A 57,671-nucleotide genomic window follows, 5' to 3' on the forward strand; every position below is an offset into this window, starting at 1 on the left:
ACTTTATAATTAAGTATGAAAAAATGTTGCTTGTAGCCTAAGACCTTTATTAGACCTACATTGTCTAAAATTCTAACTGGGCCTGAAGCAACGGTGGAGGAGCGGGGACTAATACGCAATATAGACCTGCAAAGTCTAGAGGAGCAGCAAGTTCCCCCCGCTCTTTCCACAAAAATGCACATCTTTTTCACAGTATCCGCACTCCCCCGGGCCCCCCTCCTTAAATGCTTATAGTAGTAATAGTAGTAGCAATCTTTTTCAAAGAACTATTTTGAACTAAAGGAGGAGCAGCGGGGATTTGTGCAGGAGCCGCGACGAAGCAATCTCCAGATATTGGCGTACATCTCTTCGATGCAGGAGATTGCTTCGTCGCCCCACCCACTTTAGCGCTGCTGCTTCTCGCAATGACGGGCTTTGCGCCAGCGGTGCCCAGGCAGACTACGACTCTCCGCTGGCGGCTATCTTTTTGGTTTCGGCATCAGTTCCGGCTTTTCATACAGCTCCTTCATCCTCTCCGGCAGCCGGTATACATTTCCTTTATCGTCTGTAAAATACAGGTGCGAAACGGAAGGTTTGCGCCCGTCCCCATCCGCCCAGAAGGCGTAAAAGCCGGGATGCGCGTTTACGGCGCGGCGTGGGTAAGAATGGTTGTACTGACTGTTTGCCGTCAGTGGTTTTGCGCTCCAGGTGTTCCCTTCGTCGCGGCTTTCCCACATCACGATCTCGCCACCGGTATTGTAGGCCTGCGGACCGTTGGTGGTAGGCGCCACCACACGCCATATGCCACTTTTCTCTATCATCAGCGAGCCCATATCGTAATTGTGATCCGTGGCGGTAAGCGGCCTGATCTGCCAGTGGCCGGACTTCCAATGCGCGGTGTACCACTGCCGCATACCCTGCTCAGGGCCGGGCTCGGGGCCTTTGCTGGTTTCGTAAAGGATCACGGGATTGCCGGAACGATCGAAATTGAGATCGTTGATATATACGTTCAGGCCTTCAGCGGCGTAATTCTTCACAAGCGCCGAAGTATCGCCGGTACGCAGCGGCAGGCTGAGCGGCGCGCCGTTAACGTTTGTCCAGCTGCCGCCGAAGTTGTCCGTCCGCAGGTAATACAGGTTCGTACGGTAATCAAGCCCAGCGCCCTTTTGCACGTTCGGATGATGATTAAACGCGGTGCCGATGCGCCCGCCTTTCTGGCCGCTGGTCTGGTAGTGGCCTTCTTCCATATTGGCCAGGTCTTTCCAGGGCGACCAATGAATGCCGTCTGTGCTCGTCATCCAGGAGATCACGCGGCAGTTCTTTTTACCATACTTCAGCTGCTGCATTTCATAGTGTGTGAACAGGCCGAGGAAGCCGTGTGCGGGATCGTAATACATTTGCAGGTAGGAAAAATTATCCATGGGCACATCGCCTTTGAATGCTTTGATCTTATCAAAACTCCCGATATCGTAAGGTTTGCTGCTGCGGTAGATAAATGAAGGGCGCTCCACGCCGTGCGAGGTGGAGAATAACCATATGTAGCCGTTTTTGTCTATCTGTATCACGGGGTTATCGTGCGCATCGCCGGTGGCTTTGTCCATCACGATGGTAGGGCGCGATACCATGCCGGTGCGGTGGTCGAAGCAGCCTACTTCGTGCAGCAGCGTTTTGCCGGTGGAGTCCGTACCGCCGTAGCAGAAAAATGTTTTGTTGACTTTAGCCGCATATACGGAGAAGGGGTAATGGTTGGAAGGATACGTGGCCAGGCCGCCGCCGTATTTGTAAGCATACTCGTTGCCGGTGGCGCCGATGCTATACCAGATGCCCCGGTAGCCGTTATCGGGCTGGTTGATAAAACGCGGCTCCTGTGCTTTGAGAGAGGTGGCAGCCAGCAGGAGCATGAGCAGGGAAATACGGTTCATGCCGTAATATAAAGCATATTCCCAGCCGGCGCAACCTGTGCCTGATGGCTATAGTCATACCTGCCGGCACCCGCTCATTTTTCTAATTCCGGATTGATCGTTATATTCGTTCCCGTGAACGCATTATTGAACATACAACTCTCACTCCTCTCCTTTCTGCGCAGCACCTGCTCGCATGTGCCATGAGCCGTATGCCTTCACCTGCTTATTAACCTCCATTTCATAAATTACTACAACACAGAACATGACTACGCTGGAAACAGTTTTGAACGGACTGATGAGCCGTTATAAAGAGCGCGTTCCCGATGTGGGCGCTATTATTGATGCAATGGTGACGGAAGGAATTATTGCCAGTGACGCGGACATCGAAAATGACCATATCGCCTTCCGTACGCTGGGCGTGCCTCACCTGGGCATCCAGTCCCTTGAGAAAATATTTCTCCATTACGGATATACGAAAAAGGACTACTACGACTTCCCGGAAAAAAAGCTGGATGCTTACTGGTATGCACCCCCGGCGGATAAATATCCCCGCATCTTTATCAGCGAGCTGCGTGTGAAAGACCTCAGCCGGCAGGCGCAGGACATCATTCACAGTTATACCGGCGAGGTAACATCCGACCCGGTGGACAGCCTGGACCTGGACAACGGCGGGGCCGTGGACCACTTCCTGCACAGCGCGCTCTGGCGCACGCCTACCGTTGCCGATTATAAAACGCTGGCGGCGGAAAGCGAATACGCGGCCTGGGTGATCTACAACCGTTATTACCTGAACCATTTCACCGTAAGCGTACACAACCTGAAGCCGGGATATAATACCGTGGCCGATTTCAATGCCTTCCTTGAAAAGAAGGGATTCCGGCTGAACGATTCGGGCGGTAAAGTAAAGACCAGCCCGGACAATGGCCTGGCGCAAAGCTCCACCGTAGCGCGGATGATCTCCGCCACCTTTGCGGACAATGAATCGATAGAGATCGCGGGCTCTTACGTGGAGTTTGCGGAAAGAAGGGTGCTGCCGCAGTTTGCACAGCTGCCCGCTTCAGAGATCAGGCGTGAGCATCGCAGGGAAGGATTTGAGGCGAATAACGCGGATAAGATATTTGAGAGCACTTATTCCGCGCAAACGGGCAAAAAGTAGCCGGAAGGGACGGAAAAATGAAGGCAAAAGGCCTTTTTACCGGCACGATGCAGGGCTGTCTGGTTACAGAGCGGCGGTTTGCGGCTGACGGGGCAGGGCAAAAAAGGAGATAACGGCCGTTAATGCGGTAGCTTCTCCCTGAACCGGCCATATACCCAGGTGCCGGCAATAGCGCTCAACAGCGTAATGATCACCACGGTGAACCCGCTGCCGATCTGGGCAAACAGCGGCCCGGGACAGGCGCCGGTAATAGCCCAGCCCAGCCCGAAGATCAGCCCGCCGATCACATTGCCCTTGGTGAATGGTTTTTTCGGGATCACGATCTCTTCGCCGGAGAGTGTTCGCAGCTTCAGCCTGCGGATCAGCAATACACCGATCATAGCCGTGGCAATGGCGCTGCCTATTACCCCGTACATATGAAAAGATTCCAGGCGGAACATTTCCTGGATGCGGAACCAGGAGATCACTTCGGATTTTACGAGGATAATGCCGAACACCATCCCTACCAGGAGGAATTTCAGGTTTTTCATAACAGCAGCCATTTCATGAGGTGAGGTAAAATGAGGTTAGTCATGGCAAAACCGCCCGCCATAAAACAAACGGTAGCCACCATGGAAGGCCATTGCAGCGTGGAGATGCCCATGATAGCGTGACCGGAAGTGCATCCGTTTGCATACCGGGTGCCAAAACCGACCATAAAACCGCCGGCAACAAAAAATATCAGTCCTGTGGCATTAAAAGCATTGCCCCAGTTAAAAATATCACCGGGCATCAGCTCGTCAAATTCCTGCACGCCCGCAGCCTGCAAAGCCGCAATGGTGGAAGGGTTGAGCTTTACCGGCTCACCATTCTGCAGGAACAGTAAAGTGACGATGGCGCCCAGCATGATGCCGCCCACAAAAACTAAATTCCAGCTTTCTTTTTTCCAATCATAATGAAAAAAAGGAATTTTGCCGGGGATACAGGCGGCGCAGATGTGCCGGAGCGAAGAGGAAATACCAAGGGCCTTGTTGCCTATGATCAGCAACAGCGGCACGGCGAGCCCTATTAGCGGCCCCGCTACGTACCAGGGCCAAGGTTCTTTCAGGATATTCATAAATTGAAAGTACAAAAATTCATCATTGAAAACAGATATAAGCATGATGCAGAACATTCTCAGGGAATTCAATATTGAAGCCGCCAACAGCGGGGTTTCCACCGGCAGCACCTGGCTGGAAGCAGGCGGGGACACACTTACCTCCTTCTCCCCCGTGGACGGGAAGGATATCGCCACCGTCAAAACCGCTTCACGCGCCGATTACGACGCAGTGATCAGCAAAGCGGCGGAAGCTTTCACCGAATGGCGCCAATGGCCCGCGCCGCGCCGCGGCGAAGTAGTGCGCCAGGTAGGCCAGGCCTTAAGAGAACATAAAGAATCCCTGGGCCGCCTCGTGAGCTACGAAATGGGCAAAAGCCTCCAGGAAGGATATGGCGAAGTACAGGAAATGATCGACATCTGCGACTTTGCGGTAGGCCTCAGCCGCCAGCTGCATGGCCTCACCATGCACTCGGAAAGGCCCGGCCACCGCATGTATGAGCAATGGCACCCGCTGGGTATCACCGGCATCATTTCCGCGTTTAACTTCCCGGTGGCCGTATGGAGCTGGAACTCCATGCTGGCATGGGTTTGCGGCGACGTATGCGTATGGAAGCCTTCCGAAAAAACGCCCCTCACCGCGCTGGCCTGCCAGCACATCACCGCTAAAGTATTTGCCGAAAATAAAGTACCCGAAGGCGTAAGCTGCCTTATTATAGGCGGTCGCGACACGGGCGAATGGCTCGCTGCGGACGCGCGCGTGCCCCTCGTATCCGCCACCGGCTCCACCCGCATGGGCAAGGCCGTGGGCGCCGCTGTAGGCGCACGCCTGGGAAGGGCGCTGCTGGAGCTGGGCGGCAACAATGCCATTATCATCTCCAAAGACGCGGACCTCGATATGAGCCTCATCGGCTGCGTGTTTGGTGCCGTAGGCACCGCCGGCCAGCGCTGCACCTCCACCCGCCGCCTCATCATTCACGACAGCGTGTACGATACCTTCAAAACCAAACTGGTAAACGCTTACAAACAGCTGCGCATCGGCGACCCGCTGGACCAGCACAACCATGTAGGCCCGCTGATCGACAAACAGGCGGTGGAACTATACCTGCAAAGCATCGAAAAATGCAAAGCCGAAGGCGGTAAATTTATCGTGGAAGGCGGTGTGCTGGAAGGCAAAGGCTACGAATCCGGCTGTTACGTGAAACCCGCCATAGCCGAGGTGAAAAACGAATACAGCATCGTGCAGCACGAAACCTTTGCGCCCATCCTTTACCTGGTACGTTACAGCTCGCTGGACGAGGCCATTGCCCTGCAGAACAACGTGCCGCAGGGCCTCTCTTCAGCCATCATGACCCTCAACCTGCGCGAAGCGGAACAATTCCTTTCCCAGGGCGGGTCCGACTGTGGTATCGCCAATGTGAACATCGGAACATCCGGCGCGGAAATAGGCGGTGCATTTGGCGGTGAAAAAGAAACGGGAGGCGGCCGTGAGAGCGGCTCAGATGCCTGGAAGGCTTATATGCGCAGGCAGACCAATACGATCAATTACACGGATAAACTACCGCTGGCGCAGGGGATTAAATTCGATCTGTAAAGCGGGAGGAAAAGTATATGTCTTAAGTGAAGTAGCGGGGTTGGATAACCCCGCTTTTTCGTTAAACGGAAACCATGCTTATGAGAAAGAATACTGATGCTGAGAAGCATCATGTACGCTCTCTGGGTATAAATATTACACTTTTTTTTGAAAATTCATATTCAACTTTTGTGCTACTGCTTCCCCAAAACCTAAAACGTTGACGATCAGCACCTCGTTAAACACGCCCCTGCTGTATTTCAGGTCTTTTTCCCTGATCCCCAGCATCTTTGCCATCGACGTAATACTTTTTGAGGGAGCGCAGACAACGATGGTTTTACCGTCGTTCCGTTCCAGCATCGTTTCCAGGATGTGGCGCATCACCTGCGGGTTGTCATCACAGGCGTCCCGGTAATATTCCACTTTACACCCTTTTGTTTGTGCCAAAGGCGTCACCGTTTCCACCAGGCAGGAGTTGTACGGGGAATAAATGGCGGCTACAGGCTCATTCTCCAGGAATTTCGCCAGGTGGCCGGCCTGCTCCCTGCCGGTGATACTGAGGCTTGCCTTGGTCCCCTTTTGCAGGGTTTCAGCACAATTCACAAAAATAATGGCAGTGGGCGCGGCTTCCTTTGGCCGGGGCTCCTGCCGGTCTGCAGGCCCGGGTAGCATACTGCTCAGAAAATTGCCGGCAGGCAATGCCCCCGGCGGCTGGCCGGCGCTCAGCACGGTCCAGGTCATGGTTGCTAATACAATTGTTTTAAACATGGCGGAAAATTTAATATATGAAGAAAAAACTAAACAGGGTGGTTTAAAGTGAAAGAAATGTTAATTGAGTGTAAGCATAGGGCCGAAATCATGATCTTTGCCCCTTTTCCCGACAGGAGATTTGTAGGTTGATGTACTATAAAAATACCGGGAAAACCGCAGTCTGTAAAGCGGTTAATGACAAAAGGAGCTATGGCAGTGTAAAGGCCGCCAGCATGATAAATATCGGAACCATGTTTTCTAGTGGTTCCTAACCAATAGTCAAGCTGATGCGCCATTCACCACACATAATCATCTGTTATAACGCATTTACCATACCTTTAACGAATTGCGGTATTTGAATTGTAATATCTAGGAAAATTGAATAAAATGAACATTTGCAGAGAGCTGGCCATTGTAGCAGGTTTGGTTTTTACAACGTCTGCAACCGGTTTTAGTCAACAGAAAGCAGCAGTGCCGAAAAACTGGCAATTACTGAGCTATGGAACAGACAGCGTGTATGGCGTGGGAGCCGAAAAAGCCTACAGCGAGCTGCTGAAAGGCAAAAAAGGCAAAACCGTGATCGTAGCCGTGATAGATTCCGGTATAGACACGACGCACGAAGACCTTCGCGACATTCTCTGGCGCAACCCGAAAGAGATCCCCGGCAACCATATTGATGACGACGGAAACGGTTACGTGGACGACGTATATGGCTGGAACTTCCTGGGGGCCAAAGACGGCGGGACCGTAAAAGAGGATTCCGACGAAGCCACCCGCGAATATTACCGCCTCCGCAGGCAATATGGCAACCCCGATTCCGCCCTGGAAAAGGACAGCAAGGAATTCGTGTACTGGACGCGGCTGAAAGACCGTATCCAGAAGCCTTCCTCACAGGCCAAAACGGATTACAAGATGATGCTCAAAGTGCAGGAAAACCTCCTCAAATGTGAAAGTATCCTCGCCGAGCATCTCAAAACGAACGACTTCACCATGGAACAGCTGGACACGCTCCGCAGCGCGGACCAGGATGTGATGCTGGCCCGCAGTTTTGCGCTGCGCCTGCTGAACAGCACCGGCGAAGAAGGCACTACCTACCAGGCCCTTAAAACCGACCTCGGCGAATACGTAAAAGACCTGAAACGCAAAGCCGAATTCACCGGCAGCGAGCCAAACGATAAACGCGCCACTATTGTGGGCGACAACCTGAACGATATCAACGACCGTTATTACGGCAACAACGATGTGCAGGGCCAGTTTGCCTTCCACGGCACACACGTAGCCGGCATCATTGGCGCCATCCGGGGCAACGGCCTGGGCATAGACGGCATTGCGGACAATGTGCGCATCATGGCCGTGAAAGTGGTGCCTGAAGGCGATGAAAGAGATAAAGACGTGGCCCTGGGCATCCGTTATGCGGTGGACAATGGCGCGCAGATCATCAATATGAGCTTTGGCAAAGGATTCTCTCCCCAGAAAGAATGGGTGGATGAAGCCATCCGTTACGCGCAGGAAAAAGGCGTGCTGCTGGTACATGCGGCGGGCAACGACGGCGCGAACAACGACGAAGTGGAAAACTATCCTAAAGATACTTTCAACGACGGCAAAGAGGCGGACAACCTGCTGACCGTGGGCGCTTCCGGCAACGGGCGCAGCGGTTCAAAGATCGCGGGCTTTTCCAACTACGGTAAAAAAGAAGTGGACGTATTCGCCCCCGGCGTACAGATCTACTCCACCGTGCCCGGCGGCAACAAATACGGCAGCGCCAGCGGCACCAGCATGGCGGCGCCTGTAGTAGCAGGGGTTGCGGCGCTTGTGCTCTCCTACAACCCGGACCTGAGCGCGCGCCAGCTGAAACAGATCCTCGAAAAATCCGCCACTCCCCTGCCCGATGGCAACATGGTGAACAAACCTGGCGCCAAGGACGAACAGGTGGCCTTCTCCGAGCTTTCCCGCTCCGGTGGCGTGGTGAATGTGTACGAGGCGCTGAAACTGGCGGCTAAGACCAAAGGCGAAAACGCGAAGAAAAATAAAGTAAAGATGCAGTCTTTGACAAAAGACTAGTGCTATCATCTATTATAACGGGGCTGACCGGAAGTAAACTTTCTGGTCAGCCCTTTTTAGTTTAACCGGGAATTGCATACAGGTTAAAATAAGAAGGGCCGGTTTTTCAACCGGCCCTTCTGTATGCGGAAACCGCAAGTATTTATTTCACCAGCCTCAGGCTGAAAGGATACCGGTAATGGTTGCCTTTGTTCGCCTGGATGGCCGCGATGATGGAGAATGCAAGATTGACGGCCCAGATGACCTTGCTGAAACCGAAGGTGAAGAAAAACTCCGTATCCCAGTGCCCGTGCCGCACAAAAGGCTCGTTTACCAGGAAGTGCGTGAAAGACCATACGCCCCAGGCGATGCCGTTGATAATGTTCAGGGCTACCATGAGCAGGCTGATCGTGATCTGGAAATTCACGGCTTCTTTGCCTTCAATGTCCACAAACTTTGATTCATTTCTTTTAAACAGCCAGATCACCAGCGCGCCGATGATGTTGCCTACGGGAGAGAAAAAGGCCTGGCCTATTACACCGCCAAGATGTGCGAGAAAACCCCAGGTTCTGTCGTCCTTCCGGGCGCGGATGTCTTCTTTTTGTGTTTCCATCAGTATGTCGATTTTGGTTAAAGGCTCCGGTTGCAACACCCGGCATAGCTTATAAGCCGGATTCTGTGCCTTTGCTTTCGCATCGGCCGCTATCATTTATCTGCGACGCTCATCACTGAGCGCCTGTATCTGCCTACCCTCGGTCATCAGGCGGGCAGCCCTCAAACGACCGTTTACATGGCATTTCAGCACGCAAGGTTTACCCTCCCATAATGTTACCATTCCGGGATGTGGGCTCTTACCCCACATTTTCACCTTTACCGCAGGTTGCCCTGAGGAAGTAATTTTCTGTGGCACTTTCTGTACGCCTGTTTTCACAGGCGCCCCACCCGTTAGGTGGTGCGTTGCCCTATGCTGTCCGGACTTTCCTTCCCTGCCGCTTGCGCAGCAAAGACGATAGCGCCGCTATGCCGGGTGTTGTGAACCGGAATCTGCAAAACTACTTAAAAAATATCTCTGTAGCCCCGTAACCGTAGAAGGGATGGTACTGGTTCACAAAAAACTTCACTTCCGGCACCGTCTTCAGTATCTCGTGCAGCTCGTCCCGCAGGCGGCCCGTGCCCACCCCGTGGATCACGATCATGCTGTGCTGGCGCTGGGTGATGGCAAGGTCCAGGTAATGCTGGAACTCATTCAGCTGGATGGCAACGATCTCCAGCGGGCTCAGGTCGCGCCAGTTGTCCGCCAGGCGGTCTATATGCAGGTCTATCTCATATTTGGCATCCACGCGGGCGTTTTCCTTCAGGGACTGGAAAGACGTGAGAGTGGAAAGTTTTTTCTTTTCCACGGGCGTAAAGCCATAATCGTCCTTCTCCTGCCTGTAGGGGTATTTGTCGAACAGCAGGTATTCGATGGTGGCCTTTTCCTGCTGTTTGAGCGTTTCCAGCTGCTGAAACAGTTGTTTGGGCTTCACTTTCCAGGTCTTGACGAGGGCAGCCGCCAGCTTCAGGTCCGTTTCCTTCGGCGAAAAGCTGAATTCAAAACGGGGATTGTCGTTCAGCTGGTCAAACTCCAGGTCTGCCAGGTAATTGTGCTGGAAGGGAAATATCTCCTGTTTCAGCTCCAGGAACAGGGTATTGTTCAGCCAGATCTCGAAGCGGAAGGTATATGCGCGGTTCGTTTCGTTGGAAAGATGAAATTTCATGTCTTCCACCACGTCATCGCCAAAAGCGTCCGTCTGCCATACGGGGAGCATGGTCAGAAAAACGCCTCTTTCGGGCCTGTTTACGTGGGGTACGGGCTTCTCCCTGCGGATTTCCTCACCCGGGGTCCTTTTGGGCGGTAAAGGGGCTTGTTTCTTCATAAAACGGTGAAAATAGGGGAAGTCTATCTGGTCCATGTACACGGGGAACCTGGCGCCGCCTACTTCCACGAGTACCATTTTATCGTTGATGATATCCACTACTGTACCTTCCTCTTTGGAATGGAGCATGAGGATCTTGTCGCCTACTGTATATTTCATAGCAGGCAAAAATAAGCATAAGTTTTACTTCAATTACACCGGTCTTTTATCGGGCTCCGGGTGCCGCCGCATATATTCGTCCACGGAAATGCGGCCACTGCCTTCTACGAGGAAAAACAGGAGCATCAGTAAAACAGCGATGGAAAGGCTCAGTTCGGGGTAAACGGAGAAGAGCCCGGTACCGGCGCTCACAAAAAATACCGCGCCGATCAGTACGGGCAGGTTTGCGATGACGCCTACGCGGGTAAGCAGGCCGAGGGCGATGAACAACCCGCCGACAGTGTGTGCGAAAACTATGTAATGAGCCAGCCAGAACGAAAGCGCCGTGAGGAAAGGCTGTTCCGCGATCCGCGCCTTCAGGATGTCTATGTTGGCGACAAACTGAATACCTTTCCACATCAGGAGCAATCCCAGCAAAATCCTTAAACCGTCAATCCATTTGGGGTGATGATTGTCACCCCACCGTTCAATGCGTTGCAGGAGGTTCATAACGAAAGTTTTAAGTAAGGAAAGAGCTACTGTACTAAAGTTACGAAATCCCCCAAACATATACGGCCGCTCCCCTTTTTCGGGAAACGGCCGTTCTTTATATCAGTCCGTATGGAATTTAAGCAGTTTTAGGCGCCAGTTTACTTTTCCAGTAGCCGTACATAAAATATACCGCCAGGCCGCCGGCCATCCAGCAGAAGAACACGATCCAGCTGGATACGGGTATCTCTATCATCAGGTATAGGCAGCAGAGCATGCCCAGCACCGGTATCAGCGACAGGCGTTTAATGAGCGTAAGCACGGTGATGGCGGCCGCCAGGATGTAGAATATCAGGAACAGGACCAGTTCATGGTCAAAATAAGCGATGTTCACAAAAGCTTCCTTGATGCGCTCGCGGAAGAAAAACGTAAATGCCACGAACAGCACCGGCACGATGATCATCCCGTTGATGTATGGCAGGTTAAATCGTTTGGTACTTTTATCCGCCGGAGGCAGCAGCAGTACGCCGCCGCAAACCAGTACAAACGCGAAGAGCGTACCGATGCTGGTAAGGTCCGTAACGATGCCGCTTTCCAGGAACAATGAAGGGATGGCAACGATAAAACCCGTTACGATCGTGGAAAAGCCGGGGGTGTGAAATTTGGGATGCACTTTGGCAAAACGTTTGGGCAGCAAGCCGTCGCGGCTCATGCTCATCCAGATGCGGGGCTGCCCGATCTGGAACACGAGTATCACGCTGGTAGCGGCTATTACGGCACTGATGGAGATCACGTACCCAACTTTTTCCATGTTCAGTTTGTCGAACACATAAGCCAGCGGGTCCGATACATTGTTGAATTCCGAATAGTTCACCATGCCGGTGATCACCAGCGTCACCACCACGTATACGATAGTACAGATGATGAGGGAATAGATCATGGCCCGGGGCATATCCCGCTGCGGGTTGGCGCTTTCCTCCGCGGTGGTGGAAATGGCGTCGAACCCGATATAGGCGAAAAACACGGCGGATACGCCTTTCAGCACGCCTTCAAATTGATTGGGCAAAAAGGGCGTCCAGTTGCTGGTATCGATGTAAAATACGCCGATGAGCACCACCACGGCCAGTACAACCAGTTTCAGGCCCACCATGGCGTTGGCGCTTTTTTTACTCTCTCGTATCCCGATATAGGCCACGATAGTGATGAGCACCACGATCAGGAAAGCGGGAATGTTCATGATCACACGCCAGCCGTTGACAATAGGCGCGGTGGTCCAGGCGAGGGCTTTGGCGGGGTCTTCGGCGAAGGCTTCCTTAGCCGTCTGGTAATCCGTTACGAGCCATGCGGGCAGGTGAACGTTCATGCCTTCCAGCACGTTGTTAAAATAACTGCTCCAGGAAATGGCCACCACGATATTCCCGATAGAATACTCCAGGATCAGCGCCCAGCCAATGATCCAGGCAGCCAGTTCGCCGAATGCCACATAAGAATAGGTATAGGCGCTGCCTGCTACCGGCACCCTGGATGCAAATTCAGCATAACAAAGCGCGGTGAATCCGCAGGTAACCGCCGTCAGCACAAAAAGGAAAATTACGCCGGGGCCGCCGTCGTACGCGGCCTGGCCGATAGTGGAAAAGATACCGGCGCCAATCACCGCCGCCACACCCATCAGGGTAAGATCACGCACGGTCAGTACTTTTTTAAGCCCTGAAGCATGCGCATCGCTCTCGTTTTTCTTGGCTTCCTGCAAAATGCTGGTAAGGGACTTTTTCCTGAAAAGCGATTTAGACATCTGTTGTAGTTGAGGGTTGATATTAAAAACCGTTAATGGTAAACAGCAACTGTAATTCTCGTTGCCATTTACCATTAACGGTCAAATATAATACTATTCAGTTATCAATGTTGCCTCGTCAAAAGAAAATCCGCCACCTCTTTCAGCGCCTCTTTACGGTGCGATAATACCGCGATGGCCTCCAGGTGACCGTAGGCGATTTCGCTGAAACGTTCCTTTTCTTTTTCGGCCCATTCGTCTACCCTGCAATCATGGAACACCTGCAATACCTCGTCCACCTTGTTATCCGGATTGGTTTCCATCAGCTGGTGCAGGTGCTGCCGCTGCGCGGGATTGCAAAGCTCCAGCGCTTTCAGGAGCAGGAAGGTTTTTTTGTTGATCAGGATGTCTCCTCCCTGCTTTTTACCGAACTTCTTCGGATCGCCGAAAGCATCCAGGTAATCGTCCTGTATCTGGAAGGCGATGCCTACGTTTTTGCCGAACTCGTAGAGATGCTTCTGGTTGCCGTCGCTGCCGCCGCCGGTGATGGCGCCCATTTGCAGGCTGGCGGCCAGCAGTACGGAAGTTTTCAGCGCGATCATGTTCACATAATCCTCGTATTTCACGCGCTCCGGCTGCGTCTGCTCCATGTCCATATCCAGCTGCTGGCCTTCGCATACTTCGCGGGCCGCTTTATTGAACACGTTGATGATCTTCGTGCGGTATTTGCCGGCGATCCTGTTCAGGTACTCGTAGCTATGGATGAGCATCACGTCCCCGGCCAGGATGGCGGCGGAATCGCTGTACTTCGTGTGCACGGTGGGCATGCCGCGGCGGAGCGGCGCTTTATCCATGATGTCGTCATGAATGAGGGTAAAATTGTGGAACAGCTCTATGGCGTTGGCCGCATGAAATGCGTCAGGCTGTATTTCATCAAACAATTCATTTCCGAGCAAACACAACACAGGCCTGATCCGCTTTCCCCCGATGCCGAGTATGTACTGGGCCGGGTCGTATAAGTTGGCTGGATGGTCCGGGAATTGTCTTTTGCTAAACTGTTCTTCAAACTGCGCTGACAAAGCTTTAAATGAATGCATGATGCGTATGTTATATTCTTCTTGTTCTTCTGTTACTTCTTTTTCTTCCTGGCCGGCGGTTTGCCTTCAGCCGGCTTGCGGCTTCTGCTGCTGCGTTCGGGTTTGCCCGCGCCGGCTGGTTTCCGGCTTCTGCCCGGGCCAGCGCCTTCCGTCCATACGCCTTCGCGCGGTACCTCGGCGCTCCTGCGTTTGGAGGGGCGTTTGCCTTCGCCGTCCGTATCGGCTTCCACCAGGTCGTAATCCAGCTGGCGTTTGGCAAGGCTGGCGGCCACCACGCGGATGGTCACCCTGTCCCCTATCCTGATCCTGCGGCCGGTCTGCATGCCTACCAGCGCATATTCCGATTCGGAATGCCGGAAATCTTCGCTGAGGTTGTGAATGCTGATAAGACCTTCACATTTGGCCTCTACGGTTTCCGCCCAGAAGCCGAAATGCGCCACACCGCTTACGACGGCCTCGAAGGTATCGCCGATGAACTGCTGCATGTATTCCACCTGTTTGTACTTGTTGCCCGCGCGTTCCGCGTCCATGGCCTTTCTTTCCATTTCGGAGGAATGTTTGCAGCGTTTCTCCAGCTGCTTGTCGATCTTCACATCGTCCGCCAAGCATTGCGCCAGGATGCGATGCACCAGTACGTCGGGATAACGCCTGATGGGCGAGGTAAAGTGGCAGTAATGCTCAAAACCGAGCCCGTAGTGCCCGATGTTTTCCGTGGTGTACACCGCTTTGGCCATGGTACGGATGCCCAGGGTTTCCAGCACATGCTGTTCCGGTTTGCCCTGTACCAGCTGCAGCATCTTGTTGAAGGACGCCGCGATCGTCTCCGGTCCGGCCACATCGAATTTATACCCGAATTTACTCGCAAAAACGGCAAATACATGCATCTTTTCCTCGTCCGGCGTGTCGTGCACGCGGTATGGGAAAGGCACGGGGTTTTTATTGACCTTCTGTTTGGAGACATATTCCGCCACTGTCCTGTTCGCCAGCAGCATAAACTCTTCGATCAGCTGGTGCGCTTCCTTGCTTTCCTTGATGGTGACGCCGATGGGCTTGCCGGCGGCGTCCAGCTGAAAACGTACTTCCTGCGAGGAGAAATTGATCGCACCGTCTTTGAAACGCCTTTTACGCAGGGTCTGCGCCAGGTTGTTCAGCAGCAGTACTTCCTGGTCGTGCGGCCCTTCGCCTTTTTCGATGATCTCCTGCACTTCTTCGTAGGTGAAGCGGTGCGCGGAATGGATCACCGTGCGGCCCAGCCAGTATTGTTTCACTTCCGCCTGGTCGTTGATCTGGAACACGGCGGAAAAGGTCAGTTTATCTTCGTTCGGCCGAAGCGAGCACAGCTCGTTCGATATCTTTTCCGGCAGCATGGGCAATACCCTGTCCGGCAGGTACACCGAGGTGGCGCGTTTCTCCGCTTCCTTGTCAAGGGCGGTGAGCGGCTCCACGTAATGGCTTACGTCCGCAATGTGCACGCCTATTTCCAGCAGGCCGTTTTTCAGGCGGCGGATAGACAGGGCATCATCAAAGTCTTTGGCGTCTACGGGGTCAATGGTGAAGGTGAGTATCTTGCGGAAGTCTTTGCGTTTGCTCACTTCGTCCGCGGTGATCTTTTCATAGATGCGGGCCGTTTCTTCCAGCACTTCTTCCGGGTAATGCAGCGGGAAGCCACTTTCTATGAGTATTTCCTTCATCGCCAGGTCGTTGGAATCTGAGGCGTCCAGTATCTCCACGATCTCGCCTACGGGCTTGCGGGTCTTTTCGCCCCAGGCCGTGATGCGCACTACGGCTTTATCGCCGTCTTTGGCGCCTTTGAGCGAGTTTTCGGGAATGTAGATATCGGGGACCCCGGCTCCTTTCTCAGGCACGAGGAAAGCGAAGGTTTTGCTGAGTTGTATAGTACCGGTGAATTCTGTCTTTTTACGTTTTAATACGTCGGTAACGAACCCTTCCATCCGGCCTACGCCTTTGCCCTGGCGGATCACATCCACCAGTACTTCATCTCCGTCCAGCGCGGTGTTCAGGTTCTTCTGTTTTACCATAATATCGCTCGGCAGGCCTTCTACCGCCACAAAGGCCATCCCTGAGCGGGTTACATCCACAATACCTTTATAGGTCTTTTTCTGGCTGCTTTCTTTTTTGGGTTTCTTCTTCTTTGCCATTTACATGATTTTAGGGTGCGGTGCTTATTGTCAGGCGTCATTCTCAGCCGTCAACATAACATTTGCAACATAGTCAAAAATAAAACTATTAAACGATTCCTCCTCTCCTGACAGGAATGCCACTTCCACGGGCATCACTTTAAAGGCCAATTGCATATGTCCGATGCGCTCCCGCAGCAGATGGAGCCTTACGGCGTCTTTTTCGGTGGTGATGATGAACTTCGGCGCCCCGTCCAGCTGGTCAAGCTCCAGTTTGATCTTGTCCAGGTCTTTTTGCGTATAGTAGTAGTGGTCCGGGAAAGAGAGCAGGTGTACGTTTTTGTGCCTTTGCAGCAAATGTTGTACCAAAGGATCCGGCCGGGCGATGCCACAGACCACCAGGATGCCCGCATCCGCGGGTATTTCCGCCGTTTCGTTCGTGAGCATATCGAAGGGCCGGCCATAACTCAGGGTCGTGAAAAACAACCGCTGGTGAGGCAATGGCTGTATTTCCGCCCGTATCTTATCCTGCTCCTGCCTGCTGAGGCCGGGAGGGCATTTGCTGACGATGATGCCGCTGGCCCGCTCGTATCCTTTCCTGCCTTCGCGCAGCCGCCCGAAGGGCACTACGTGATCGCGGGTAAAAAGCCGGCTGTAATCCGTCACCATCAGGTTCATGCCGGGTTTGATAGAGCGGTGCTGAAAAGCATCGTCCAGCAGTATCACCTGCGTTTCCGGCCGGTCCCCCAGCAGCTCAGGCACCGCCAGCATCCGCTCTTCACCCACGCACACGGTGATGTCCGGGAATTTCTGGTGAAACTGCATGGGTTCGTCACCGATGTCCGCGGCCGTGGTGCCGGCGGTTGCCAGCAGGAAACCCTTGGTGCGGCGGTTGTAGCCGCGGCTGAGGGTGGCAATGTTGTATTGCCCTTTCAGCAGGCGGATCAGGTACTCCACATGCGGGGTTTTGCCGGTGCCGCCTACAGACAGGTTGCCTACGGCGATCACTGGCAGGTCAAATTCCACGGAAGTAAGCAGGCCGTTGTCGTATAGCCGGTTGCGTATCCACAATACAAGGCCGTATAAGAGGGAGAACGGGTATAAAAGGTAATTCAGGTATCGCCACACGGGACTTTCGTTTTAAGCTGAAAAATAAAAAATGCCGCCGGGCGTCACGACGGTTTCCATGGGCACATCGCCGCGGTAAACGTCTGCCACCGGCTCCGGCAGCGGATCAAACAGGCAGAGGCCGATGGCTTTCACATCCGGCCTGCATTGCTGCAAAAAGGTGTCGTACATGCCTTTGCCATAACCCACACGCTGCCCTGTTTTGTCAAAGGCCAGCATCGGCACAAATACCACATCGATATCCTGCGGGGCCACCAATTCACCGCTTTCCGGTTCGGGTATGCCGTAGGAGTTATGCACCAGGCGGGTGGCATCGTCCCAGCGGAAATGCTGCATGCTGCCGGTGGCCAGGTACGAGCGGCTCAGCACCAGCTGCACGCCCGGGTACTGCCGCTTCAGCCAGTCCGCCAGCGGGAAAGTATCCACTTCCTTTTTGGCGGCGATGGGTAAAAATAGGTGAATGAAAGAAGGCGTGCCCAGTGTAAGCTCCCTGCAATGTTCCAGCAACGAGGCATTCAGCTGCGCGGCTTCCTCTTCGCTCATGGCCAGCCGTTTCGCAAGATAGTCTTTCCGGATATCCTTTTTGTATAATGGCATTTGATCAGTTCAGGCTTCGTATGATGTTGTATTTAAACGGCCGATAACAGCTGCTGCAGCGCGGGCCGCATCAGCTCCGCCTGTACAGCCACAAAATCGTGGTTCAGCTTGCGCGCCCGCGGGATGCGGGTAATGCGGTGGTAGCGGCTCCAGCTGATGATATCGTCTTCGTTCGTATGATGGTCCCCGTTAAAGATCCAGCCCAGCACCGGCACGTCCGCGTTGCGCAGCGCCATAGCGGTGAGCAGGCTGTGATTGATACTGCCGAGGTAATTCTGCGCCACGATGATCACTTTTGCACCCAGCGCCTTGATGAGGTCCAGCGTGAAATACTGCCCGCTGAGCGGCACCATCAGCCCGCCAGCGCCTTCTATCACCAAAGGTTTATCAGCCTGCTGCAACTGTTTCGCATGTTCGATAATGCGATCCTCGTAAATGGTAAGCCCTTCCGTGCGTGCCGCCAGGTGCGGCGATGCGGGCATCCGGAGGCGGTACAGCTCCTCTTTCACATTGGCCGGCTCACTGAGCAGCGCCCTTACGGTTTGTGTATCCGTTGCGTCCTGCAGGCCCGCCTGCACCGGTTTCCAGTACTGTGCACCCAACGCCTCCGTTACACAGGCCGATGCCACCGTTTTGCCCACGCCGGTACCTATGCCGGTGATGAAGATATTATTCATAAAAGCAAATATAAATCATCATTCAACCAATTACCTTAATTTCGTTTTCCAAGCACCAAAACTTATGAACTACTGCGAAAACATACTGGAAACGATAGGAAATACCCCATTGGTGAAGCTCCACCGCGTAAGCGCCGGGCTGCCCTGCCCCGTATTTGCAAAAGTGGAATTCTTTAACCCCGGCAACTCTATCAAAGACCGCATGGCCGTGCGTATGGTGGAAGAAGCCGAAAAACGCGGCCTGCTGAAACCCGGCGGCACCATCATCGAAGGCACCTCCGGCAACACCGGTATGGGCCTGGCATTGGCGGCCATCATCAAAGGTTATAAATGTATCTTTACCACTACCGATAAACAATCCAAGGAAAAGGTGGACATCCTTAAAGCCGTAGGCGCGGAAGTGATCGTATGCCCCACCAATGTGCTGCCTGAAGATCCCAAGTCCTACTACTCCGTAAGCCGCCGCCTGGCCACTGAAATACCGGATTCTTTTTACGTAAATCAATACGACAACCTGGCCAACCGCGACGCGCATTATGAGCAGACCGGCCCCGAGATCTGGGAGCAGACGGACGGTAAGATCACGCACCTGGTAGTGGCCACCGGCACCGGCGGCACCATCACCGGCACCGGCAAATTCCTCAAAGAAAAGAACCCGGATATACAGGTATGGGCCATAGACAGCTATGGCTCCCTGCTGAAGAAATTCTTCGATACCGGCGAACTGGATATGAACGAAGTGCATCCCTACATCACTGAAGGTATCGGGGAAGACTTTGTGCCGCAGAACTACGACATGAGCGTGATCGATCACTTTGAAAAAGTGACGGATAAAGACGGCGCCGTAATGGCCCGCCGCATCTCCAAAGAAGAAGGCATATTTGTGGGTTATTCCGCAGGCTCCGCCATGGCGGGGCTTCAGCAGCTGAAACACAAACTGAAACCAACGGACGTAGTGGTAGTGGTATTTCACGATCATGGCAGCCGTTATGTAGCCAAGGTGTACAACGACCAGTGGATGATGGAACGCGGTTTCCTCGACGTAAAAACAGTGAAAGACGTGGTGAACAGCCGCCGCAACCTGCCGCTGGTGACCATCGCGCCGGAAGAAAAAGTGCATGAAGTGATCGCCAAAATGAAGAAGTTCGATATAGAACATCTCCCCGTGCTCAAAGACGGGCAGATCATAGGCGCTATTTCCGAAGGCGGGCTCTTCAGCAAACTGATAGACCAGCCCGAACTGAAAGAAGCTCCCGTGGAAAGCGTGATGCATAAAGCGTTTCCAATCGTGGCGATGGATACGCCGATTGAAAAGCTGGCCGTGTACATCAACAAAGAGAACGGCGCCGTGCTCACGCAGGACGATACCGGCGCGCATCATATCGTCACGAAATACGACATCATCCAGGCGCTCGGCAATTAAACCCATCACATGTTGTATACAGATCAGACCGGCCGCGTGGTGGACATCCCTTCGCCGCCGCAGCGTATCGTATCGCTGGTGCCTTCGCAAACGGAGCTGCTGTACGACCTGGGCGCGGATGTCGTGGGCATCACAAAATTCTGCATTCACCCGGAAGAATGGTTCCGAACCAAAACCCGCGTGGGCGGCACCAAACAGGTGAAACCCGAAGTGATCGCGGCGCTGCGGCCGGACCTGATCATTGCCAATAAAGAAGAAAACGAAAAAGACCAGGTGGAAGCCCTGGCAAAAGATTACCCCGTATGGGTAAGCGATATCCACACACTGGATGATGCGCTGGATATGATCACTTCACTGGGCGACATCCTTTCAAAACGCCATGCCGCGCAGCATCTCACACAAAATATCCGGGACCGTTTTGATCTCGTTCAACCGCTTCAAACCGCCATACCCACCGCTTATTTTATCTGGCGCGATCCATGGATGGTAGCAGGGGGCGATACATTCATACATGAAATGCTGCGCGCCTGCGGCTTAAGAAACGTGTTCGCGGATATCCCCCGTTATCCTTCCGTTACCCTTCCCCAACTGGCAGCCAGTGCGTGTAAGCTGGTATTGTTGTCCAGCGAGCCTTATCCTTTCAAAGAAAAACATATCGAAGAGATCAGGGCCTACCTCCCGGATGCGGATATTTTACTGGTGGACGGTGAGATGTTCTCCTGGTATGGCAGCAGGCTGCTGCATACGCCCGCTTATTTCAACGACCTGCTGAAAACATTATGCTGATAGCGCTGCAAAAAGCCTTTCATTGCAAGGAACAATCCCATCATTGCGAGCTTTTTTTCTTTCCCGAGGCAACCCACGCAAATCATCTCCCGTAATCTTCCTGAAAAACCGTTTTTACAAGCCGTTAAAACGAATCTGATAAACAACCAACAACCTTAAACCATCTCAATTATGGAAAGAAGAGAATTTTTGTCCAATATGGGCATCACCCTTGCTATTGTCTGTACCGGCGGTTTGGCGGCCTGCGGCGGGAAAGGCGACGACCCGACGCCTGATCCTCCGGGTAATCCCCCCGGCAATCCTCCCGGAAACAATGCAAAACTTACGGTAGACCTCGCCACCCAGCTCACCGCTGTGGGCAGCTCCATCATCAGCGGCGGCGTAGTGCTCATCAGGCTGGCCGCTTCCAATGTGCCCGCGTCATTCTCCGCGGTAACCAGCACCTGCACACACATGGGCTGTACCTTATCCGGCGTGAACGGCGGCATCATCGAATGCGGCAGCTCCTGCGGCCACGGCAGCAAATTTAATTCGGACGGCTCTGTGAATATGGGCCCTGCAACCGCGGCACTCACAAAATATACCGTTGAGATCAGCGGTAATACCCTTACCGTGAAATAACGGCCGTTATCGCGGTGACGGATGGTATCACCCGAAATCCCGCGCCGTGAAAAATTTATCTTACAAAGGGCTGGCCCGCAACGGCCGGCCCTTTCCATGCTCTGTAATACCAATGTCATTTATCCGGATAGTTCGGTCTGCTAACGGAATGGAATACACTACATTTACTGTATAACCAGAAAAACCAGATCTATATGTCCACGAGCAGCTACTCTATTGTTCTGGCAGCCATTTTATTTGGCGCTGCCTGTAAAAAGTCGTCATCACCCGCCATCATTCCTGAAGAAGAAAAACCCAAACCTGTCGTAGTAACAGCAGTCACCGCAAGAGCGGACAGCCTGGTACAGGTTACTGAAACATTTTCAGGCACGGCCGAGGCAAACCGGCTGGGGCAGAGTTTTCCCGCATCTGATTTTACGCCCACGGGCTTTTACCTCCCGCCTAACATCCCGCTGAAAGTGAACGTGGAGCAGGTGTCCGGCGGCAAATTGCCTATCCTGCTGGTAGGCACCTATTCCCGCTATAAGAACAAATGGAACCCGCAGGAAGTACAGCTGAAAAGCGGTGAAAACACCATCACCGATCCGCTGGGAGGTTTGCTGTACCTGCGTTTCACCGCTACCACACCGGGTAATTCCAGCGCAAAGGTGCGGTTCGTGAGCGGCCAGAAACCCGTACCTTATTATCAACTGGGCAAAACCACGCATACAGACTGGATGGAGGCCCTCAAAACCATGACGGACGTACCGGACGTACAGCTGGTGAGCAACCGCACCATCATGGTAGCTTCCCGGGCAAACGCCGTCGCCTACCAGGTGGAAGACCAGGACGCCGTGCTGCGCCTTGCAGACCGTGTGATCAACATCGAAGATTCCATCAGCGGGCTGGATGGTACTTCCCCGGCGGAAAACGTGAATGTCCACAAATACCTCATGACGGAGACGGACAACTCCGATTACTATATGGTGGCCACCTGGTACCGCACCGCATATTACCAGAATACACTGGCGGCCGTGCTCACCCAGAACGGGCTTGGCAAAGACGGCTGGGGGCCCTGGCATGAGCTGGGCCATATGCACCAGCAGGGCGCCTGGACATGGGGAGCGCTGGGAGAAGTGACCGTAAATGTTTATTCCCTGGCCGTGGAACGCAAGTTTGGCATCACGCCTTCCCGCCTGAAAAAGGACAATGTATGGCCCAAAGTAGATACCTATTTCGCCAAACCGGACGCGGACAAGGACTTTAACGGGGACGGAACAGACGTATGGGTGCGCCTTTGTATGTTCCACCAGCTATGGATGGCTTACGGCGATGCGTTTTACCACCGGCTGCACAAGGCGGCAAGGCAGGAAAAACCTTCACTGGCGGACGATGCGGCCAAAATGAAATGGTTTATGCTGAAGGCCTGCACCATCAGCGGGCATAACCTCAGCGTATTTTTCCGCAAGTGGGGTATGAAGCCCGATGAAAGCGCTTACACAGCCATAGCCGCGCTGAACCTGCCTGCGCCCGCCACGGAGCCGTCAACTTTGCGGGAAAACTAAAAATTGAATTGCCTATATTTGCTTTCCTTTAAAAAAATAAAACATATCATCGTCTATGGGAAAGTACAAAGCCGGCGTATTATTCGGCGAAGAGCTGGAAGCGCTCTACAATGATGCCAAACAGAATGAATTTGCCATGCCCGCAGTGAACGTAGTGGGTACAAACTCCGTGAACGCGGTACTGGAAACAGCCGCCAAGGTAAATTCCCCGGTAATCATCCAGTTTTCTAACGGCGGTGCGCAGTTCTTTGCCGGTAAAGGTATGCCGAACGACAAGCTGCAGGCCAACATTTCCGGCGGTATCTCCGGTGCTAAACACGTGCATGAAGTAGCCAAATATTATGGCGTGCCCGTTGTATTGCATACGGACCACGCAGCTAAAAAATGGCTGCCCTGGATCGACGGTCTGCTGGACGCGGGTGAAAAATTCAAAAAAGAAACCGGCCAGCCCCTTTACAGCTCCCACATGCTGGACCTCTCCGAAGAGCCTATCCATGAGAATATCGAGACATCCAAAAAATACTTCGAAAGAATGAACAAGCTGGGTATGTCCATCGAGATCGAACTGGGCGTTACCGGCGGTGAGGAAGACGGTGTGGACAATTCCGGCGTGGAAAACTCCCTGCTGTACACCCAGCCCGAAGACGTGGCTTACGCTTACGAAACCCTGTCACAGGTAGGCCCCCGCTTTACCGTGGCCGCGGCTTTTGGTAACGTACATGGCGTATACAGCCCGGGCAACGTGGAATTGCGCCCTGAAATCCTGAGAAACAGCCAGGAATATATAGAGAAAAAGCACAGTACGGCTAAAAAGCCCGTTTATTATGTGTTCCACGGCGGCTCCGGCTCCCCGAAACAACAGATCAACGAGACACTGGGCTATGGCGTGATCAAAATGAACATCGACACCGATATGCAATGGGCGTTCTGGGAAGGCATCCTGGGCTATTACAAAGCCAAGGAAGCATACCTGCAGGCTCAGCTGGGCAACCCCGATGGGGCGGATAAACCCAACAAAAAATACTACGATCCCCGCGTATGGCTGCGCAAAGCCGAAGAAACCTTCGTATCGCGCCTGGAAGAAGCGTTCACCGACCTGAACTGCATCAACCGCAACGCTTAATCGTCAGAAATAAGTGCAAAAAGGCCTCCGGATCACCCGGGGGCCTTTTGATTTAGCGAAAAATTTAATTTTATCGTATCTTGCACCACTATTCTTTAATCTAATTATTTAGTACAACATTCAGTATGAGCTGGTTTAAGCGAATCAAACAGGGTATATCAACCACTACCAGTGAAAAGAAAGAAGCGCCGGATGGTTTATGGCACAAATGCCCGAATTGCAAGAAAACGACCACTATGAAAGACCTGAAAGCGAATTTGTACGTATGCGACAAATGTAACTTTCATAACCGTATCAATTCACCCGAGTATTTCGAGATCATCTTTGACGATAACGCCTTTGAAGAACTTTTCAGCAATATCTATCCAAAGGACCAGCTGGGCTTTAGCGACCTGAAACCTTACGGTGCCAGGCTGAAGGAAGCACAGGCGAAATCAGGCCTCTCCGACGCAATGCGCGTTGGCACCGGCCAGGTGAACGGGAACGGGCTTGTAGTGGCCTGTATGGACTTCAACTTCATCGGCGGCTCCATGGGCTCCGTTGTAGGTGAAAAGATTGCCCGCAGCATAGATTATTGCATTGCGAACAAACTGCCCCTGATGATCATTTCCAAATCAGGCGGCGCCCGTATGATGGAAAGTGCATTTTCACTGATGCAGATGGCTAAAACATCCGCCAAGCTCACACAGCTGGCAGCTGCCCGCCTCCCCTACATTTCCCTGATGACAGACCCCACCACCGGCGGCGTTACCGCGTCTTACGCCATGCTGGGAGACATCAACACGGCAGAGCCCGGCGCCCTCATCGGCTTCGCCGGCCCCCGCGTGATCAAGGAAACGATTAAAAAAGACCTCCCCGAAGGCTTCCAGAGCGCAGAATTCCTGCTGGACAAAGGCTTCCTGGATTTTATCACCGACCGTAAAGAACTCAAGAACAAACTGAGCACCCTGCTGGTGCTCTTCAAGCAATAATAACCCTGGGCCGGCCCTGTAACACTGCATGGCCGGCCTTCCCACATCATGGCAGAATTAAAGAACAGATCGGCTTATTTCGAATTTGCGATAGAAGATAAATATATCGCCGGACTGGTATTGACAGGCACCGAGATCAAATCCATCCGCGAAGGAAGGGTGAGCTTCAACGACAGCTTCTGTTACTTTTCCAAAGGAGAGCTTTATGTAAAAAGCCTTCACATCGCCGAATACTCCCACGGCACCTATGCGAACCACGACCCCATGCGTGAACGTAAACTCCTGCTGCAGAAAAAAGAGCTGAAGAAAATGGAAAAGCGGATGCAGGAACGGGGTTATACCATCGTACCCCTTCGTATATTCATGACGGAAAAAGGCATCGCCAAAATGGAGATCGGCCTGGGTAAAGGTAAAAAACTGCACGACAAGAGGGACTCCATCAAAGCCCGTGAAGTGGACCGTGAGCTGCGCCGGAACTATAAGATCTGACCGGTGCCCATCCCTTCCCAGACGCAGCATACCGGGGAATGCAGGTATACCGGTAAATCAAACCGCCGCTTCCATCCGCAATAAATTAACCCCGCGGGTTTCGCGCTTTGTTAAAACCTTCTTAAATTCCGGCTTGTTATACGTATAAATTTTTCTGGCGTACCATTTGCCTGTAGAAACCTGTAAACACAGCTATATGAACAAATATCTCCGTTACCTATCCCTCGCAGTGCTGGCTGTCATGTTATTTTCGTGCAAATCAGGTGAAAAATTATATAACCAGGGCCGTTATGACGATGCAGTAAAAGCATTCGTCAAAAAGCTCCAGCGCCGCCCCTCGGACGCTACTTCCCTCAGCCTTCTGCCACAGGCATACAACGCCGCCATGGAATTCCATGAAGGCCGCGCCAAACAGGCCCTCGCCTCCAACAACGACCTGAAATGGGAAAGCGTGAAGAACGAATACCGTTCCATGCAGAACCTCTACAACATCATCCGCTCCGCTCCCGCCGCCAATGCCGTCGTGAAACCAAAGGACTATTCCTCCGCCATCACCGGCGCGCTGGAGAACGCAGCCGAAGCCCGCTATGAACGTGGTGTGCAACTACTGGAGCGTGGCGACAAACAAAGCGCCCGCCAGGCTTTCGAGGAATTTGACGCCGCCCTTCGCCTGACGCCCAACTATAAAAACGCCAAAGAGCTCCGCGACGAAGCCTATGCCATAGGCCTTGTAAACGTGATGGTCAGCGAAATAGAGGTGCGCAGCCCCTATTACCAATTCACTGCGGACCAGTTCCGCGACGCATTGGTACGTAACCTGCAAACCCGCAATATCAACACTTTCGTGAAATTCTACGACTCCCGGATGGTGCGCGGCGACAGCAAATTCCGCCCGGACCAGTATATGGAAATGCGTTTTATGGACTTTATAGTCGGTCAGACCTATGTGGACCGTTACTCCCGCGACGTATCCAAAGTGATATCGGTGCCGGGCAGTAAAAAAGACAGCACCGGCAAGGCTATTATGGTAGACATCACCGTAAAAGCCACCGTGTTTGTCACCACCAAAACCGTTGCCTCCAACGGCGTGCTGGACTACCGCATCACAGACGTGGATAATAACCGCGTATTACGGCAGGACCGGGTACCCGGCTCCTTTACCTGGCGCAACCAGTTTGGCACTTACCGGGGGGACGAAAGGGCCCTTAGCGAAGAAGACAGGAGGCTGATGGGCGGCCGCGATATACCTCCCCCGCCCCCGCAGGACCTGTTCATGGAGCTGACGCGCCCCATCTACGACCGGCTGGCCAGCGACCTGCAGTCGTTTTACAACCAGTATTAACCTTTTTCCGGCAAGTTTGTTATACATCAAAACCCATGACATGAAAAGAATCCTGATACTATGCCTTGCTGTGGCGGGCGTAGCCTACCTGGCCGCCTGCTCTGCCAACAAGACCAGCGGCACCAACAATGAGGCCGACCTGTACAAAACCTGGAGACTGGTGGAAGTGAACGGGGAAACGATAGATACCACGGGCATCCCCAAACCGCTTGAATTCACCTTTGAAAAAGCGGACAGCCAGTTCAGCGGCTCCGCGGGCTGTAACAGGATCTTCGGCAAGTTCAGCCTTACCGCTCCGGACAACATCAGTTTCCCGGGCCTGGCAGCCACGAGGATGGCCTGCCCGGACATGAGCATAGAAAACAAGTTCCTCGAAGCAAGCAACAAGGTGAACAAATGGTCCGTGCGCCAGGGCATGCTGGTACTGAGCCAGGGAGAAACCGCCCTGCTGCGTTTCAAAGCGAAATAAAAGGAAGCTTAGATATTGTAAAGCGGCTGCTCTTGATGGAGACAGCCGCTTTTTTATAGGGTGAGTAAAGTAAAATTCTAACTTGATCTGTCTAGTTTCATCATGGTTTAAATTCAAAGCCCTACTAACTGGAACTATAAATCCACTATCTTGGTGGCGTGATATTATCCGAAAATGGCCCCATAACCTTTTCAATACTTGCCCATACAATATAATAGTTCCAAGTTTCGCCATCTCTCGAGCATGCCACAAGATATTCGCCGCTGGATTCCTTACTCTCCCGAATATAAAATTCACCACAATCCCTATTGTTATTCTTCACGAAAGCCCTCGCTACACCAATTGGAGCTTCACTTGAAGAACTCCAATTCTTAACGTATTTGTCATCCGTAGGTACGTTTCCAGTATCCTCACAGCCGTCAGAGCTGAGATACCCCCATACTAATACTATCACAACGAGAGCCATAACTATCTTCAAGAACTTATTCATATATCAAATTTAAAGATGGCATGACGTATTTTTTCATTCAAGTATCGCCTGATGCGACTGCCACAGCCTGCTGTACAACGATTTATTCTCCAGCAGCTGCCGATGCGTGCCTTCCTCCGCCATCGCCCCTTCCTGCAGCACCACGATCTTATCCGCATTCACTACCGTGCTGAGCCGGTGCGCGATCACGATGATGGTTTTCCCTTCGTCGCGCAGTTGCTGCATCACTTCCTGCACGTATTGATCGGATACGGAATCCAGCGAGGAGGTGGCTTCGTCCAGGATCAGTATTTCGGGATTGCGGTAAAGCGCCCGCGCGATGGCAATACGCTGCCGCTGGCCGCCGGAGAGATTTACGCCATGCTCGCCCAGTAATGTGTTAAAGCCTTCGGGGAGTTTTTCAATGAACTGGATGATGCCCAGCTTTTCCGATATCTGCAGCACCCGCTGCATATCCGGCTCAAATTCACCGACGGCGATGTTTTCCATGACGGTGCCCGCAAACAGGTCTATCTGTTGCGGCACCACACTCACCTGCCTGCGCAGGCTCTCGTGCTCTATGTACCGGATGTCCAGGTTGCCAATGTGAATGCTGCCTTCGCGGAGCGGGTAAATATTTTGTAAAAGGGACATAAGCGTGGATTTCCCGGAGCCGCTCTCCCCTACGATCGCGGTGATCTTCCCTTTCTGTATTTTCATATTGAAATTCCGGAATACCTCTACCCTGGTACCATAGCGGAATCCCACGTTCTGGAACACCACATCGCCCACCATGTTTTTTTGCAGCGCTACTTTGTTCCCGCTTTCTTCCTGTTCCAGGTCCATGATCTCAAACAGGCGGTCCGCAGCAATGAGTGCGTCCTGCATACTCCTGTTCGCCCCGATCAGGCTCATGGCAGGCCCGGTAAAATACCCGATGATGGCGTAGAAACTCAGCAGTTCGCCCGGGCTCAATTGCCGGTCCATCACAAAATAAGACCCCGCCCAGAGCAGGATCACCACAAAGGCGCTGGTCACAAACCCGCCGGCATTGCCGATGTACAGGTTGGTCACAGAGGAAGAAAAGATCGTTTTCAACAGCTTTACAAAACGGGTTTCCGTTTTCAGGTTAGCATATTCCTCCAGCCCGAAACGTTTGATGGTTGCCACGGAATTGAGCGATTCCACCAGCTGGCTACCCAGCTCCGCATTATCTTCCATCAGCTTGCGCTGCATCTTTTTATTCACTTCGTTGCTGATCCAGTAAATGAGCGCATACACGGGCAGAATGGCCAGTACGATCAACGCCAGTTTCCAGTAGTAGGTGAACATCAGGCCGAAAGAAAACAACACGATGAACACATTCACGACCAGCCCGATGGCCACGTCGTTGATAAATACGCGGATCTTCACCGCGTCGTTGATACGCGAAGTGATCTCGCCCACGCGCATGGTATCGAAGAACTGCTGCGGCAGGCGGAGCAGGTGTTTGTAATACCCGAGGATCAGCCGTGCGTCTATCTGCTGGCCGGTTTTGAGGGCAAATATGCTTTTTAGCTGGCCGATGAATAATTGCAGTACAAGAATGAGCAGCATGATGATGCCCAAAAGATTGAGCAGATTTTTATTCCCTTCCACCAGCACATTGTCCACGATCTTCTGCACGTAGATAGAAGTGGATAAACCGAGGATGGTATAAATGATCGCGCCGAATAAGGCCTGCAATACCACGGAACGGTGCGGCCTGAGCAGGAACCAGAAACGCGCGAGATGGGATGTTTTTTCGTTACCCGCCCTGAAGTCCTCACCGGGCAAAAGCAGCACCAGCACATTGGTCCATATCTTCTTGAAGGCTTCGTGGGTAAGGGAATGATATTGCCCGTCCGATGGGTCCATGACCACCACATGGGTTTTGGTAACGCGGTAGATCACCACGAAATGATGCAGTTGCTCGCGGATGATCACATGGGCGATGGCGGGTTTGGGAATATTAAACAGTGCTTCAAAAGGCCCTTTCACGCCTTTTGCCTGGAAACCAAGTTTGGTAGCGGCTTCCACCACGCCGAGCACATTGGTGCCTTTGCTGTCTGTAGCGGCCATCTGGCGGATGCGGGCGACGGGAAGCTGTAAATGGTGATAGGCTGCGATAGACGCGAGACAGGCCGCCCCGCAATCGCTGATGTCCCGCTGACGGACGCGGGCGCTTTTCTTTAAACGGGTAACATTCGGCATTGCTTAGTTTTTTGCGGTCGTATTCGGGTTCATCCAATCATCGGTTTTATCATAGAGCAGCTGGAAAAGACTGCGTTTGGTCAGTATAAATCTCGCCTGGAGCGTCATTCCTTTTTTCAGCTGGCCTTTCACGCCGCGGGCGGTATGCACATCCGTATGATCAAAACGGCAGCGAACTTTAAACACCGGCTGATTGTCCACCAGTGTAAAATCATTCTCCACACTTTCCACGACGCCATTCACCGTGCCCCATTCGTTGTAATTAAATGCATCCACCTGGAACTTAACGGGCATGCCGGCACGGAGGTAACCAATGTCTTTGGGAGACACCAGGCATTCAGCCACGAGGTTGCTGTCCGGCGATATGATGCCGATCATTTCCCCGACCTGCAAATACCCACCGCTGTATTTGCCGGAGAACTGCTGCAGCGTGCCGCTCACGGGGGCTTTGATCAGGTTCCATTCCTTTTGTTTTTCGAGCTGCTGCGCATCTGCCTGGAGGCGGTTGGTTTCCATTTTATAACGGCTCAGCTCCTCCTGCCAGGCGCTGCGCTGCTGCTGTACGGCAAGGCGGTACATGGCCTGGCTTTTATCGAATTCGTATTGTTTGTCGCGCAGTTCCTTTTCGGCGATCACTTTATCCGCAAAGAGTTTTTTATACATTTCCAGGTCGCTTTCCAGCTTGCGGGTAGTGGCCTGCTGTTCGCTGAGGGAGGAAACAAAACGGCTATATTGCTGCTGGTACAAAGACGTTTGCAGGCCGCTGCCGCCGCCTGCCGCGAGGCGTGTGAGGTCATTGATATAACCGGCGCGCTGCTGCAGCTCAAAGGAGGTCTGGCTGAGTTTTGAATTGCTGATATCTTCCTGGAGACGGAGGATGAGCTGTCCTTTTTCGACATGCTGGCCGTCGCGCACGAGCACTTCTTCGATAGTGCCGGCCACGAGGCTGCGAAGTTCATTTTTTTCCGTTACGGGGCGCACGATGCCGCCGGATTTTACGGACACATCCACCTTAATAAATGGGAGAGCGAGCAGGCTGAGGAGCACTGCGAAGAGAACCGTTGTATAGATCACCTGCGTCCGCACCTGTATGCGTGGAATCCACGTCATGGCGGAATGCTCGATGACCTCTACTGGAAATAGCTGAGGCATGGGCAAATTTCAATAAATGAAAAATGATGCTTAACGGTTCAAACGGGTTATACAATTGCTTAAAGACATTAGCAATTTAGTATTTATTTTGGAAATTAACTATATCTAAGGCTAACACATTTATAATTTCGTTCTACCACCCTTCCGTATAGCTGATCGCGTCCATGGTCAATCCAAATGGGCAATAATGTATCTCTTCCAATTAGTTAAGTGTCTCTGACTCCATATTATTAATCTTTATGGACCTACAAATTGCTTATAGAGGGTTAACGAGTTGTATTTTTTCAACTTTAGGGTCAATTGAATGCCACTTCCAATCTGTTGGTCATACATCCTCGCGCCATAATCTTACCATTTCAAACCACTGCTGCCATTTCCAACAAACTTGTTCTCTGTACTGTAAAGCGCCTTATAATTAATCTGATCCATCAATAATGCGTCTCCTCCGGATATGTTATTTTAAAATAGTGATTCAAGTACTTTGGACAGATCCGACCGATCTGAAAAGGTAGTTTGAAGATAAAATTCACTGCTTTTTACCTTCATGCGTGAAAATTGCGATACGGTCGTTTTCTTGCTAGTTATCACCGTTTCATATGGTTTTCTGAGGTGAGCGTCGGAAAAATCCTTTTTATTTAACGCTACGTTCTTTTCGCCTATTTTTTGCCATTCCCCATTCAGATACCTGTATTTGATCACTCTGTATGTCCCTTTTTTAGCAGGGATGAATAAAAAGTTAAAATACTTCATGACCTGGCCCGGCCTCACTTCTTCCACAACTTTCCACTCACGTTCGTCATAAACATTCTCATTTCTGACCGTTTCAAGGAATTGATACCTGATTGAGTTGGAATTAACAGCACTATCTTCAATTTCCCAAAACACGACCATTGCTTCTCCGGCATCCTGGAGCAGAAAACGTTCATATTCAGATTCGCCATGGGCTTTGGCTACTTCGATGGAAGCGAGCGTGGAAGTGTTCCATTCTACAAATAGCTTGTCGCTATTCCAGTCTTCAACGAATGAATAACTTCCAAATATTATCATCGAAAGAAAAAAATACCTGATCAACATATTTTGGATTTATTGGCTTAATACTGATCTTTTCATTGTTGGCTGCGATTGCACCGGCGCTGTATATTTCTGCGGGTAAATCTTCTGAAAGTAAGATGGAAGAGCCCGGAGTTTAAACTGATGTTCCGCTCTGATCATATTTTCCTTTGTACGGGTGGGCAGTTCTTCCTTCGGCAGTGTTCCTTTTATTCCTCTGTCATCATCAGGATCATAGCGCTGTCTGTCAGTGCTGACATCATGCGTTCCGTTTATATTATTCTCCGCATGTATCAATTCGTGCGCGAGCCCGATAAATGACGGAAGTCCCCCTGTTGTGCCATCTTCGTTTCTTACATAATTTCCATCCGTGTTGCTAGTATTATAATTTATCGCTGTTCCAGAACCTTTGGAAGGGTCTGAAGCGTCTTTAGAACTTACCGGAGTAGCCTGGTTGTCCGGCCCATCGTTAATCGTCGTCACATGTCCGGATTCAATCAGACCAGATACCATTGAGGTGCCTACCTGTTTTGCCAAACCTTCAACTTTTTCTCCTTTCACTTCAATTACCTTATCACCGTCATATGTCAGTTTGTTACTAGTGAGTTGCTGCAAGTCAGCTAAAGTATTTTTCTTGAATTCTTCGGTGCCTTTAACGATAATATCAGTCGGCCCCATCCCATCCGGATCGATAAACCGAAGCGGATTGTCAAAAGCGTAGTTAAAAGGTGAGTGCCTGCGCATTTGATCAGCCAGCGGATCAATCACATGCCATCTTCCTATCTGCTGATCATACATTCTCGCACCATAGTCGTACCATTCAAGTCCACTGCCGCCATTGCCAGTAAACTCCTTATTCTGCAACTCCTTCCCATTATACTGGAACTTGTTCTCTGTCCGGTACAGCGCTTTGTAACTGATCTGGTCCATCACCAACCCAAACGGATAATAATGCGTCTCCTCCATCACCGGCCCCGGGTTGGTGATCACCACCAGGTTGTCAAACAACACATCCTGCGGGCTTTCATTGCTGGTATACACATACAAAAATCCGCTCTTCTTCATCACCGTCTTGTCCTGCGCCAGCGTTTGCAGTTCATCCGGTGTGGCCTGCACCTGTTTCACCCCACTGTTGTCTTCCACCAAATTAAACTGTTCGTCGAACAATACAAAATTCAGGTAAGCCTTCGGCCGCTGCGGATTGGCCGCCTCAGGGTCTTTGTCTTTTAACCGCTGGTAGGTATCATTAAAGTCATTGTTGAAGGGCGTATTGTTCACAGCGGTAGCCGCTGAGGCGTGACCCGGCTCCGCCGGCGATTGTCCCTGGCCAAAAGCAGCGATCAATGCATTCAGCATGTCCTGCGCCGGGGCTGCCTTTTTGTTTTGCGGCATTGGGCCCGATTTATAGAAGGCCTTCGCCCCTATCTGGATCGTATCACCCGCCATCACTTTCAGTACCAGGCTCGGCCCGATCTTTTTGTCCGGGTTGTCACCGTTCAGTTTTGAGACAAAGCCATTCTCCTCTGTGGTGGCATCCTCTGGGTAACCAGTCGGTTTGGAAGCGCGGGTAGCATCGATATTGCTGAATAGGGCGTTTTCTTTGGCAGCACTCTCCGGCTCCATACTGGCCAGGTAGGTGGTAAAATCCTGCTGATCGGTAAGTACCGTGCGGACGTTGCCCAGGTGATCTTTCAGGAAATAATCGTAATAATACGCCACCGGCTGCCCCGTTTTGTAGCCCGTGCGGATGCGGCCCTCTTCATGGGAGACGAACCGCAGGCTGTCCTGCTCGTACACGAAGCCGCCGGTATAGTCAGTCGTGGTGATTTTTACAATCCCAGCCGTACTGCTGTCAGTTACCGTTTTACGATGTTTAATACCTGCCGCATCGTACTGGTAGGCGATGTTACCTTTGCCAATGATATGGATATATTCCGGCAGGTTCAGGTGGTTGTACCGGATCGTATCGATCAGTTTGTTATTGTCTTTGAACATGTTGCCGTCCACGTCGTAAGCGTAGTCTGTTGCCTGGTTATAGGTGACTTCTTTAAAATCTCCCAGGGTGGATGCAGGATCATTGGCATCATCCTTTACGGCTTTGAGCTTGTTAGATGCCGGGTGATAATCGTAGACCAGGTTGTCGATTACAGGACTGCCAGTGCCTCTACGGCCGTATTGCACCATTTTCAGGATGTTGCCGTTGGCGTCGTAGGCCATGGTGGGCGTAGCCCCATCTCCCATCAGCACACTGTAATTGTAATTAGCCGATATGTCCCAGGTGGTGGAAGTACCTACCTGTTGATTAAAGTCTGCCTTCAGCAACCGGTTGGCTTTATCATAGGCAAAACCATAGGCACGCGCCACCGTATCGTTGGATCCTCTCCATTTTGTGCCGGCGATATTACCGTTCAATTCCCGGTTCTGGAAACCGTAGTCGTAGTTCAGCTCCTGGCCAAAGAAGTGGTTGCCGCTTGCGTTGGTTACATAGTTCTTATTGATCGCACGCAGCCAGCCACGGATATTGTATTCGTATTCAAGCGTTTCAATATTGGCGCCAGTGCTTTTCTTTAATGCTTTGTTGCTCAGCTGGCCCAGCGCATCATAGGTATTTTGCGCAATGATATATTCAGTGCCTGCGTTGAGTTGTTTGCCGATCTTCATCACCCTGCCTGCATGATCATATTCCATCCGCGTGATCAGCCGCGTATTGGGGGTAACCGCACTGCGCTGGTTGGTGTGATGATGTGCGCTCACCAGCAGTTGCCCGCCGAAGTCGTACATATTCGTCACTACATCCACGCCGCCGCCGATGTTGTCGCTCAGCACCTGCTGCACACGGCCTTTGTCATTATAATAGGTCGTGGTCACCAGCCATTGCTCGGTATCCAATACCCTTACTTTGGAGCCGGTTAACAGGCCTTTGGTAAGGCTGGATGCCGTGGTGGGGCGCTCTTCGTAAAAAGGCCCGGTGCCCAGCGGAGCCGGTAGTTCTGTGGTAGTATAATATGTAGCGTTAGCGTTCTTTTTCCCTGCGTAAGTATAATTATCGTAATAAGTATAAGTCAATGCGTAGAGTTTGGCAGGGTCCAGCGCCGGCAGCGGATTGCTGGCTATTACCGTATCAGTTCGGAGTAAGGCTGTAGGGTCGATCTCCAGTGTCACGTCCCCGCTCTGCACGTCAAATTCCGGCAGCGCCGTTATACTTACACGGGCCTTATAGGCGGCACGACCGTCATGGCTGTTTACCACCAGGTCATCTTCCACCGGGACGGTCTTGGTAATCGTCTGGGTGGTGGTGACGGCATTCAGTTGGGTTCTCAGCGTAGCCACGGGAGTGGTCGTCTCGTACAACGCCGTCATTGTAGGGCGGTTCAGTTCATCGTACAGGGTAGTCAGCCACTGGTTAGTAGCCCGCAACTTGCCATCCTGGGAAAATACCAGCCGGTCCCGGATGTCGTAGACCATCAGGACCGGTTCCGTGCCCGGCACCTGTTTGAGGATCATCCGGCTGCGGCGGTCATATTCATACCTGAAACACAGTTCCTTGCGAAAAGCGGCATTTGCCAGGCTCCAGCCGGTCCCCATCAGTGTTTCCACCGCTTTGGGGGGTAGTACGTAGCGGAGGTTATTCAGATCATCGTATACATAATAGGTATTGAGCCAGCCGAGATGCGCCGTGCCCGGGGTAGCCGAAATCTGGACCCGTTTCAGGACCACCAGGCCGGATTTATTCTTGAACTCAATGACTTTATTGCCAGCTTCATCGGTGGTGATATTTTTGTACAGCTCCCCTGCTCCATAGTGAAGGGTACTGGCAGGTACACTGCCATCGGCAGCCGCAATCGTCCAGATCCTTACCGAATCCGCCACTGCATTTACCAGGTATTGCTGCCCAACGCCTACACCGGAACCAGCCCAGCTATTGCCGGCCGCCATGCTTTTAGTCACACGGTTTAGCGGAGAGGCTTCAAACTCCGTTTTGTTATAAAACACCTGTTCTCCCGGAAAAGGCGCTGTTCCGGAGGTGGGTGCGTAAAAGTTCTTCTGATCCGTAAAGGGATTGGTCTTAAAGGCGCCGTCTGTGGCTGCCGAAGTATACGGCAAATACTGAAACTGCTCGCGGCCGAAGGCATCATAGACAACCGGGGCTACAATATCCGTTTGAGCCGGAGAGCCTTTGCGGGTTACCGTTTGTAACGGTCGGCCCAGGCCGTCGATGTACTGTGTGGCTTGCCGCACGTTTTTTACGTCCGTCTCAGCGGTGACCGCTGCTGGATCTGAGAGTGCTTTCGCAGGCTCCCAGGTACGGATATAATTCAATTTTATGCCAGCGCCATAAGCAGCAGGAACGGGGTTTACCGTCACTGTAGGCGCCGCGGGTTGCGTCTGGGTATTGGGTTTCTGCGCAATGGCCGTTATGCCCGGCAGAAAAATTATAACAACAAAAAGAAGATATATATATCGTTTCATTGGACTCGGCATTAGGGGTTAACATTATACTGGTAATCAAATTGCTTCACGATCTTGCCATCCTGGTCACGGATAAGTTTCAATTCATTAAAATCATTATACTCATAGTAGACTGTCTTACCACTGGCATCCGTTTCACTGCTTATACCTACCATATAAACATATGAACGTGTGATCATCTGGGCATTTTTTGGATGCACCCTTACCTCATCTACCCATACCCCATCATTGATGACCTGTTGTGTTCCTGTATAGGTTCTTTCCTTATAAAGCCAGGCTCCGCCAGCGGATGTTTTATACCAATAACTCAATAGGTATTCCTTGGTGTTCGGCGGTGTAAAACTGACCGTAAAACTGCCTTCTTTGATTCTCCTTCCCGTCTTCGCGCCTGCCTGCAAAGTACCCGTGTTTCCCCCTTCTTCAAAACTCTCATAATAAAATTCATTGGGCTGTGCATTGCTAACTTCAGCTACCGGATACTGGTCCGAATACCCCCATTTATAAGACATTGGAACATCACTTTCTTTGGATTGGCTTAACAACTGTCCCTTATCTGAGTAGGCATGATATCTCAGACGGGTTTCCATGCTTCCGTTGCCTGTTTTCACCTGAACGTAACCAGGAAGCTGTATACCGGACGAGGTAACATAAACGGCTTTCAGCGTCTGCCTATGCGTGGCGCCAACTGTCTGAACCTGCTCTATCAATGCTGATATATGGTTTTTTGCCACCATCTGCACACATACCGGGTCCGACGGGAAATCGTAAGGATATTTGAAGGTTGTACTAACGGTCTGGCCTCTGCTGTCAATTATATCCCTTCCTGTGATCTGCAGCCGCACAGGATGGTCGTACTTAAGATAACTTGTTTCTACCAGCGGAACGTCTCCCGCGGTTTGCGAATAGGTAGTTACCTTTTCATCAACCTGGTGCCAGAACTGTGACTCCAGCCGATAAAAACTGACACCCCTGAACGTATAGGCGTTATAATGCTGGCCGAAAATAATAACATGCCAGATCGCGGACGGGGGCACTTTCATTCCAAAAGCAAAATAATTCCTGTTATTGTCAGGTACGTATAGCTTCTCCGTTTCATTCACCCGGGTATAACTGCCGTTCACCTCTTCTTTGAATACCGTCTGTTTTCTCTCCAATCCATTCCCAAGACTCGGCCTGGTAGGCACATTGGGGAGAAAGGGTATAGGAAGCCCATCTGGCGTATTATGATATTCATAAGTTGTTTTCCCCAGGCCAGGCACAATCTCGTCAACTGCGGAATAACCGACAGAATTCCCCATTGCCGAATTGCTGAAAGGGACAAACGGGGAAGTCGTTCTGGTAAAATAGGTCCCTCTTACCGGATTGAAGGGAGTGGTTTCACATTGCCGCTCTGCATCTTCTTTGAATTCATAGATAGGGGTGACCATTAAAGCACCAGAAGATTTATTTACTCCGTTGATCAACGTTTTATACTCGAACCGCTTTTGCCTGTCATTATTATGGCTAATACCATCATAGGCGAGCATTGATTTGATGCGCAAGCCGCCTCCAAGATCGGTATCCAGATGAATGGTATCCCTGTAACTCCATGATATCAGCAGTTTCGCTGCCAGGTTCCCCTCCGCCAGAACAGTGAATTTGTATGTGCCGGCAGGCAGACTCACGTCAACCGTCTCGCTTATGCCCGACCATTGTGCATCAGAAGCCAGCGTATGCCCCAACCATTGCGAGAATGGCGGAGTAACGCCCACCGATGTAATATTGACAAAATCATATTCCCAGGTTTCGCCTTCGGGTATGCATGGATTTTCCAGTGTCCCCCGGCATGTAAGTGTTTTAGTTAGCTGTATGCTGGCCGGCTGAGGAAATGTGACCGTAATAGTATCCGGAATGGGACTTTGCTGACCAGATTCCGGCCCCCATTTTTCCCGGAAAGCCTCTCCGGTGCTAGTTACAATCTTTGAAATATTACCGTAATACTCGTTTGTTTCATATTCAAAATGAGTAGTCCCTCCAGTAGGGTATTTTATTTCGGTCAGTATGCAGGCCTGGTTATATGACGGGTTCGGCTCTCGGTTCGCACCAAGATAATCCCTCATCGTTCCATTTTGAAGCCTCACAGAAGTAGCAGGTATTAATGTACCATTCAGGGAAACATCACCATAACGGTTATCATTCACCGTTTCATTTGGCGCATTATTAAAATACCCCCAATGATCAATTCTTTTGGAATCTTTTGCAGGCAATGCAAGACTGTTATAGGAGAACTCATGTGGCGGCCTTGGAACCGTCCCCGTGGTTTCAGTAACCGCCAGCAGCTTCAGGCGTTTGGTCTTATAGTCAGTCCCACCAAAATAAGAATAAGTGAGCGATTGCCTTTTGATCACCTTTGAATCGGCCGTGACAACAATCTCATCCAGCTTCTTCGCATAGGTAAGCGGAGCTGCCCCCGGCACGGGCTCAATATCCGTCCTGTTGCTTAAAACAAATTCCACTTTACCGTTAGGGAATATAATCTCCTTCAGATATACATCCTGGGTTTCAGTTGATGTGGTGAAATAATCAAAAATATTCGGGGTAAGAATGCAAAAAGGATTATCCATTGTTGTTTCAACGAGCTGACTTTTGGTCTGGGACCTGGAAAAAATACGTCTTGTACCACGCCCCACCAGGCTTGCATTTTCATAGTTAAATTGTACCCTGGCGCCGGTTACCGAAACGATACTGTCCAGGTACCATGATAACACCACTTCCTCCGGAATGCCGTCCAGCACATGTTGATCAGCCAGGAATTCATCCCTGTCACCCGCTGTACGGGAAACCGACTTCTCTTGTGTACCAAAATAGTATTTCGTTCCTGTTTCGTCTGTTACCGTCCATTTGTAAGTCTGCGCAACCGACGAATAAGACGCTTCAAACTGCAAGTCTGCTTGTGAAATGAATGTACACTTTAAGGGTTGTGAAGGATTAGTTCGTTTGTTGAGAAAAAATTTAACGGACCGGCCATTGAAAGTCAGCACAAATGCGTCGGGCTCACTGTCTGCCTGGCCTGTCAATACTTCTTCCACGAAGGAAATATCACGGGTCCATTCCGCCGGATCCATAGGAAGCACATACTCATCTGTACCGGGGGTTAGGGAAGTAGGTATATAACTGTCCGGATATCCACCAACCCCAAGATCGTCCCCTCCTCTTACCGTGCGTGTAATAGCCCCGCCCGCTGAAAGATTCCAGCCAAGCCCTACCCACGAAGCCTCCTCATCTACTCTTATCCCCCCGCTATGATAGCTCAGAGTTATCGGTACCGAAATGTCCCGGTTCTGTACGTTATAAATCGGAATGCTGATATTGGGAACCCCGGTATAATATGATACAGGTACATCCCCGTATTTCGCGATGGATGCGGCAGTAGGAGAAGGTGGGATAACCCTCATAAGATCATAGTTGATCGATTGCGCGCTGGCGGAATGCACAAGGGCAACAATCAGCAGAATGACAGCGGATATTCTAAGCATGGGATAATAATTTAACTGCCGGTTGATACATCATCCGGCAGAAAAGATCGGATTAATATCTATGAACCTACCTGCGAAAGAGCCTGGGTTAACACTAGGGGATACAAGTCCTCATAACATGTAAAGTCAACACAAAATGACTGCATATTCCACAGGTAATTATTTAAAAGCTAAAATATACTTTGGGTGTCAGATTCAATATTAAATTTTCCTGACGGTGCTTGCTGGAAAAACCAATGCAAGGATGAATAAATATTTCACAGGTGTATGTTTGGCAGAAAAGTATAATTTCCCGACTAAAAGTCATATTATTTTTTCAAAACGCCTCACATCCCCCTCTCATACCCCTCATCCACCAATAACCCGCCCCCATCCGCGGCAGCGGTCGCCAGCTCATCACAGCGGTTATTTTCAGGGTTGGTGGCATGTCCTTTCACCCAGTGAAACTGCACTTTATGTTTCCGGTACAGCGGAATGAACCGCTGCCAGAGGTCAACGTTCTTTTTGTCTTTAAAACCGGTCTTCACCCAGTTCCATATCCATCCTTTCTCCACGGAGTTCACCACGTACTGGCTGTCCGTATAGATCATGATATGAAGGCCTTCTTTGGTGAGTGCTTCCAGCGCCACGATCACGGCCAGCAGTTCCATCCGGTTATTGGTGGTCATGCGGAAACCCTGGCTCATTTCTTTGCGTACCTTGCCCCAGATGAGTACAATGCCGTATCCTCCCCTGCCCGGATTGCCGCGCGCAGAGCCGTCTGTATAAATGATCAAATGCTGATTCGTCAAAATGCCGTGCTTTTAGAGGTCGCAAATTTAATGGAATTTACACCTGTATCACCCCCGTCCTGAATATTTCTTCCACCGGCGCCTGATTGGCGGCCTTTAAACATTCGGCGATCACCATCCGGGTATGCGCGGGATCGATGATCTCGTCCACCCAGAGGCGGGCGGCGGCATAGTATGGAGTAGTCTGGCTGTTATACCGGTCGGTGATCTCTTTCAGCAAAGCCGCTTCGGATTCCGGCGTGATCGTTTCGCCTTTGGCTTTGAGGGATGCCACCTGTATCTGCAACAGCGTTTTGGCCGCCTGTTCGCCGCCCATTACGGCTATTTTGGCATTCGGCCAGGCAAAGATAAAACGCGGGTCGTAGGCCTTGCCGCACATCGCGTAATTGCCCGCGCCGTATGAGTTGCCGATGATCACGGTGATCTTGGGCACCACGGAGTTCGCTACCGCATTCACCATCTTTGCCCCGTCTTTGATGATGCCGGCATGTTCGCTGCGGCTGCCCACCATAAAACCGGTCACGTCCTGGAGGAATACCAGGGGTATCTTTTTCTGGTTGCAGTTCATGATAAAACGGGCAGCCTTGTCCGCGCTGTCGTTATAGATCACGCCGCCCATCTGCATTTCACCCTTTTTGTTTTTTACCATCTTCCGCTGGTTCGCCACAATGCCCACCGCCCAGCCGTCTATACGGGCATAGCCGCAGAGGATGGTTTTGCCGTAATCTTCTTTGTATTCTTCAAACACAGAGCCATCCACGATATGATGGATCACTTCGCGTACGTCGTAAGATTTGGTGCTGTCCTGCGGGATGATGCCATAGAGGCCTTCCGCCGGTTTCTCCGGTTCCTGGGGCGCAATGCGGTCAAACCCGGCAGTGTTGTTGTGCCCGATGCGGGATACAATATGGCGGATGCGTTCCAGGCATTCTTCATCTGTTTTAAACTTATAATCGGCAATGCCTGAAATCTCCGTGTGGGTAATGGCGCCGCCGAGGGTTTCCGCGTCCACGTCCTCACCGATAGCGGCTTTTACAAGGTATGGGCCGGCCAGGAAGATGGAGCCGTTGCCTTCCACCATCAGCACTTCATCGCTCATGATGGGCAGGTAAGCCCCGCCAGCCACGCAGCTGCCCATGACGGCCGCTATCTGCGTAATGCCCATGGCGCTCATCTTCGCGTTGTTGCGGAAGATGCGGCCGAAGTGTTCTTTGTCCGGGAAGATCTCGTCCTGCATGGGCAGGAATACGCCCGCACTGTCTACCAGGTAGATGACGGGCAGTTTGTTCTCCATGGCTATTTCCTGCAGGCGCAGGTTTTTTTTGCCGGTCAGCGGGAACCAGGCCCCTGCTTTTACGGTCATATCGTTTGCTACTATCACGCACTGGCGGCCGCTCACATATCCCAGTCCGGCCACGGTGCCGCCCGCCGGGCAGCCGCCATACTCGGGGTACATCTCATACGCGGTAAAAGCGCCCAGTTCAAGGAAACGGCTGTCTTTGTCTATCAGCGCAGCGATCCTTTCCCTGGCGGTCAATTTGCCACGCTGGCGCACCTTTTCAAGGCTTTTTTTACCTCCGCCCTGTTCGATCGTGGAGAGCTTCGTTTTCATTGTGCTCACCAACCTGCGCATATTATCCTCATTTTTATTAAATTCCAGTTGCTGTTGCTCCATAAAGTGATGATAATTTGAACTAAATGTAAGGGAAAATGGGGGAATGGCCTGCTAATTGTATAAACATCTAAACATCCAAAACGAACCCGCATGTCCACACTAGTTGTTCTCGCAGAATCATTACAGCATCTTTACCAGGGCGATCCCTGGCTGGATGTAACTTTTATGGAACATCTCCAGGATATGACCGCCGAAGAAGCCGGCCGCCGTTTCAACACCTCCCACAACACCTGGGAGCTGGTGAACCATATCATTTTCTGGCATCAGAACGTTACCCGCAAACTAATGGGAGAAAAACCCGAGCAGGACGGCGACCTGCCCGATTTTTATTACCCGGAAAACCATGGGGAGAACAACTGGCAGGCCACGCTTCACCGCTTCGAACATTCCATTACCACCATGGCCGAAACCATCCGCAACTTCCCCGAGGAGAAACTATGGCTGCCCATCCCAAACACCCAGCACAACGCTTATTATTATATCCAGGGCATATTGCAGCACGCCGCATATCATCTCGGGCAGATCGTGGTGCTGCACCGCTACTCGGAAAAGGAATAAGGTACTAAAGTACTATAGCCCGGGCTGGCGGATTAATGTATTTTAGCAGTAAAATATATATCATGCAACCTATTGCCTTCTCCCGTGAACGGGTTTATTCCATTGATGTGCTGAGAGGTCTGATAATGATATTGATGGCGCTGGATCATGTGCGGGACTTCTTTCATACCGCCGCCTTTACATCCGATCCGCTGGACCCGCAAACGACTTATCCCGCTTTGTATATGACCCGCTGGATCACGCATTTCTGCGCCCCTATTTTTGTATTTCTTTCCGGTATGTCCGTGCAACTGATGAACGGCCGCAAAACCAAAGCGGAGATCAGCCGTTTCCTGCTCTCACGCGGTTTGTGGCTGATACTCATAGAAGTGACCGTTGTTTCTTTTGGTCTTACTTTTAACCCCTTGATGAACACCATATTTCTCCAGGTGATATGGGCCATCGGCGTGAGTTTCCTATTTCTTGCCCTATTTGTATTCCTGCCCTGGCAGGCCGTCCTCGGCCTGGGCCTGCTGGTCACTTTCGGGCACAACATCCTGAATTTCTGGGAGTCCCAGCCGGGATTTAAAGCCGGGCCTTTATGGGAGTTCGCACATCTGCAGCAATTCACTTTCTTCGAGATATTCCCTGGTCATGGCGTGATCGTATTTTATCCATTCCTTCCCTGGGTGGGCATTATGATGTTGGGCTATGGCTTGGGAAGGTTATTCCAGCCGGATGTGACGGTGGCAACCAGGAAACAGGTATTGATTACGGCGGGCCTTGCGATGATCGGAAGTTTTTTTGTACTGAGAGCGGTGAACGTCTATGGCGATCCGCGGCCCTGGCAGCCCTTCCCGACGTTGCAGCAAACTATCTTTTCTTTTATGAACGTTGCAAAGTACCCGCCTTCACTGATGTATACCTGCGCCACCCTCGGTCCGGGCCTGCTGGCGCTGGCTGCTTTTGAACATGCGCGCGGCCGTTTTGCGCAGATATGCAAAGTGTATGGAAGCGTGCCCTTCTTTTATTACATCATTCATTTTTATGCCATTCACCTGCTTTGTATGATCCTCTTCTTCATACATGGTTATGGCGTGAACGATATCGTGGACCCACAGGTACCATTCCTGTTCAGGCCGGTGGATTTCGGGTATCCGCTGTGGGTCGTATATATCATCTGGATTGCCCTGGTGGCTGCATTGTATAAACCCTGCAAGTGGTACTCCGAATACAAACGTACGCACAGGCAGTGGTGGCTGAGTTATCTCTGAGCCCTCTACATTTTCCGTACATATCTTTCTTCGTAAAGATCCTGCCCCCAAAGGGTTTCAGGGACGGATGCGGTTTTCATAAACCCGTGTTTTGTATAGATCGAAGCGGCTGTGCCCTGCTGGTTCGTGGTTAAAAGATAGACTTCTTTGAACTGCTGCTGTCGGCAGAATTCCATGGCTTTATCCATCAGCGCCCTGCCCAGGCCGATGCCCCGGAAATCGGGCCGTAGCAGGAACCAGCGCAATTGCCCCTGCCGGTCCGGCCGGTGGATGATGGCGATCATGCCAATTATTTCGCCAAAACAGCTGGCCAGCCATACGCGGTCTTTCGCCGGGTCGTAGGCTTTCATGAATTCGCCGATGGTTTCCATCACGTATTGTTCAAATTCAATATTGTAGCCGTATTCTTTGGCGTATACCTCGCCGTGCAGCCGCACGATATTACCCAGGTCGCCGGGCCGCAGATCGTGGCGGATCTCCACATCTTCCAGGCGCGGCGCGCCACCGGGCGCCTTCAGCAGGTATCTCAGCTGCCGCATCGCTTCGCCGGTCTTTGTTTGTTCTTCCGGCGCAAGGTTTTCCAGCATCTGCCTGATCTGGTTGTCCGACAGTTCGTTCATCGTCCGCATCAGCTTTTCTCCCCGCGCCGTAAGCGTAAGGTGGGAAGAGCGACCGTCTTCCGGCAGCGGATGTTTGATCACCAGGCCCTGTTTCTCAAATTTCCGGAGAATGCGGCTGAGATAACCCGGGTCTATGCCCAGCGCCTCCCGGATGCCGGTGGCGGTGGTTTTGCCGTTGAACTGCACCTCATACAGCACCCTGACGTCCGTAAGGGAATATTCGCTGTCGAAGATATGCTGCTGCAAAAGGCCCAGCTGGCTCGTATAATAACGGTTAAATTTCCTGATACCCGCTATGAGAGCGGCTTCCTGTGATATAATCGGTTCCTTTGCCGTGATGGTTTCCTGTAACATCGTTAGGTTGCTTTTAACAAAAATAGCAATTTAGTTGATTTTGTCAACTATTTTATTTGACAACAGCAACTACCCTCCCGGATACGTATATCTACGCTGAAATTACCGTAGAAGCTCCCTGTCGGGGCCGGCAATAAAGCGCTTATTTGCATACAAATGGCGCATCTGCTTTGTTATATCGCTTTTGGCCTGGTTGCGGTGGCGCTGGGGATGGTCCGGAAAACGGAGCCCGCGAAGCTGCCCTTTGAAGAGTAAAATTTAGTTGGTTGATAAAATACCCGTTTTATTAGTAGCATTTCAGTTCCTGAGCACGGAGGCCCGGTTTGTCCCGGGCCTTCCTTTTTCATTGTAAAACCCTCTCCCATTGGGCTTCCCCGGAAGGGTGATATTTTTTAAACCCGCATCAAGTCCGCCTCATCTCCGCCTCAACTCCGTTTATCCTATATCTATCCTATATCTTCCATATAGCCACCTAAAAAGGCCTATACTGTTAATATAGGATCACCCTTGCCTGAAACCCGCTACCATGGCTACCTATTTTTGGAGGCAAAGCAGGAAAATGTTCAAATAATGAACATTTATGAAGCATTACACAGCCCCGTCATTGCGAGGAGCAGCAGCGCTAAAGTGGTTGGGCGACGAAGCAATCTCCTCCATCGAATGGAGGTACGCCAGGATATGGAGATTGCTTCGTCGCGGCTCCTGCACAAATCCCCCGCTGCTCCTCGCAATGACGACCTTTCACAACGACGCCCCAAACAAGGCCAGTTCTGTGTTAGATTTTCCCGCATGACTAAAGCCCCTGTACTAAAGTGCATAGTTTTAACTAACGGCTGGGGCCAATAAAAAAAAAAGCAGGCACACGATCCACCGTGCGCCTGCCATACACTCACCAAGCAGCGGGAACATAATCCGGATGCGCCCGCCTGTATATTTACAATATCATACCTACGCCTTCTTTACCGTCATGTAGTAATGCGCGGTATCCAGGTTAAAATCCTTTTCCGTCGTGTTTTTTAGGCGGAGGGTCTTCCATTCCGTAGTGGCATCAAGGAACACTGTGTTATCCTTTGGAAGAAAGGCCTTTACCGGCATCTTAAAACCAACATTCGCGTTGCTGAATTTATACCGCAATACCAGGTCCGCTCCTTCCTGCTGAAATCCAAGCTCCAGCTCGGGCACCTTTGTGCTCAGCAGGTACTGGTCGAAGAAGGGCTGAAGGTCCATGCCGCTGCGGCGGATGATATAACCGGTAATATCCGCGGTGGTTACTGTTTTAGAGCGGTATTCCTCCTGGATGCCACGCAGGATGTCAAAAAACTGTTTATCGTCATTCAGCATCGCGCGGATCATCTGCACGATGCGGGCGCCTTTGCCGTAGATATCCCAAAGACCGTAGTGGATATGATTCACATCCCGCTCCCCGATGATAGGTTCTTTATTGCCTGGTTTGTCTTCGCCCAGTTGGCGCAGCGCTTCTTTTTCACCTTTATACATACCCACGCCCATCATTTCGGTATAAGTGGCAAATGCTTCGTGCAGCCAGAAATCGGCGAGGTCTTTTACACTCACGTTATTCCCCCACCATTCATGCGCCGATTCATGCCACATCAGCCGCCGCATGCCGTCGTGCCCACCGCCCAGGCCGCCCATGGCCACGATGCTCTGGTGCTCCATCGGGTGAGGTGTTTCTATCAGCCTGAACCCGTCCCTTTGGAAAGGATAAGGGCCAAAATGCGCCTGCATGAACCGCAGCATGGGTTTTACTTCCTTGAACAGTTTCATCGCTGAATCCCGGTGATTGGGCAGGTAATAATAATCAAGGGTGAGATCGCCGAGGGTATCCGCCACATGACGGTAGTCCCCGATATTTACGGTCACGTTATAGTTGTTGATGGGGTATGTCACCAGCCATTCGGTAAGGTTCCGTTTATCTGCCAGCGTTTCTTTGCGCTGGAGCCTGCCATTGGAGATATTCTGCAATCCTTCCGGCACGGTAACGGTGATGCGCATGCTATCCGGCTCGTCTGAAAGATGGTCTTTGTTCGGCCACCAGAGGCTGGCGCCGGAACCCTGGCAGGCTACCTGGATAAATGGTTTGCGGTTGTCGTCCAGCCGCCAGACAAAGCCGCCGTGCATGGGCGCGTTCAGGTCCGGCTCCTGCGGCATGCCGTGGTAAAAGACCTCGAACCGGCCCTTATCGCCCGCCTTGAACTCTTCCGGAAAACGGACGAACACCGCATTGAATTCGCGGGTATAAGAAAGCGGCCGGCCTTTGTAAATGATGCTGTCTATCGTCATCTGAGCGTACAGGTCGATCTGCAGCTGGCTGAAGGGGGAAACTGTCTTAAAATGTATCAGCGTGCTGCCGCTCAGGCTGCGTTTGTCGGGTACAATGTCTACGGTAAGATGGTAATAATCCACGTCATAACAACTCCTGTCCGGACTGAGCTTCCCCCGAAGCGTATCCGCCCTGGTAAAACCGTTCTTCCGGTTGGAGAGACGGCCTGCATCCGGCATGTCCGTGGTTCCGCGGAGCTTGTAACACTCAAAGCTGCCGCCCTGCCGTACCACCATCCCGGTCGTTACCCCTTTGTCGTCCACCTGGAATTCAAGGGTTACTTCGGGTTGCAGTTTGTCGATCTTAAATTTGTGGAGGGTAATGGGTAGCAGTTGTGCCCGCTGATCGTTGGATAAGGCCCGGTGAAACCATAATTTGCCGCTGTCCGCCCTGATCATGAACACCCGGGGGCATTCCGGGTTGTACTGGTAAATGCCTTCGTAATTGGCGGTGGTTTGCGCGCCTGCCCGTGTACCTGCGCCCAGGAAAAGCAGGATGACGATAATTCTGGATAACATGATTGTCGGTTTTCGTTCAATGGCAAACCAACAAAAAGGCTCCTTCCGGGCCTATTCAAATCCGGATTTGAGCAGTATCATGGCTGTTTTTGGATAGAAGTTCCCTGCATAAATTCCCGGGGCGTCTGCCCGGTGGCCGCCTTAAAAGCGCGCTGGAAAGTAGGCTGGGAATTGAACCCGCATTCGAAGGCCATACCGGTGATAGTAAGGTGCGCATGGGTCGGGTCCAGCATCATTTCCTTCACGGCTTCCACCCGCCATCCGTTCACATATTCGTTAAATCCTTTGCCCACCCGCTGGTTCAGTACTGCGGATAATGTTTTGGCGCTGGTGCCGATATGCTCTGCCACCCCCTGTATGGAAATATCCTGTTGCAGGTACAGGCGGTCTTCCGCCATGGCTTTCCGAAGGGCGGCATCCACCCTGTCCACATCCTCTTTGGAAAGATTATCAAAATAAGATTGTGTCTTTTTCTGCTGCGCAACGTAAATGATTTTCGTACGGTGGTACCCCATGAACCCGACCCAGTAGATAAAGATCACAAGGAAGGTTTCGATCACGTAATACTGCTCACCGCCCCATACATTGAAGATATGGGCGTACAGGTAGGTGCCCAGCCACAGGGTGTTAAAGAAACCCATGACAGCCAGCAGCATTTTCAGCCAGCGGTACTCTTCGGGTATCAGCAGGCTCTCTTTACGCTGACGGCGGAGTTCCAGCACGGCGAACAGGTAATAGGTACAGGAAGACAGTATACTGGCCGGCTCAGCTATGGTAGCATAATACTTGTCCAGCCAGGCGGGCTGGAAAAGAAGAAAATGGTTGGGCGTGAATTTCCATACAAAATAACCGATCACCAGCAAAAAGCGGTTGGTGAAAGGGACTAACATAAGCAGGAAGTGTTTCCAGGGTTTCGTCACCGGTGGTACTTTCCGGAACGAACGTACATATAAATAAAGGCTGGGGCCTATGGCGAAGACCAGCACAAACGGGAAGATATCGAAGATAAAAAGGTACTTCCCAAGCTCCGAACTCCAGTTCAGGGTTTCAAATCCGTTGTAACTGAGGATGAGGATGAAAAAAGCAAGCATCCTGTTCTGAAACCTGTTCTCAGACTTTGCAAACAACAGGTACACTCCGAAGAACAAGGCTTGTAACGCTCCCAGCAATACCAATAATGAAAAAACGTCCAGTTTCATACCGCTATAATGTCACCAGCCTTAAAGATATTTTATTTTTTTTATGGAGGGCCAATAGATTAAATTTGTTAACTGACTGAAAATAAACAGGTATGAACAAAAAGATTGCGCATGTGCTCACCGGCCGTGCCAAACAGATCACCCCCGAGGAAACCGTGATACAACCCTTGCCTCATAAGGATTTCAGATTTGCCAATCCCTTTATCGTCATACACCATATAGGCCCGGAAACCATTCCCCCCGGCTCGGAGATGCGCATACATCCGCATCCGCACCGCGGCTTCTCCCCCGTTTCTTTTATGATCGAAGGGGAAGGTTATCATATGGACAATGCGGGCCATAAGGGCACCATCGCCACTGGTGGCATCCAGTGGATGTTCGCCGGTAAAGGCCTGCTGCACAGCGAAGGCCCTACCAAAGAATTTCTTGCCAAAGGCGGCGTACAGGAAATGATACAGATCTGGGTGAACGTGCCCAAAGCGCATAAATGGGACGATCCGTATTACCAGAACGCCCCGGCGGATCAGCTGCCCTTTGTGCTGGAGCAGGAAGGCGTACAACTGCGCCTGGCAAGCGGCAGCTACGAAGGCAAAAGCAGCCCCATGAAAAGTTTCACGCCCATCACCGCCATCATCGGCACCATTGCCAAAGGCAAACAGGTACAGGTAGAAGCGTTGCCCGGTTACCAGGCGCTCCTGTACATCTTCCGCGGCAGCGTGACCGTCAATGGCACCGCCGCTTCCATGCACCAGCTGTATGTCTTTGAAAAAGAAGAAAGCGGCATCAGCATCACAGCGGACGAAGACGCCGGTATCCTGTTCCTCTCCGCCGAACCGATCGATGAACCGGTGGCCGCGAAAGATAACTTTGTGATGAACACCATGGAAGAAGTGGACCAGGCTATTGAAGATTATAAAAACGGGGTCTTCGGCACCCTTGCATATTAAACACCCCCTTACCTATGAATCAACGCCTCATCAACAAACTTTCCGAACAGGGCCTGCTTTCGCCGGAGAGCCGGGAGAAGCTGCTGCTGCCCCGCCTCTTTTCCGTTCACTGGGAAGTGACCACCCTGCTATACCTTGGCGTTTTATTGCTGAGCGGCGGCCTTGGCATACTGGTGTACAAAAACATAGATACCATCGGCCACCAGGTGATCCTGCTGGCAATAGGGCTTACCTGCGGGCTTTGTTTTGTGATAGCCAACAAAAAGAAACGCCCCTTCAGCCGTCATAAAGTGCTGGCGCCGAATATGGGCTGGGATTATATCGTACTGCTGGCCTGCCTGCTGTTCATCACGTTCATTACTTATTTACAGGCGCAATACAATGTGTTTGGCACACGGTATGGCTCGGCTACTTTTATTCCCATGCTGGTGCTGCTGTTCAGCGCGTATTATTTCGATCATCTCGGCGTGCTGAGCCTGGCCATTACGAACTTCGCCGCATGGATGGGCATCGCCATCACGCCATACGAGATACTAAGCAATAATGCCTTTAACACGGATACCCGGCTCATCTACACCGGTGTGCTGCTGGGCGCTATACTTATGACGGCCGGTTATCTCAGCGAAAGGTTTGATTTCAAAAAACATTTTGCTTTTACGTATGACAACTTCGGCGTGCACATCCTGTTTATCGCCGTGCTGGCCGGCATGTTCCTGCTGGAATTCTATTATCTCTTTTTCCTGGTACTCTGCGGCATCGGTGCTTTTTGTTACTGGCAAAGCTCACAGCGGAAGTCTTTTTATTTTATGATGATCACCGTGCTGTACCTGTATATTGGGGTGAGTTATATGATCCTGCGGTGGCTGTTTTACACAAACCTCGACCTGGGAGGGATATACCTCGGGTTGTTTTATTTTATCGGTTCCGCTGTGGCGGTGGTGAGGTTGCTGATTGTTCAAAACAAAAAACTGAAAACGAATGATAGCATATAACCCCACCGGCCTGGATAATGCTGTTATCAACGATCAGGCTCAATCAGAATACAAAAAGGGGAATATCACCGCCGTGGAGATGGCTGGTATCAAAACGGCATTCCCCGAAATATTATACACGCCTAATTTTTTTATCCGCATCGGGCTGTTCCTGCTCACGGCGGTGATCGTTATTTGCGCGCTCGGGCTGATAATGCTGGTGATGATGGCCGGGCTGAATAATGAAAACTTCATTGGCGGCCTGATACTTTTCTGGGGAGGCTGCTGTTATGCCATGCTGGAACTATGGTGGGTGCAGGACAAAAAGCATTACCGGTCCGGAATAGATGACGCGCTCACCTGGGCCAGCAGCGGCGCGCTATTGACGGCCATGATCGTTTTTACAGATTTTGATTTGGAAGGTTCTTTCCTCTGCGGCGTCATCTGCGCCATCGCCACCTGGATGACCCTCCGTTTTGCGGATATGCTCATGGCGCTCACTGCGTTTGGCAGCGCCATCGGGTTTATATTTTTTGCAGGATTTGAAGTATCTCCCATAGCGGCGGACCTCATGCCGTTCATTATCATGCTGGTTTCACTGGGGGCGTATGTCCTGTTCTCCCGGCTCTCCGGTAAAGAACAATTCCGGCACTACGAAGCCTGCCTGGACGTATTAACCACTGCCGCGCTGATCACTTTGTACATGGCGGGTAATTATTTCGTGGTACGCGAAGTAGGCGCGGAAATGCTCGGCAAAACAGGCCCCGTGCCTATCGGCTGGCTCTTCTGGATCTTCACCTTCGTGATCCCGCCGGTGTATATCTACTTCGGCATCCGCCGCAAAGACCGTATCCGCCTGCGCACCGGGCTCATATTGCTCGGTATGATCGTATTCACCGTACGCTATTACCACAGCCTGATGCCGATAGAAACGGCTATGGTACTGGGAGGCGCTGTACTGATCGTGGCCGCCTGGGCGGTGATACGTTACCTGAAGCAGCCACGCTACGGCTTCACTTACGAAGCGGACGAATCAGGGGAAGAAATGACCGGCCTGAAAGCCGCGGAAGCCATCATCATCGCACAAACATTTCATAAAACCCCGCAGCCGGACGATTCATTTAAGTTCGGCGGAGGCACCGGCGGAGGAGGCGGCGCCACCGGGGATTATTAACGGATATTAAAAGCAATCATACCATGGATTTACAATTGAAAGGAAAAACAGCGTTTGTGAGCGGCTCCACGCAGGGTATCGGATATGCCATTGCCAAGCAGCTGCTGCTGGAAGGAGCCGCCGTTACTATCAACGGCAGAACGGAAGCACGCGTGGCGGAAGCCGTGGAAAAACTGAAAGGACATGTGCCCGGCGCCCCCGTGAACGGGATCGCGGCGGACTTCTCCAAAGCGGACGATGTACGCAAACTCACAGAACAACTACCCGGCATAGATATACTCGTGAACAACGCGGGCATCTTTGAGCCAAAACCATTTACCGAGATCACCGACGAAGAATGGCTGCGTTTTTTTGAAGTGAACGTAATGAGCGGCATCAGGCTCAGCCGTCATTATTTCCCCGGCATGCTGGAGAAGAACTGGGGCCGCATCATCTTCATTTCCAGCGAATCCGCCATCATGATACCGGAGGAAATGATCCATTACGGCACTACCAAAACCGCCCAGCTGTCCATCAGCCGCGGGCTTGCATTGCTTACCAAAAACACCGGCGTGACCGTGAACACCATAATGCCCGGCCCTACCAAAAGCGAAGGCGTAGTGGAGTTCATCAAACAGGTAGCCGAGTCCAAAGGCATTACGCCACAGGAAGCGGAAAAAGATTTCTTCAAAACCATGCGCCCTTCTTCTCTCCTCCAGCGTTTTGCGGATGTAGCGGAGATCGCGAACATGGTCACTTACATTGCCAGCCCACTTTCCTCCGCCACCAACGGTGCGGCGCTGAAAGCAGAAGGCGGACTGGTGAACAGCATTTATTAAAAATACGAACGCCTTTCCTAACCATGGAAAGGCGTTCTTTTTTATTACACCTTGTACACTATTCAAGTTAATTCCGCGCCCCACTGCCGCTTTCCTGGTCTCACCTCTAAAAATCCTGTCACTATCATCTCCCCGGATCAATCACACTGGTTTACACTGTGAAATACACCTTTGCGCTCACCGCGCAAATGTAACCGATGGGCGTAAGACCAGGAATACCCAGAACTGGGTATTTGAGCGCCACCGGGCTTGCAAACTGCCGGACTTTTCCCTATCTTGACATTTCTACCATAAAAATTCCAGTCATGAAACGACTTTCAACGATGTTCCTCGTTCTCAGTGCCATCACCCTTCTCTCCGCGGGGCTGCCTAAAAAGAAAAAAGTGATCTTTTTCGGAGATTCCATTACACAGGCCGGCGTAAGCCCCGATGGCTACATCACGCAGCTGGGTGGCATCCTTCAGAAAAGCCATGCAGACCAGTATGAACTGATCGGCGCGGGCATAGGCGGCAACAAGGTATATGACCTTTACCTCCGCATGGAAGATGATGTATTAAAAAAGAAACCCGATGTGGTAGTGATCTATATCGGTGTGAACGACGTTTGGCACAAAGCCACGTCCCATACCGGCACGGACCTGGACAAATTCGGCGGCTTCTACCGCGCGCTGATCAAAAAGATACAGGCCAACGGCGCTAAAGTGATCCTTTGCACCCCGGCAGTGATCGGCGAAAAGAAAGACGGCGACAATTCGCAGGACGTTGAGTTGAACCGTTTTTCCAGCAGCATCCGCGCTATCAGCCAGGAAACCAGCCTGCCCCTCTGCGATCTCCGCAAACTGTTTACAGACTTCGACAAAACCAATAACCCGCAGAATGCGGAAAAAGGGATACTGACCACGGACGGTGTACACCTGAATAAAGAAGGGAATGCGCTCGTGGCGAAATCTATCGGGGAGATCCTTGTAAAATTGTAATAAAAAATCTTGTTTTAAAACGAAGCGCCTTCAGTAATGGAGGCGCTTCGTTTTTTATTGAATGCAGTATCTATTTTGTACTCTCTCCCGGCCGTGCCAGCACAGCCCCTTCCACAACCGGCTCTCCAAATACCGGCATACCGTCCTTGCTCCAGCTGAAACGTTGCATACGCGGCGAGCGTTTGCCTCCGCAGCCCAGCCCCGGCGCATTGTTCGCATGGTACAGTATCCAGTCCTCTTTCCCATCCGGTGACTGGAAAAACGAATTGTGGCCGGGGGCAAATACCTTGTTGGCGGTATTGGTTTTGAAGATAGGCTCCGGGTGTTTGGTCCAGGCGGCGCTGTCCATAGGGCTGCCCTTGCCGGAGAAACGCAGCAGGCCGAGGGCGTAGTGGTCCGTCCAGCAGCCGCTGGCGGAATATACGATCATGAGTTTACCCTCATGCATGAGCGCCTGCGGGCCTTCATTCACAACTACCTTCTGGCCGCTTTTTTCCCATTCATGTTCGGGCGTGGAAAGCATGATGCGTTTGCCTTCGATGGTCCAGGGATTTTTCATCTTCGCGATGTAAATGCTCTGCCGCTCGTCCTTATCGCCTGCCCAGCCGCTCCAGATCATGTACAGCTGTTTTTTGTATTCAAACAGGTTCCCGTCGATGGCCCATTTGTCTGAGGGGTCCGCCACCCTGCCTTTAAAGGTCCATTCCCCGCTCATAGGGTCCGCCGATGCATTTTCGAGCACATACATCCGGTGGCCTTCGTTTTTGCCGCTATCGGCCGCAAAATAGGCATACCATTTACCTTGCAGGAAGTGTATCTCCGGCGCCCAGAGGTGCTTCGAAAAGGGCGTTCCCGAAGGCGGGCGGTAAATGGTTTTGTGCTCGGCGGTTTTCAGGTCCGCCAGGCTGCGCGTTTTCCAAAGGTCAACACTCGAGGCGGTGGTGTGGGTGTAATAATAGTAACCGTCTTTGTAGAAGGAAAACGGGTCCGCGCCGGAAGGCAGCAACGGGTTTGTAAAGGTGTTTTCCTGTGCGTGGAGTATGCCTGCCGCCATGGTCAGCAGCAGGGTCAGGGTCTTTTTCATGGTACAAAATAAAAAATTCCGTTTATTTGTTTTTCACTACTTTCGGGTACGTACACGTGTAAATACAGCTATGAAAGCGAATCAAAACGACCAGCCCAACGGCGTAAAAGAGATCGCGCGCAGGGCGAAAGTCTCTATCGCAACGGTGGACAGGGTGATCCATAACAGATCCGGCGTAAGCGCCAAAACCAGGACGAAGATCGAGAAAATCATACAGGAGCTGAACTATCAGCCCAATATCATCGCCAGCAGGCTGGCATCCAGGAAGGTACTCAACTTCGCCATACTCATCCCCTCCGTGTCCGCGGAAACCGCTTTCTGGGCGGCCCCGCTCGCAGGCATACAACAGGCGGAAGAAGAGATCAGGCAGATGGGCATCAGGGTGGACCGGTATTTTTTTGACCTCAACAGCAAAACCTCTTTCGTCAAACAAACCAAACAGATACTCAAATCCAAAGTGGACGGGATATTGCTGGCGCCTTCCTTTATCGAGGAATCCATCACCTTCACCGACGCGCTGAAAGAAAAAAACATCCCCTACGTATTTATCAACTCAGACATACCGAACCGCGAAAGCCTTTGTTATATCGGCCCGGACCTGTTTCACAGCGGTTATCTCAGCGCGCATGTGATCAATTATTGCATACAACCCAGGGACAAGATACTGGTGGTGAACGTATCGCACGAGATAGAGAACCACCACCACCTGCTTCGCAAGGAAGAAGGTTTCCGGTCTTATTTTAAGGATAACGACAAACGGATCGTCAAAATAGATATCCGGCAGACGAACGACCGATCTGTTGAAAAGAAAGTATCCGAAGTGCTGGATGAAACACCCAATATCAAAGCCATCTTTGTAACCAACTCCCGCGTGGCAAACGTGGCGCATTACCTGGAAAACAAAGGCAAAAAAGGCATCCTGCTCGTGGGTTACGACTTCCTGCCGGAAAATATCGCCTACCTGCAAAAAAGCGTGATAGACTTCCTCATCTGCCAGAAGCCGCAGGAACAGGGCTACCGGGGCATCATGGCGCTGTACCAGCATCTCGTGATGGCCGCGCCCGTGGAGAAAGTATCCTTTATGCCGATAGATATCATTACGCGGGAAAACCACGCGTATTATAAAAACTGACCTACTCTGCTATTAATATAAGGGCCGCTTCATGAAGATGAAGCGGCCTTAATTTTGTACTTGATCGCTATTGAAGTACTTTTTTAGTAGCAGAAGTATTGAGGTTGTGATACTTTATTTTTCAAGTTTCGCCCCGCTGTCCGCATCGATAAACAACTGTGCACGAGGGTGGCGCCTTAATATCGTGGACGGATGCTCAGCCGCTATCGGTGCATTGAGCGTTTGCCAGACAGCCTCAGCCTTGGTGGGGCCGGGCACCATACAATACACGAACCTGGCGCGGTACAGCGCCGGCACCGTGAGCGTCAGCGCATGCGTAGGCACTTCGTCCAAAGCGGCAAAACAGCCATCGTTCACCTGCTGCTGACGGCAGGCCAGGTCCAGGTCCACCACTTTTACGGTGGCCGGGTCTTCAAAATCCGCCACATGTGGGTCATTGAAGGCGATGTGGGTGTTCTCCCCTATCCCCATATTCACAATATCCACGCCTTCCTTATTCAGCAGGGCGGCGTAACGGGTGCATTCTTCATCCAGGTCGGCAGCATTGCCGTTGATATAATGAACAGCCCGGAAAGGTACTTTGCCAAAGATGCGCGCTTTCAGGAAGTTGCCGAAGCCCTGCGGGGCATCCGCATGCAGGCCGGCATATTCATCCATATGAAAAGCATTGATGCGGTCCCAGGGAATACTGGCGTCTGCGGCCAGTGTTTCAAGGAATTCCTGCTGCGAGGGAGCGGCGGCAAATATGATGTTCAGGTGCTCCTGCACGCTGAGCAGTTCTTTGATCTTGTCCGCCACCATGGCGGCGGCGACAGCGCCCATCTGTTTCCTCGTATCGTATCTGTGTATCTTCAGCTGGTCTTTTAGTAGCATATGATTATTTCTTAAAGTTGTGATGGGCGTTGCTGCGCGGCGCCGCCTTCATTGTAAAGCGTATCCGGTTATGAAACAATAACGTGATCTTTTGTATGCCTGGCCTGGTGCATGATCCGCCCGCCGCAGATCACGGTATGGATGCGAATGTCCTCATCAAATATCAGCACGTCCGCATCGCGGCCCGCGGTAAGCGAACCTTTGCGGCCCGCTACTTTCATGATGGCGGCGGGTGTGCTGGTCATCATACGCACGGCATCCGCCAGCGGCACGTCCGCGAGCTTCACCATGTTGCGCACCAG

General features: G+C 51.7%; 47 protein-coding genes and 1 other RNA gene (1 of these 48 running past the window's edge). 20 read left to right on the plus strand and 28 right to left on the minus strand.

Translation table 11 applies throughout. The features are described 5' to 3' along the window. Nucleotides 1-458: 458 nt before the first annotated feature. Nucleotides 459-1,901, minus strand: coding sequence for a BNR-4 repeat-containing protein (locus EG028_RS00005; protein ID WP_120514002.1), 1,443 nt, complete (start codon nucleotides 1,899-1,901; stop codon nucleotides 459-461). Between the two features lie 244 nt (nucleotides 1,902-2,145). Between EG028_RS00005 and EG028_RS00010 the strand changes: the two genes are divergently transcribed. Beyond that, entirely contained in the window at nucleotides 2,146-3,039 is an 894-nt protein-coding gene (locus EG028_RS00010; protein ID WP_120514003.1) for a DUF1338 domain-containing protein, read from the plus strand. A 119-nt stretch (nucleotides 3,040-3,158) separates the two neighbouring features. On the opposite strand, the gene EG028_RS00015 is transcribed toward EG028_RS00010, so the two are convergent. Together EG028_RS00015 and EG028_RS00020 are read right to left on the minus strand one after the other, a co-directional pair. Beyond that, nucleotides 3,159-3,569, minus strand: coding sequence for a DUF6691 family protein (locus tag EG028_RS00015; protein ID WP_241559027.1), 411 nt, complete (start codon nucleotides 3,567-3,569; stop codon nucleotides 3,159-3,161). Continuing rightward, nucleotides 3,566-4,135, minus strand: a complete 570-nt coding sequence (locus tag EG028_RS00020) for a YeeE/YedE family protein (protein ID WP_206614320.1) — start codon at nucleotides 4,133-4,135, stop codon at nucleotides 3,566-3,568. Before EG028_RS00020 ends, EG028_RS00015 begins: the two co-directional genes overlap by 4 nt. Before the next feature lie 43 nt (nucleotides 4,136-4,178). On the opposite strand from EG028_RS00020, the gene amaB reads away from it, so the two are divergent. After that, nucleotides 4,179-5,708: an L-piperidine-6-carboxylate dehydrogenase gene (gene amaB / locus EG028_RS00025; protein WP_120514005.1), complete on the plus strand. Its 1,530-nt coding sequence runs from the start codon at nucleotides 4,179-4,181 to the stop codon at nucleotides 5,706-5,708. A 135-nt stretch (nucleotides 5,709-5,843) separates the two neighbouring features. Here amaB and EG028_RS00030 read toward each other — a convergent pair whose 3' ends face one another. Further along, nucleotides 5,844-6,455 carry a histidine phosphatase family protein gene (locus EG028_RS00030; protein WP_120514006.1) on the minus strand — a complete coding sequence of 204 codons (612 nt, stop codon included), beginning with the start codon at nucleotides 6,453-6,455 and terminating at the stop codon, nucleotides 5,844-5,846. Nucleotides 6,456-6,824: 369 nt separating this feature from the next. On the opposite strand from EG028_RS00030, the gene EG028_RS00035 reads away from it, so the two are divergent. Continuing rightward, nucleotides 6,825-8,498, plus strand: a complete 1,674-nt coding sequence (locus EG028_RS00035) for a S8 family serine peptidase (protein WP_120514007.1) — start codon at nucleotides 6,825-6,827, stop codon at nucleotides 8,496-8,498. Nucleotides 8,499-8,640: 142 nt separating this feature from the next. Here EG028_RS00035 and EG028_RS00040 read toward each other — a convergent pair whose 3' ends face one another. The 10 genes from EG028_RS00040 to bioD all read right to left on the minus strand — a co-directional run bounded on the left by EG028_RS00040 (nucleotide 8,641) and on the right by bioD (nucleotide 18,428). Then, nucleotides 8,641-9,090 (minus strand): DUF4870 domain-containing protein, encoded by a 450-nt coding sequence (locus EG028_RS00040; protein WP_123864476.1) that lies wholly within the window; start codon nucleotides 9,088-9,090, stop codon nucleotides 8,641-8,643. A gap of 36 nt (nucleotides 9,091-9,126) precedes the next feature. Then, an RNA gene (rnpB, locus tag EG028_RS00045) (RNase P RNA component class A) lies at nucleotides 9,127-9,503 on the minus strand. Nucleotides 9,504-9,529: 26 nt separating this feature from the next. Then, on the minus strand, nucleotides 9,530-10,552 hold the full coding sequence (locus EG028_RS00050; protein ID WP_120514009.1) for a Smr/MutS family protein: 1,023 nt from the start codon (nucleotides 10,550-10,552) through the stop codon (nucleotides 9,530-9,532). Between the two features lie 33 nt (nucleotides 10,553-10,585). After that, complete coding sequence (locus EG028_RS00055) at nucleotides 10,586-11,041, minus strand: DoxX family protein (protein ID WP_120514010.1); 456 nt, start codon at nucleotides 11,039-11,041, stop codon at nucleotides 10,586-10,588. Nucleotides 11,042-11,159: 118 nt separating this feature from the next. Next, the gene (locus EG028_RS00060) at nucleotides 11,160-12,812 is read right to left on the minus strand and encodes an amino acid permease (protein WP_120514011.1); all 1,653 of its coding nucleotides are present in this window, start codon (nucleotides 12,810-12,812) and stop codon (nucleotides 11,160-11,162) included. A gap of 104 nt (nucleotides 12,813-12,916) precedes the next feature. Then, nucleotides 12,917-13,888 (minus strand): polyprenyl synthetase family protein, encoded by a 972-nt coding sequence (locus EG028_RS00065; protein WP_120514012.1) that lies wholly within the window; start codon nucleotides 13,886-13,888, stop codon nucleotides 12,917-12,919. 32 nt (nucleotides 13,889-13,920) lie between these two features. Next, nucleotides 13,921-16,047 (minus strand): ribonuclease R, encoded by a 2,127-nt coding sequence (gene rnr, locus EG028_RS00070; protein ID WP_120514013.1) that lies wholly within the window; start codon nucleotides 16,045-16,047, stop codon nucleotides 13,921-13,923. A gap of 30 nt (nucleotides 16,048-16,077) precedes the next feature. Beyond that, complete coding sequence (lpxK, locus tag EG028_RS00075; RefSeq protein ID WP_120514014.1) at nucleotides 16,078-17,154, minus strand: tetraacyldisaccharide 4'-kinase; 1,077 nt, start codon at nucleotides 17,152-17,154, stop codon at nucleotides 16,078-16,080. Between the two features lie 12 nt (nucleotides 17,155-17,166). Further along, nucleotides 17,167-17,751: a 5-formyltetrahydrofolate cyclo-ligase gene (locus tag EG028_RS00080; protein WP_120514015.1), complete on the minus strand. Its 585-nt coding sequence runs from the start codon at nucleotides 17,749-17,751 to the stop codon at nucleotides 17,167-17,169. Nucleotides 17,752-17,783: 32 nt separating this feature from the next. Next, complete coding sequence (gene bioD / locus EG028_RS00085) at nucleotides 17,784-18,428, minus strand: dethiobiotin synthase (protein WP_120514016.1); 645 nt, start codon at nucleotides 18,426-18,428, stop codon at nucleotides 17,784-17,786. 64 nt (nucleotides 18,429-18,492) lie between these two features. Between bioD and EG028_RS00090 the strand changes: the two genes are divergently transcribed. The 9 genes from EG028_RS00090 to EG028_RS00130 all read left to right on the plus strand — a co-directional run bounded on the left by EG028_RS00090 (nucleotide 18,493) and on the right by EG028_RS00130 (nucleotide 27,196). Next, complete coding sequence (locus tag EG028_RS00090) at nucleotides 18,493-19,851, plus strand: pyridoxal-phosphate dependent enzyme (RefSeq protein WP_120514017.1); 1,359 nt, start codon at nucleotides 18,493-18,495, stop codon at nucleotides 19,849-19,851. Nucleotides 19,852-19,860: 9 nt separating this feature from the next. Next, a complete protein-coding gene (locus EG028_RS00095) occupies nucleotides 19,861-20,637 on the plus strand; it encodes a helical backbone metal receptor (RefSeq protein WP_120514018.1) in 777 nt (258 codons plus the stop codon). Nucleotides 20,638-20,808: 171 nt separating this feature from the next. Next, nucleotides 20,809-21,258 (plus strand): QcrA and Rieske domain-containing protein, encoded by a 450-nt coding sequence (locus EG028_RS00100; RefSeq protein WP_120514019.1) that lies wholly within the window; start codon nucleotides 20,809-20,811, stop codon nucleotides 21,256-21,258. Nucleotides 21,259-21,452: 194 nt separating this feature from the next. After that, a complete protein-coding gene (locus EG028_RS00105; RefSeq protein WP_120514020.1) occupies nucleotides 21,453-22,802 on the plus strand; it encodes a M60 family metallopeptidase in 1,350 nt (449 codons plus the stop codon). 55 nt (nucleotides 22,803-22,857) lie between these two features. Next, the gene (gene fbaA, locus EG028_RS00110) at nucleotides 22,858-23,925 is read left to right on the plus strand and encodes a class II fructose-bisphosphate aldolase (protein WP_120514021.1); all 1,068 of its coding nucleotides are present in this window, start codon (nucleotides 22,858-22,860) and stop codon (nucleotides 23,923-23,925) included. 125 nt (nucleotides 23,926-24,050) lie between these two features. Continuing rightward, entirely contained in the window at nucleotides 24,051-24,896 is an 846-nt protein-coding gene (accD, locus tag EG028_RS00115; RefSeq protein ID WP_120514022.1) for an acetyl-CoA carboxylase, carboxyltransferase subunit beta, read from the plus strand. A gap of 48 nt (nucleotides 24,897-24,944) precedes the next feature. Then, on the plus strand, nucleotides 24,945-25,385 hold the full coding sequence (gene smpB, locus EG028_RS00120) for an SsrA-binding protein SmpB (protein ID WP_120514023.1): 441 nt from the start codon (nucleotides 24,945-24,947) through the stop codon (nucleotides 25,383-25,385). A 196-nt stretch (nucleotides 25,386-25,581) separates the two neighbouring features. Next, a complete protein-coding gene (locus EG028_RS00125; protein ID WP_120514024.1) occupies nucleotides 25,582-26,727 on the plus strand; it encodes a tetratricopeptide repeat protein in 1,146 nt (381 codons plus the stop codon). A 40-nt stretch (nucleotides 26,728-26,767) separates the two neighbouring features. After that, the gene (locus EG028_RS00130; RefSeq protein ID WP_123864477.1) at nucleotides 26,768-27,196 is read left to right on the plus strand and encodes an META domain-containing protein; all 429 of its coding nucleotides are present in this window, start codon (nucleotides 26,768-26,770) and stop codon (nucleotides 27,194-27,196) included. A 145-nt stretch (nucleotides 27,197-27,341) separates the two neighbouring features. On the opposite strand, the gene EG028_RS00135 is transcribed toward EG028_RS00130, so the two are convergent. The 8 genes from EG028_RS00135 to EG028_RS00170 all read right to left on the minus strand — a co-directional run bounded on the left by EG028_RS00135 (nucleotide 27,342) and on the right by EG028_RS00170 (nucleotide 42,550). After that, nucleotides 27,342-27,686 carry a hypothetical protein gene (locus EG028_RS00135; RefSeq protein WP_120514026.1) on the minus strand — a complete coding sequence of 115 codons (345 nt, stop codon included), beginning with the start codon at nucleotides 27,684-27,686 and terminating at the stop codon, nucleotides 27,342-27,344. A gap of 33 nt (nucleotides 27,687-27,719) precedes the next feature. Continuing rightward, nucleotides 27,720-29,897: a peptidase domain-containing ABC transporter gene (locus EG028_RS00140; protein WP_120514027.1), complete on the minus strand. Its 2,178-nt coding sequence runs from the start codon at nucleotides 29,895-29,897 to the stop codon at nucleotides 27,720-27,722. 3 nt (nucleotides 29,898-29,900) lie between these two features. Then, entirely contained in the window at nucleotides 29,901-31,049 is a 1,149-nt protein-coding gene (locus EG028_RS00145) for an HlyD family secretion protein (RefSeq protein WP_120514028.1), read from the minus strand. A gap of 459 nt (nucleotides 31,050-31,508) precedes the next feature. Continuing rightward, nucleotides 31,509-32,123 carry a hypothetical protein gene (locus EG028_RS00150; RefSeq protein ID WP_123864478.1) on the minus strand — a complete coding sequence of 205 codons (615 nt, stop codon included), beginning with the start codon at nucleotides 32,121-32,123 and terminating at the stop codon, nucleotides 31,509-31,511. Between the two features lie 9 nt (nucleotides 32,124-32,132). Continuing rightward, nucleotides 32,133-36,569 carry a DUF6443 domain-containing protein gene (locus tag EG028_RS00155; protein WP_120514030.1) on the minus strand — a complete coding sequence of 1,479 codons (4,437 nt, stop codon included), beginning with the start codon at nucleotides 36,567-36,569 and terminating at the stop codon, nucleotides 32,133-32,135. Between the two features lie 11 nt (nucleotides 36,570-36,580). Continuing rightward, complete coding sequence (locus EG028_RS00160; RefSeq protein WP_120514031.1) at nucleotides 36,581-40,084, minus strand: hypothetical protein; 3,504 nt, start codon at nucleotides 40,082-40,084, stop codon at nucleotides 36,581-36,583. A 326-nt stretch (nucleotides 40,085-40,410) separates the two neighbouring features. Then, on the minus strand, nucleotides 40,411-40,875 hold the full coding sequence (gene rnhA, locus EG028_RS00165) for a ribonuclease HI (protein ID WP_120514032.1): 465 nt from the start codon (nucleotides 40,873-40,875) through the stop codon (nucleotides 40,411-40,413). A 37-nt stretch (nucleotides 40,876-40,912) separates the two neighbouring features. Continuing rightward, nucleotides 40,913-42,550, minus strand: coding sequence for an acyl-CoA carboxylase subunit beta (locus EG028_RS00170; RefSeq protein ID WP_120514033.1), 1,638 nt, complete (start codon nucleotides 42,548-42,550; stop codon nucleotides 40,913-40,915). A 90-nt stretch (nucleotides 42,551-42,640) separates the two neighbouring features. Here EG028_RS00170 and EG028_RS00175 point away from each other — a divergent pair, with 90 nt between their 5' ends. Further along, the gene (locus EG028_RS00175; RefSeq protein WP_120514034.1) at nucleotides 42,641-43,108 is read left to right on the plus strand and encodes a DinB family protein; all 468 of its coding nucleotides are present in this window, start codon (nucleotides 42,641-42,643) and stop codon (nucleotides 43,106-43,108) included. 62 nt (nucleotides 43,109-43,170) lie between these two features. Beyond that, on the plus strand, nucleotides 43,171-44,361 hold the full coding sequence (locus EG028_RS00180; protein WP_120514035.1) for a DUF1624 domain-containing protein: 1,191 nt from the start codon (nucleotides 43,171-43,173) through the stop codon (nucleotides 44,359-44,361). 5 nt (nucleotides 44,362-44,366) lie between these two features. Here the strand turns inward: EG028_RS00180 and EG028_RS00185 are convergent, their stop codons facing one another. The 3 genes from EG028_RS00185 to EG028_RS00195 all read right to left on the minus strand — a co-directional run bounded on the left by EG028_RS00185 (nucleotide 44,367) and on the right by EG028_RS00195 (nucleotide 49,393). Further along, on the minus strand, nucleotides 44,367-45,335 hold the full coding sequence (locus EG028_RS00185) for a bifunctional helix-turn-helix transcriptional regulator/GNAT family N-acetyltransferase (protein ID WP_120514036.1): 969 nt from the start codon (nucleotides 45,333-45,335) through the stop codon (nucleotides 44,367-44,369). Between the two features lie 948 nt (nucleotides 45,336-46,283). Beyond that, nucleotides 46,284-48,194, minus strand: coding sequence for a M1 family metallopeptidase (locus tag EG028_RS00190; protein WP_120514037.1), 1,911 nt, complete (start codon nucleotides 48,192-48,194; stop codon nucleotides 46,284-46,286). Between the two features lie 77 nt (nucleotides 48,195-48,271). Continuing rightward, on the minus strand, nucleotides 48,272-49,393 hold the full coding sequence (locus EG028_RS00195) for a helix-turn-helix transcriptional regulator (protein ID WP_120514038.1): 1,122 nt from the start codon (nucleotides 49,391-49,393) through the stop codon (nucleotides 48,272-48,274). Nucleotides 49,394-49,485: 92 nt separating this feature from the next. Between EG028_RS00195 and EG028_RS00200 the strand changes: the two genes are divergently transcribed. The 5 genes from EG028_RS00200 to EG028_RS00220 all read left to right on the plus strand — a co-directional run bounded on the left by EG028_RS00200 (nucleotide 49,486) and on the right by EG028_RS00220 (nucleotide 54,280). After that, on the plus strand, nucleotides 49,486-50,340 hold the full coding sequence (locus EG028_RS00200; protein WP_120514039.1) for a pirin family protein: 855 nt from the start codon (nucleotides 49,486-49,488) through the stop codon (nucleotides 50,338-50,340). A 14-nt stretch (nucleotides 50,341-50,354) separates the two neighbouring features. Then, nucleotides 50,355-51,332, plus strand: a complete 978-nt coding sequence (locus EG028_RS00205; RefSeq protein ID WP_120514040.1) for a DUF2157 domain-containing protein — start codon at nucleotides 50,355-50,357, stop codon at nucleotides 51,330-51,332. Beyond that, nucleotides 51,319-52,485, plus strand: coding sequence for a hypothetical protein (locus EG028_RS00210; protein ID WP_120514041.1), 1,167 nt, complete (start codon nucleotides 51,319-51,321; stop codon nucleotides 52,483-52,485). The genes EG028_RS00205 and EG028_RS00210 overlap by 14 nt, the downstream gene beginning before the upstream one ends. 23 nt (nucleotides 52,486-52,508) lie before the next feature. Continuing rightward, nucleotides 52,509-53,303, plus strand: coding sequence for an SDR family NAD(P)-dependent oxidoreductase (locus EG028_RS00215; RefSeq protein ID WP_120514042.1), 795 nt, complete (start codon nucleotides 52,509-52,511; stop codon nucleotides 53,301-53,303). Between the two features lie 305 nt (nucleotides 53,304-53,608). Next, nucleotides 53,609-54,280 (plus strand): SGNH/GDSL hydrolase family protein, encoded by a 672-nt coding sequence (locus EG028_RS00220; protein ID WP_120514043.1) that lies wholly within the window; start codon nucleotides 53,609-53,611, stop codon nucleotides 54,278-54,280. Nucleotides 54,281-54,350: 70 nt separating this feature from the next. Here EG028_RS00220 and EG028_RS00225 read toward each other — a convergent pair whose 3' ends face one another. Continuing rightward, nucleotides 54,351-55,364 carry a glycoside hydrolase family 43 protein gene (locus tag EG028_RS00225; protein WP_120514044.1) on the minus strand — a complete coding sequence of 338 codons (1,014 nt, stop codon included), beginning with the start codon at nucleotides 55,362-55,364 and terminating at the stop codon, nucleotides 54,351-54,353. Nucleotides 55,365-55,434: 70 nt separating this feature from the next. Here EG028_RS00225 and EG028_RS00230 point away from each other — a divergent pair, with 70 nt between their 5' ends. Continuing rightward, a complete protein-coding gene (locus EG028_RS00230) occupies nucleotides 55,435-56,496 on the plus strand; it encodes a LacI family DNA-binding transcriptional regulator (RefSeq protein ID WP_120514584.1) in 1,062 nt (353 codons plus the stop codon). A 114-nt stretch (nucleotides 56,497-56,610) separates the two neighbouring features. On the opposite strand, the gene EG028_RS00235 is transcribed toward EG028_RS00230, so the two are convergent. Together EG028_RS00235 and nagA are read right to left on the minus strand one after the other, a co-directional pair. Continuing rightward, nucleotides 56,611-57,369 (minus strand): 6-phosphogluconolactonase, encoded by a 759-nt coding sequence (locus EG028_RS00235; RefSeq protein ID WP_120514045.1) that lies wholly within the window; start codon nucleotides 57,367-57,369, stop codon nucleotides 56,611-56,613. Between the two features lie 68 nt (nucleotides 57,370-57,437). Further along, nucleotides 57,438-57,671, minus strand: partial view of an N-acetylglucosamine-6-phosphate deacetylase gene (gene nagA / locus EG028_RS00240; protein WP_120514046.1) — the 3' end only. Its footprint extends 984 nt past the window's final position; the window shows 234 of its 1,218 coding nt (coding positions 985-1,218); the start codon falls outside the window, past its right edge — the gene reads right to left on this strand; its stop codon occupies nucleotides 57,438-57,440.

It is taken from the genome of Chitinophaga barathri (assembly GCF_003807585.1).
GTDB lineage: Bacteria > Bacteroidota > Bacteroidia > Chitinophagales > Chitinophagaceae > Chitinophaga > Chitinophaga barathri.

Coding starts and splice junctions, on each gene's coding strand:
- EG028_RS00035 (WP_120514007.1), top strand. CDS start 6,825: ATGAACATTTGCAGAGAGCTGGCCATTGTAGCAGGTTTGGTTTTTACA.
- accD (WP_120514022.1), top strand. CDS start 24,051: ATGAGCTGGTTTAAGCGAATCAAACAGGGTATATCAACCACTACCAGT.
- EG028_RS00215 (WP_120514042.1), top strand. CDS start 52,509: ATGGATTTACAATTGAAAGGAAAAACAGCGTTTGTGAGCGGCTCCACG.
- EG028_RS00230 (WP_120514584.1), top strand. CDS start 55,435: ATGAAAGCGAATCAAAACGACCAGCCCAACGGCGTAAAAGAGATCGCG.
- fbaA (WP_120514021.1), top strand. CDS start 22,858: ATGGGAAAGTACAAAGCCGGCGTATTATTCGGCGAAGAGCTGGAAGCG.
- EG028_RS00200 (WP_120514039.1), top strand. CDS start 49,486: ATGAACAAAAAGATTGCGCATGTGCTCACCGGCCGTGCCAAACAGATC.
- EG028_RS00055 (WP_120514010.1), bottom strand. CDS start 11,041: ATGAACCTCCTGCAACGCATTGAACGGTGGGGTGACAATCATCACCCC.
- EG028_RS00090 (WP_120514017.1), top strand. CDS start 18,493: ATGAACTACTGCGAAAACATACTGGAAACGATAGGAAATACCCCATTG.
- EG028_RS00060 (WP_120514011.1), bottom strand. CDS start 12,812: ATGTCTAAATCGCTTTTCAGGAAAAAGTCCCTTACCAGCATTTTGCAG.
- EG028_RS00005 (WP_120514002.1), bottom strand. CDS start 1,901: ATGAACCGTATTTCCCTGCTCATGCTCCTGCTGGCTGCCACCTCTCTC.
- EG028_RS00135 (WP_120514026.1), bottom strand. CDS start 27,686: ATGAATAAGTTCTTGAAGATAGTTATGGCTCTCGTTGTGATAGTATTA.
- EG028_RS00185 (WP_120514036.1), bottom strand. CDS start 45,335: ATGTTACAGGAAACCATCACGGCAAAGGAACCGATTATATCACAGGAA.
- EG028_RS00040 (WP_123864476.1), bottom strand. CDS start 9,090: ATGGAAACACAAAAAGAAGACATCCGCGCCCGGAAGGACGACAGAACC.
- EG028_RS00170 (WP_120514033.1), bottom strand. CDS start 42,550: ATGGAGCAACAGCAACTGGAATTTAATAAAAATGAGGATAATATGCGC.
- EG028_RS00210 (WP_120514041.1), top strand. CDS start 51,319: ATGATAGCATATAACCCCACCGGCCTGGATAATGCTGTTATCAACGAT.
- EG028_RS00050 (WP_120514009.1), bottom strand. CDS start 10,552: ATGAAATATACAGTAGGCGACAAGATCCTCATGCTCCATTCCAAAGAG.
- EG028_RS00190 (WP_120514037.1), bottom strand. CDS start 48,194: ATGTTATCCAGAATTATCGTCATCCTGCTTTTCCTGGGCGCAGGTACA.
- EG028_RS00235 (WP_120514045.1), bottom strand. CDS start 57,369: ATGCTACTAAAAGACCAGCTGAAGATACACAGATACGATACGAGGAAA.
- bioD (WP_120514016.1), bottom strand. CDS start 18,428: ATGAATAATATCTTCATCACCGGCATAGGTACCGGCGTGGGCAAAACG.
- EG028_RS00020 (WP_206614320.1), bottom strand. CDS start 4,135: ATGAATATCCTGAAAGAACCTTGGCCCTGGTACGTAGCGGGGCCGCTA.
- EG028_RS00175 (WP_120514034.1), top strand. CDS start 42,641: ATGTCCACACTAGTTGTTCTCGCAGAATCATTACAGCATCTTTACCAG.
- EG028_RS00095 (WP_120514018.1), top strand. CDS start 19,861: ATGTTGTATACAGATCAGACCGGCCGCGTGGTGGACATCCCTTCGCCG.
- EG028_RS00180 (WP_120514035.1), top strand. CDS start 43,171: ATGCAACCTATTGCCTTCTCCCGTGAACGGGTTTATTCCATTGATGTG.
- EG028_RS00220 (WP_120514043.1), top strand. CDS start 53,609: ATGAAACGACTTTCAACGATGTTCCTCGTTCTCAGTGCCATCACCCTT.
- EG028_RS00195 (WP_120514038.1), bottom strand. CDS start 49,393: ATGAAACTGGACGTTTTTTCATTATTGGTATTGCTGGGAGCGTTACAA.
- EG028_RS00140 (WP_120514027.1), bottom strand. CDS start 29,897: ATGCCGAATGTTACCCGTTTAAAGAAAAGCGCCCGCGTCCGTCAGCGG.
- EG028_RS00150 (WP_123864478.1), bottom strand. CDS start 32,123: ATGTTGATCAGGTATTTTTTTCTTTCGATGATAATATTTGGAAGTTAT.
- EG028_RS00145 (WP_120514028.1), bottom strand. CDS start 31,049: ATGCCTCAGCTATTTCCAGTAGAGGTCATCGAGCATTCCGCCATGACG.
- EG028_RS00105 (WP_120514020.1), top strand. CDS start 21,453: ATGTCCACGAGCAGCTACTCTATTGTTCTGGCAGCCATTTTATTTGGC.
- EG028_RS00065 (WP_120514012.1), bottom strand. CDS start 13,888: ATGCATTCATTTAAAGCTTTGTCAGCGCAGTTTGAAGAACAGTTTAGC.
- EG028_RS00160 (WP_120514031.1), bottom strand. CDS start 40,084: ATGCTTAGAATATCCGCTGTCATTCTGCTGATTGTTGCCCTTGTGCAT.
- EG028_RS00155 (WP_120514030.1), bottom strand. CDS start 36,569: ATGAAACGATATATATATCTTCTTTTTGTTGTTATAATTTTTCTGCCG.
- EG028_RS00225 (WP_120514044.1), bottom strand. CDS start 55,364: ATGAAAAAGACCCTGACCCTGCTGCTGACCATGGCGGCAGGCATACTC.
- EG028_RS00015 (WP_241559027.1), bottom strand. CDS start 3,569: ATGAAAAACCTGAAATTCCTCCTGGTAGGGATGGTGTTCGGCATTATC.
- EG028_RS00130 (WP_123864477.1), top strand. CDS start 26,768: ATGAAAAGAATCCTGATACTATGCCTTGCTGTGGCGGGCGTAGCCTAC.
- EG028_RS00125 (WP_120514024.1), top strand. CDS start 25,582: ATGAACAAATATCTCCGTTACCTATCCCTCGCAGTGCTGGCTGTCATG.
- smpB (WP_120514023.1), top strand. CDS start 24,945: ATGGCAGAATTAAAGAACAGATCGGCTTATTTCGAATTTGCGATAGAA.
- EG028_RS00205 (WP_120514040.1), top strand. CDS start 50,355: ATGAATCAACGCCTCATCAACAAACTTTCCGAACAGGGCCTGCTTTCG.
- rnr (WP_120514013.1), bottom strand. CDS start 16,047: ATGGCAAAGAAGAAGAAACCCAAAAAAGAAAGCAGCCAGAAAAAGACC.
- EG028_RS00030 (WP_120514006.1), bottom strand. CDS start 6,455: ATGTTTAAAACAATTGTATTAGCAACCATGACCTGGACCGTGCTGAGC.
- EG028_RS00080 (WP_120514015.1), bottom strand. CDS start 17,751: ATGCCATTATACAAAAAGGATATCCGGAAAGACTATCTTGCGAAACGG.
- EG028_RS00010 (WP_120514003.1), top strand. CDS start 2,146: ATGACTACGCTGGAAACAGTTTTGAACGGACTGATGAGCCGTTATAAA.
- amaB (WP_120514005.1), top strand. CDS start 4,179: ATGATGCAGAACATTCTCAGGGAATTCAATATTGAAGCCGCCAACAGC.
- EG028_RS00100 (WP_120514019.1), top strand. CDS start 20,809: ATGGAAAGAAGAGAATTTTTGTCCAATATGGGCATCACCCTTGCTATT.